General features: G+C 64.7%; 45 protein-coding genes and 2 tRNA genes (2 of these 47 running past the window's edge). 21 read left to right on the top strand and 26 right to left on the bottom strand.

Annotated features, from left to right (window positions below):
• Positions 1-908, top strand: the 3' portion of a protein-coding gene (locus tag N0D28_RS02220) for a DMT family transporter (protein ID WP_260560780.1). The gene continues 37 nt to the left of window position 1, outside the view; the window shows 908 of its 945 coding nt (coding positions 38-945); its start codon lies off the left edge, out of view; it ends in the stop codon at positions 906-908.
• Positions 905-2,416, top strand: coding sequence for an ABC transporter permease subunit (locus N0D28_RS02215; RefSeq protein WP_260560779.1), 1,512 nt, complete (start codon positions 905-907; stop codon positions 2,414-2,416). Before N0D28_RS02220 ends, N0D28_RS02215 begins: the two co-directional genes overlap by 4 nt.
• A 103-nt stretch (positions 2,417-2,519) precedes the next feature.
• Here the strand turns inward: N0D28_RS02215 and N0D28_RS02210 are convergent, their stop codons facing one another.
• Positions 2,520-2,930: a hypothetical protein gene (locus N0D28_RS02210; protein WP_260560778.1), complete on the bottom strand. Its 411-nt coding sequence runs from the start codon at positions 2,928-2,930 to the stop codon at positions 2,520-2,522.
• A 294-nt stretch (positions 2,931-3,224) separates the two neighbouring features.
• Here N0D28_RS02210 and N0D28_RS02205 point away from each other — a divergent pair.
• Both N0D28_RS02205 and N0D28_RS02200 read left to right on the top strand, forming a co-directional pair.
• Positions 3,225-3,309, top strand: a tRNA-Leu gene (locus N0D28_RS02205).
• A gap of 135 nt (positions 3,310-3,444) precedes the next feature.
• On the top strand, positions 3,445-4,332 hold the full coding sequence (locus tag N0D28_RS02200; RefSeq protein WP_260560777.1) for a tyrosine-type recombinase/integrase: 888 nt from the start codon (positions 3,445-3,447) through the stop codon (positions 4,330-4,332).
• Positions 4,333-4,371: 39 nt separating this feature from the next.
• Here N0D28_RS02200 and N0D28_RS02195 read toward each other — a convergent pair whose 3' ends face one another.
• Positions 4,372-5,814: a hypothetical protein gene (locus N0D28_RS02195; RefSeq protein ID WP_260560776.1), complete on the bottom strand. Its 1,443-nt coding sequence runs from the start codon at positions 5,812-5,814 to the stop codon at positions 4,372-4,374.
• Between the two features lie 94 nt (positions 5,815-5,908).
• On the opposite strand from N0D28_RS02195, the gene tnpC reads away from it, so the two are divergent.
• Positions 5,909-7,318 carry an IS66 family transposase gene (tnpC, locus tag N0D28_RS02190; RefSeq protein ID WP_260559392.1) on the top strand — a complete coding sequence of 470 codons (1,410 nt, stop codon included), beginning with the start codon at positions 5,909-5,911 and terminating at the stop codon, positions 7,316-7,318.
• Positions 7,319-7,816: 498 nt separating this feature from the next.
• On the opposite strand, the gene N0D28_RS02185 is transcribed toward tnpC, so the two are convergent.
• The 3 genes from N0D28_RS02185 to truA all read right to left on the bottom strand — a co-directional run bounded on the left by N0D28_RS02185 (position 7,817) and on the right by truA (position 10,226).
• The gene (locus N0D28_RS02185; RefSeq protein ID WP_260560775.1) at positions 7,817-8,665 is read right to left on the bottom strand and encodes a restriction endonuclease; all 849 of its coding nucleotides are present in this window, start codon (positions 8,663-8,665) and stop codon (positions 7,817-7,819) included.
• Between the two features lie 138 nt (positions 8,666-8,803).
• A complete protein-coding gene (locus N0D28_RS02180; protein WP_260560774.1) occupies positions 8,804-9,076 on the bottom strand; it encodes a hypothetical protein in 273 nt (90 codons plus the stop codon).
• A 325-nt stretch (positions 9,077-9,401) separates the two neighbouring features.
• On the bottom strand, positions 9,402-10,226 hold the full coding sequence (truA, locus tag N0D28_RS02175; protein ID WP_312846428.1) for a tRNA pseudouridine(38-40) synthase TruA: 825 nt from the start codon (positions 10,224-10,226) through the stop codon (positions 9,402-9,404).
• 149 nt (positions 10,227-10,375) lie between these two features.
• On the opposite strand from truA, the gene lipB reads away from it, so the two are divergent.
• Together lipB and lipA are read left to right on the top strand one after the other, a co-directional pair.
• Positions 10,376-11,152, top strand: coding sequence for a lipoyl(octanoyl) transferase LipB (lipB, locus tag N0D28_RS02170; protein WP_260560773.1), 777 nt, complete (start codon positions 10,376-10,378; stop codon positions 11,150-11,152).
• Entirely contained in the window at positions 11,149-12,138 is a 990-nt protein-coding gene (lipA, locus tag N0D28_RS02165) for a lipoyl synthase (protein ID WP_260560772.1), read from the top strand. Before lipB ends, lipA begins: the two co-directional genes overlap by 4 nt.
• A 64-nt stretch (positions 12,139-12,202) precedes the next feature.
• On the opposite strand, the gene N0D28_RS02160 is transcribed toward lipA, so the two are convergent.
• Positions 12,203-12,526, bottom strand: a complete 324-nt coding sequence (locus N0D28_RS02160; protein ID WP_260560771.1) for a hypothetical protein — start codon at positions 12,524-12,526, stop codon at positions 12,203-12,205.
• 119 nt (positions 12,527-12,645) lie between these two features.
• Positions 12,646-13,218 (bottom strand): chloramphenicol phosphotransferase CPT family protein, encoded by a 573-nt coding sequence (locus N0D28_RS02155; RefSeq protein ID WP_260560770.1) that lies wholly within the window; start codon positions 13,216-13,218, stop codon positions 12,646-12,648.
• 140 nt (positions 13,219-13,358) lie between these two features.
• Here N0D28_RS02155 and N0D28_RS02150 point away from each other — a divergent pair, with 140 nt between their 5' ends.
• From N0D28_RS02150 to N0D28_RS02125, 6 genes are all read left to right on the top strand, one after another.
• Positions 13,359-14,249 (top strand): hypothetical protein, encoded by an 891-nt coding sequence (locus tag N0D28_RS02150; RefSeq protein WP_260560769.1) that lies wholly within the window; start codon positions 13,359-13,361, stop codon positions 14,247-14,249.
• A gap of 248 nt (positions 14,250-14,497) precedes the next feature.
• The gene (locus N0D28_RS02145) at positions 14,498-15,361 is read left to right on the top strand and encodes a MurR/RpiR family transcriptional regulator (protein WP_260560768.1); all 864 of its coding nucleotides are present in this window, start codon (positions 14,498-14,500) and stop codon (positions 15,359-15,361) included.
• A gap of 70 nt (positions 15,362-15,431) precedes the next feature.
• On the top strand, positions 15,432-16,691 hold the full coding sequence (locus N0D28_RS02140; RefSeq protein ID WP_260560767.1) for an ABC transporter substrate-binding protein: 1,260 nt from the start codon (positions 15,432-15,434) through the stop codon (positions 16,689-16,691).
• Between the two features lie 127 nt (positions 16,692-16,818).
• Positions 16,819-17,775, top strand: a complete 957-nt coding sequence (locus N0D28_RS02135) for a carbohydrate ABC transporter permease (protein ID WP_260560766.1) — start codon at positions 16,819-16,821, stop codon at positions 17,773-17,775.
• Entirely contained in the window at positions 17,772-18,653 is an 882-nt protein-coding gene (locus N0D28_RS02130) for a carbohydrate ABC transporter permease (protein ID WP_260560765.1), read from the top strand. Before N0D28_RS02135 ends, N0D28_RS02130 begins: the two co-directional genes overlap by 4 nt.
• A gap of 55 nt (positions 18,654-18,708) precedes the next feature.
• Complete coding sequence (locus N0D28_RS02125) at positions 18,709-20,178, top strand: glycoside hydrolase family 3 N-terminal domain-containing protein (protein WP_260560764.1); 1,470 nt, start codon at positions 18,709-18,711, stop codon at positions 20,176-20,178.
• A 17-nt stretch (positions 20,179-20,195) separates the two neighbouring features.
• On the opposite strand, the gene N0D28_RS02120 is transcribed toward N0D28_RS02125, so the two are convergent.
• The 3 genes from N0D28_RS02120 to ispF form a co-directional block, all read right to left on the bottom strand.
• Complete coding sequence (locus N0D28_RS02120) at positions 20,196-21,926, bottom strand: S8 family peptidase (protein WP_260560763.1); 1,731 nt, start codon at positions 21,924-21,926, stop codon at positions 20,196-20,198.
• A 112-nt stretch (positions 21,927-22,038) separates the two neighbouring features.
• A complete protein-coding gene (locus N0D28_RS02115) occupies positions 22,039-22,518 on the bottom strand; it encodes a TrmH family RNA methyltransferase (protein WP_260560762.1) in 480 nt (159 codons plus the stop codon).
• Positions 22,515-22,988 carry a 2-C-methyl-D-erythritol 2,4-cyclodiphosphate synthase gene (gene ispF / locus N0D28_RS02110; protein ID WP_260560761.1) on the bottom strand — a complete coding sequence of 158 codons (474 nt, stop codon included), beginning with the start codon at positions 22,986-22,988 and terminating at the stop codon, positions 22,515-22,517. Before ispF ends, N0D28_RS02115 begins: the two co-directional genes overlap by 4 nt.
• 140 nt (positions 22,989-23,128) lie before the next feature.
• Between ispF and N0D28_RS02105 the strand changes: the two genes are divergently transcribed.
• Positions 23,129-26,059: a bifunctional diguanylate cyclase/phosphodiesterase gene (locus N0D28_RS02105; RefSeq protein WP_260560760.1), complete on the top strand. Its 2,931-nt coding sequence runs from the start codon at positions 23,129-23,131 to the stop codon at positions 26,057-26,059.
• A 110-nt stretch (positions 26,060-26,169) separates the two neighbouring features.
• On the opposite strand, the gene N0D28_RS02100 is transcribed toward N0D28_RS02105, so the two are convergent.
• The 8 genes from N0D28_RS02100 to N0D28_RS02065 all read right to left on the bottom strand — a co-directional run bounded on the left by N0D28_RS02100 (position 26,170) and on the right by N0D28_RS02065 (position 34,794).
• Positions 26,170-26,580 carry a penicillin-binding protein gene (locus N0D28_RS02100; protein ID WP_376777646.1) on the bottom strand — a complete coding sequence of 137 codons (411 nt, stop codon included), beginning with the start codon at positions 26,578-26,580 and terminating at the stop codon, positions 26,170-26,172.
• A gap of 101 nt (positions 26,581-26,681) precedes the next feature.
• The gene (locus N0D28_RS02095) at positions 26,682-29,099 is read right to left on the bottom strand and encodes a transglycosylase domain-containing protein (RefSeq protein ID WP_260560758.1); all 2,418 of its coding nucleotides are present in this window, start codon (positions 29,097-29,099) and stop codon (positions 26,682-26,684) included.
• A gap of 58 nt (positions 29,100-29,157) precedes the next feature.
• Entirely contained in the window at positions 29,158-29,535 is a 378-nt protein-coding gene (locus tag N0D28_RS02090) for a response regulator (protein ID WP_260560757.1), read from the bottom strand.
• A gap of 64 nt (positions 29,536-29,599) precedes the next feature.
• Positions 29,600-31,339 (bottom strand): long-chain-fatty-acid--CoA ligase, encoded by a 1,740-nt coding sequence (locus tag N0D28_RS02085; RefSeq protein ID WP_260560756.1) that lies wholly within the window; start codon positions 31,337-31,339, stop codon positions 29,600-29,602.
• 323 nt (positions 31,340-31,662) lie between these two features.
• Complete coding sequence (phoU, locus tag N0D28_RS02080; protein WP_260560755.1) at positions 31,663-32,319, bottom strand: phosphate signaling complex protein PhoU; 657 nt, start codon at positions 32,317-32,319, stop codon at positions 31,663-31,665.
• Between the two features lie 119 nt (positions 32,320-32,438).
• Positions 32,439-33,398 carry a sensor histidine kinase gene (locus N0D28_RS02075; RefSeq protein ID WP_260560754.1) on the bottom strand — a complete coding sequence of 320 codons (960 nt, stop codon included), beginning with the start codon at positions 33,396-33,398 and terminating at the stop codon, positions 32,439-32,441.
• Positions 33,386-34,069: a response regulator transcription factor gene (locus tag N0D28_RS02070; protein WP_260560753.1), complete on the bottom strand. Its 684-nt coding sequence runs from the start codon at positions 34,067-34,069 to the stop codon at positions 33,386-33,388. Before N0D28_RS02070 ends, N0D28_RS02075 begins: the two co-directional genes overlap by 13 nt.
• A gap of 59 nt (positions 34,070-34,128) precedes the next feature.
• Positions 34,129-34,794, bottom strand: coding sequence for an MBL fold metallo-hydrolase (locus N0D28_RS02065; protein ID WP_260560752.1), 666 nt, complete (start codon positions 34,792-34,794; stop codon positions 34,129-34,131).
• A 41-nt stretch (positions 34,795-34,835) separates the two neighbouring features.
• Here N0D28_RS02065 and N0D28_RS02060 point away from each other — a divergent pair, with 41 nt between their 5' ends.
• Together N0D28_RS02060 and N0D28_RS02055 are read left to right on the top strand one after the other, a co-directional pair.
• Positions 34,836-35,099 carry a hypothetical protein gene (locus N0D28_RS02060; RefSeq protein ID WP_260560751.1) on the top strand — a complete coding sequence of 88 codons (264 nt, stop codon included), beginning with the start codon at positions 34,836-34,838 and terminating at the stop codon, positions 35,097-35,099.
• 209 nt (positions 35,100-35,308) lie between these two features.
• Complete coding sequence (locus N0D28_RS02055) at positions 35,309-36,544, top strand: MFS transporter (protein WP_260560750.1); 1,236 nt, start codon at positions 35,309-35,311, stop codon at positions 36,542-36,544.
• A 67-nt stretch (positions 36,545-36,611) separates the two neighbouring features.
• Here N0D28_RS02055 and N0D28_RS02050 read toward each other — a convergent pair.
• Positions 36,612-36,687 (bottom strand) — tRNA-Trp (locus N0D28_RS02050).
• A 375-nt stretch (positions 36,688-37,062) separates the two neighbouring features.
• Between N0D28_RS02050 and N0D28_RS02045 the strand changes: the two genes are divergently transcribed.
• Entirely contained in the window at positions 37,063-38,496 is a 1,434-nt protein-coding gene (locus tag N0D28_RS02045) for a DEAD/DEAH box helicase (RefSeq protein ID WP_260560749.1), read from the top strand.
• Between the two features lie 86 nt (positions 38,497-38,582).
• Here N0D28_RS02045 and N0D28_RS02040 read toward each other — a convergent pair whose 3' ends face one another.
• The 3 genes from N0D28_RS02040 to N0D28_RS02030 form a co-directional block, all read right to left on the bottom strand.
• Complete coding sequence (locus N0D28_RS02040; protein WP_260560748.1) at positions 38,583-38,834, bottom strand: hypothetical protein; 252 nt, start codon at positions 38,832-38,834, stop codon at positions 38,583-38,585.
• A 26-nt stretch (positions 38,835-38,860) separates the two neighbouring features.
• Positions 38,861-39,556, bottom strand: a complete 696-nt coding sequence (locus N0D28_RS02035; protein WP_260560747.1) for a Crp/Fnr family transcriptional regulator — start codon at positions 39,554-39,556, stop codon at positions 38,861-38,863.
• 75 nt (positions 39,557-39,631) lie between these two features.
• Positions 39,632-40,231: a DNA-3-methyladenine glycosylase family protein gene (locus tag N0D28_RS02030; RefSeq protein ID WP_260560746.1), complete on the bottom strand. Its 600-nt coding sequence runs from the start codon at positions 40,229-40,231 to the stop codon at positions 39,632-39,634.
• 153 nt (positions 40,232-40,384) lie between these two features.
• Between N0D28_RS02030 and N0D28_RS02025 the strand changes: the two genes are divergently transcribed.
• Positions 40,385-40,882 (top strand): YbaY family lipoprotein, encoded by a 498-nt coding sequence (locus N0D28_RS02025; protein ID WP_260560745.1) that lies wholly within the window; start codon positions 40,385-40,387, stop codon positions 40,880-40,882.
• A 19-nt stretch (positions 40,883-40,901) separates the two neighbouring features.
• Here the strand turns inward: N0D28_RS02025 and N0D28_RS02020 are convergent, their stop codons facing one another.
• Together N0D28_RS02020 and N0D28_RS02015 are read right to left on the bottom strand one after the other, a co-directional pair.
• Positions 40,902-41,636 (bottom strand): SDR family oxidoreductase, encoded by a 735-nt coding sequence (locus N0D28_RS02020; RefSeq protein ID WP_260560744.1) that lies wholly within the window; start codon positions 41,634-41,636, stop codon positions 40,902-40,904.
• The gene (locus tag N0D28_RS02015) at positions 41,633-42,100 is read right to left on the bottom strand and encodes an NUDIX domain-containing protein (RefSeq protein ID WP_260560743.1); all 468 of its coding nucleotides are present in this window, start codon (positions 42,098-42,100) and stop codon (positions 41,633-41,635) included. Before N0D28_RS02015 ends, N0D28_RS02020 begins: the two co-directional genes overlap by 4 nt.
• 114 nt (positions 42,101-42,214) lie before the next feature.
• Here N0D28_RS02015 and N0D28_RS02010 point away from each other — a divergent pair, with 114 nt between their 5' ends.
• Positions 42,215-42,892 carry an SDR family oxidoreductase gene (locus N0D28_RS02010; RefSeq protein WP_260560742.1) on the top strand — a complete coding sequence of 226 codons (678 nt, stop codon included), beginning with the start codon at positions 42,215-42,217 and terminating at the stop codon, positions 42,890-42,892.
• Here the strand turns inward: N0D28_RS02010 and N0D28_RS02005 are convergent.
• Together N0D28_RS02005 and N0D28_RS02000 are read right to left on the bottom strand one after the other, a co-directional pair.
• Positions 42,861-43,766, bottom strand: coding sequence for a CDP-alcohol phosphatidyltransferase family protein (locus tag N0D28_RS02005; protein ID WP_260560741.1), 906 nt, complete (start codon positions 43,764-43,766; stop codon positions 42,861-42,863). The two genes, N0D28_RS02010 and N0D28_RS02005, sit on opposite strands and share 32 nt — an antisense overlap.
• The gene (locus N0D28_RS02000; RefSeq protein WP_260560740.1) at positions 43,763-44,065 is read right to left on the bottom strand and encodes a hypothetical protein; all 303 of its coding nucleotides are present in this window, start codon (positions 44,063-44,065) and stop codon (positions 43,763-43,765) included. Before N0D28_RS02000 ends, N0D28_RS02005 begins: the two co-directional genes overlap by 4 nt.
• Positions 44,066-44,179: 114 nt before the next feature.
• Here N0D28_RS02000 and N0D28_RS01995 point away from each other — a divergent pair, with 114 nt between their 5' ends.
• On the top strand, positions 44,180-44,518 hold the full coding sequence (locus N0D28_RS01995; protein WP_260560739.1) for a hypothetical protein: 339 nt from the start codon (positions 44,180-44,182) through the stop codon (positions 44,516-44,518).
• Positions 44,515-44,803: the 5' end (the start) of an MFS transporter gene (locus N0D28_RS01990; RefSeq protein ID WP_260560738.1), read on the top strand. It continues 1,142 nt past the right edge of the window; only the first 289 of its 1,431 coding nucleotides appear in the window; it begins with the start codon at positions 44,515-44,517; its stop codon lies off the right edge, out of view. Before N0D28_RS01995 ends, N0D28_RS01990 begins: the two co-directional genes overlap by 4 nt.

The raw sequence follows: 44,803 nt of genomic DNA, 5'->3' as shown, positions 1-44,803 counted from the left end.
TTAGCCTGGGAGCCATCGGCCTGACGCTGGTGTTCTGGGCCTCAGCGTTCGCAGGCATCCGGGCCGGGCTGGAAGCGTTTTCGCCGGGACACCTGACGCTCTACCGCTTTCTGGTGGCCTCCCTGGTGCTGGGCGTCTACGCCCTGAAGGTCCGGTTGCCGCTGCCCAGCCGGGCCGACGCCCTGCGGATTTTCGGGCTGTCGCTGTGCGGCATCACCCTGTATCACACACTGCTCAATTACGGCGAGCAGAGCGTGCCCGCCGGGACGGCCAGTCTGATCATCGCGGCGGGGCCAGTCATCACGGCGCTGATCGCCACCCGCTTTGCCGGAGAACGACTGACCCAGCTGGGCTGGCTCGGCACCTTCGTCAGTCTGGGCGGCGTGCTGCTGATCGTGCTGGGGCGCGGACAGGGCGTGGCGTTTACCGGCGGGGCCGTGCTGATCCTGCTGGCCGCCGTGTTCACCAGCATCTATTTCGTGTTTCAGCGGCCCCTTCTGAGACGGATGAAACCGCTGGACTTCACGGTCTGGAGTCTGCTGCTGGGCAGCCTTCCCATGCTGATCTTTCTGCCAGGCTTTGTCGGCGAACTGCGGGCCGCACCGCTCAGCGCCCACCTGGCAGTCATTTACCTGGGTATCTTTCCCTCGGCGCTCGCCTATCTGACCTGGACGGTGGCCCTCTCCCGGGTGAGCGCCAGCACGACCACCAGTTTTCTGTTCGTCAGCCCGGTGCTGGCCACCCTGATCGCCTGGCTGTGGCTGCGCGAGGTGCCGGGGCAGATCTCGCTGATCGGAGGGGGGGTGGCACTGCTCGGCGTGTTGCTGGTCAATACCCTGGGCCGCCCGGCCCGGCAGACACCTGCTGCCCAGCCAGGCCGCACCGATTCCGGCGCTCCCTCTTCATGACCAGTCTGAGCGCGCCACTGGCCGGGACTGTGCCCCACCCGGTTCCTGAGCGCCCGGTGATCGAACTCGCCGACGTGGAGCTGAGACTCGGCGGACGCGCGGTGCTGAGCGGGGTGAATCTGGAGGTGCGCCGGGGTGAATTTCTGGCGGTCATCGGCCCATCGGGCGGCGGCAAAAGTACCCTGCTGCGGATCATTTCCGGTTTGCTGAGGGTGGACGCGGGCCAGGTGACGGTGCGTGGACGGCCCGCCTATGTGTTCCAAGATGACCGGCTGCTGCCCTGGCGCACCGCCATCCGCAACGTGGCCCTGCCGTGTGAACTGGGGTCCGGCGGGGCCATGACGCCCGCCGAGGCGCTCTCACTGGTCGGCATGGCGGCCTATGCCCAGTATCTGCCCGCCCAGCTCTCCGGCGGGATGCGGGCGCGGGTGGGGCTGGCCCGCGCCCTGGCACAGTCGGGTGACATCCTGCTGCTCGACGAGCCGTTTGCGGCGCTCGACGCCCTGGTGCGCGAACGCTTCAACGATGAACTGCGCCACCTGCACGAGAAGACCGGGCAGACCACGCTGATGGTTACCCACTCGATCCGTGAGGCGGTGCTGCTGGCCGATAGGGTGGCGGTGCTGCGCGGCGGGCAGATCGTCTCGGTGCTCGAAACGCGCGGCCAGGGGCGGCTGAGCGCCTACACTGAGGGCATCGAAGCCGAGTTGCGCGCCCTGCTGGGCGCTGGCGACAGCACCCAGAACTGGTCGCCGCCGAAGCCCCGGCGCAGCAAGTCCGAGTGGTTGCCGCTGCTGGCGCTGGGGCTGGGGCTGCTCGGCTGGCAACTGCTGGCCCTGCACATCAACGCCGATTACCTGCTGCCCACCCCGCTGCGGGTCTGGCAGGTGTTCTGGGACAATCGCTCGGAATTGCTGCCCCAGCTCGGCTACACCGCCAAGGTGGCGCTGCTGGGTGCGCTGCTGGGCAGCTTCACCGGGCTGATCATCGGCTACCCGATGGCGCGACTCAGATGGCTGGAGCGTTTTCTCAGCCCACTGCTGATCGCCAGCCAGAGCACCCCGACGGTGGTGCTGGCTCCGCTGCTGCTGCTGTGGCTGGGCTTCGATGTCTGGCCAGGCATTCTGGTCAGCGCCCTGACCGCCTTCTACCCGGTGCTGGTGTCCACCCTGGTGGGCGTGCGCGAGGTGGACGCCACCTATCAGGAACTCTTCAGCGCCGTGCGGGCGACCCCGGTGCAGCGCCTCCTGCATCTGGAGCTGCCGGGCGCACTGCCGGTGCTGCTGGGCGGGTTGCGGCTGTCACTGAGCCTGGCGCTGATCGGGGCGGTGGTCTGGGAATTTACCAGCAACCAGCCAGGGCTGGGCTTTGCCATCAACCAGGCGCGACAGCAGTATCAGACGCCGCGAGTGTTTGCCGCAATTGCCCTGCTGGTGCTGCTGGGCGTGGCCTTGTACAGCGCCGTCACCTGGGCCGAGCGCGCGGTGCAGCGGCGGCGAGGGCGCTGAGAATACGGTGCCAATTCAACCCAATTGAAGCCAATTGAAGAAAAAGAGGGGCAGGAGAATCTTGTCTCCCTGCCCCTCTCGCTTATGTTTTGCTGTCCAGCGCTCAGAAGCTGCCAGCGTAGGCCACACCCACCACCGGCACGTTAAAGCTGGTCAGGGTCTTGTCGCCGGAGGTCAGTTTGATCAGGGCCGTCGCGTTCACGGCCTGGGTCGTGTCGCTGCGCGCCACCGAGACGGTCAGCACGGCCTCGTTGCCGACCTGCGAGACGCCGGAGAGGGTGATACTGGTGCCGTCCGGCAACCCGGAAGCGCTGAGGGCCAGATCGCTGGGAATGGTGCCGCCCAGTGCGCCTACCGGTACACTCAGGGTCATCCAGTCCGACTCGGTGTAGAGCGGGCTGTAGGCGGCAGCGCTGATCGGCGCTTGGGTGATCATCTGGGCCGAGGCGAAGGCAGCGGGCGCGAAGCTCAGGGCAGCGCTCAGGGTCAGGGCGGTCAACAGGGACTTACGCATGGTGGTTCTCCTTGGAGGAATCGGGGGCGAGTAGAGTTGGACTTTCGTTCTGGGCGGGCTTCCTGCTCCCCGGCCTTGAACAAAGAATGCGCCGCGTCCTCGCAGGCCCGGTGCAGGAAGAATGGAGATTCGGTGCAGCCCACCCGCCCGCACCTCAGCGCCGAAAACCCGCTGTCTGACGCCTTTCTGACCAGTTGAAAGCCAGGCATCTTCACAGCATCTGCAAAAATGAATGGCGGCTCAAGGCAGCGTTTCGCCGCTGCCCAGGCCGCGCTATACTGCGCCTCTGGTTAGGCCGGGATGGCGGAATCGGTAGACGCACTCGACTTAAAATCGAACGCTTCACGGCATACGGGTTCAAGTCCCGTTCTCGGCACCAGAACAGGCAAACAACCTCGTCTCAGGGCGGGGTTTTTTCTTTTTGGGCATGAGTCTGCTGATCGGACTTTGAACGCACTACGCTGTAGTCGTTCGCTCTCCAAGTAGCCAAAGCAACGCCAAAAGGAGTCGTGTGATGACCACCGATGAACTCTGGCAGCAGTTTTTCTACCACCTCAAAGTCAAGCGCAGAAGCAAGGCCACGATGAAGTATTACGAGTGTACCCAGCGGGTTTTTGGGCGCTACCTCGCTGAGCATAGATTGGAGCATTCCACTCTCTCTGTCCTCCACCTGCGTGGATTCCTGCTTTCCCTTGAAGAAAAAGGGTTAGCTCCGGGTGGGATTCATGGACACGGGAGGGCCGTACGAGCATTGTTCAATTGGGCCTCAGACGAGGAACTCATCACGAATAATCCAGCGAAACGTCTTGGCTTACCTTCCCTGCCCAGAGAGCGACACCCTACGGTCACAAACGAGAGAGTGAAGCAGTTCCTTTCCTCCTGTAAGACATCAGAGCAGCCGAGCAGAGACATTGCCTTAGTCCTCACCCTATTTGACACTGGGATACGCCTTCAGGAACTCACAGAGCTGAGACTTGAGGATTTGCTCTTCGATAGAGGTTTGCTCAGGGTGATGGGTAAGGGGAGTAAGGAAAGGTTCGTGCCAATTGGAGCCAAAACTATGCAGACTATTACTAACTATCTCCGTAAGGAGAGGAAGCCTAATCATGCTGGAGTGAGACATGTCTTCCTCAGCCGCACTGGACAACAACTTACGAAAAGTGGAGTTGGAATTCGATTGATGAAGCTTGGGAAGTCTCAGGGGATGAAGCGAGAAGATACCGCCCCACACGCCTTCCGTAGAGGATTTGCCGTTGAGTTTCTCAGGAACGGTGGTGATGTGTTCACCTTGCAGCAGATCATGGGGCATACCAACTTGGAGATGACGCGGCGCTACGTGACGTTCCTAGATGATGATCTCAAGACAGCACATCTTCGATTCTCCCCAGTTGACAGACTATAAATAACTAATCCGAAATAGAGTAGAGGTAAAGACCTCTGCTCAGACTTCTTCCCAGACCAGCTTCAGAGGCATTCTGTGTTTGGCAGCCTCAAGAGATACGGCTTCAGTAATTTTGAGTTTCCAACTTTCTACCCGCCCCGTATCTCGGAATTTCACATAGATACCGTCGTGAAGCCAAAGTGGTATCCACGCCTGTCCATTTGACCCGTGAATGACATCTGCGGCGGCGGACATCACTCTGAATTCATAGCTGCCGACTTCATGAGAAAGAAGTGTACGGACTGCTCTTTCTCCCACTGCCTTTTCCCCCTCTACCTTTCTCGGCTCTTGCCCCTTCCTTCCCTTTCTCGCCTTTATGCCTGTACTGTCTAGGTCATAGAAGTTGCCATAAGCATCCGTGATACCTCCGCAGGTGCGAATGCCCTCCATATGGCGCTCCCTTCCTTCGAGTAGGGTTGCCGTCATGGGCAGTGCCATATAACGCCCTGTGACCTCTTTCCCCAAATCACGGGTGATTTGCCCCTTCAGTTGAGTGACTGGTTTCCCATATACCGTCGCATAGATAACTTTTTTTAATTCGGGTTTTTTCTCGATTGGGAGCTGAAGTTCTCCCATCAGATGAGGCCATATACTTCCCTCTTCTTCGATAAGGTTCAACAGGTCATCCAGTCCCCACAGTCGCGCCGCAATCACGAGATGCGCGTTACTCAAATCCGCTGACCAAGTACCCGAGAAAAGGATGTCGCGGACATCTGAGGAGAGGTAGGCGGCAGAGTCACCCACCGTGAAGAGACGCTCGGAGTTACGTACCTGCTTGTACGTGGGAGGGAAGAAGGTGGAGAGCGAGGAGAGAATTCGGAGTTGAGAAGTCCATTTTTCGACACCCTTCTTGTCGGCCCTTAGCTTGGCAGCACTCATCTCAGCCTGAACAAAAGCTTGAGCCTGTGGAAGACGATTTGCAAAGGGCGCGAAACTCTTTGGTGGTGTATGGTTTAGCGCTTTTCCAATTTCAGCGTTTGGCCGAGAAAGCAAGGGAAAGCCAGCACGAGTCTCAGCACGGAGTAGTCGGCGGCGTTGTTCCTCACGCTCGGAGAATAGCTTCCCAGAGATGAAGTAGACCATTTCATCTTGCTGAATTTGGCACTGCTCGAAAAGAGTCTGAAGTTGTTCGCTGAATACAATTCTTCCGGTGCGAGCTGTGCCCGTACGGGAATCAGAAGCAGTGAGGTGAAGTCGCAAACCCGTTCGGACCGCAAATCCATCCATTAAAAATTTTGACTTAAAGAGACCTTGAGGAATGAACTTTCGGTCAACTCTAAACAGGTCGGCCACAGAGGTTCTATCCACAACTGCCGCCCCGTTATCTTCATCTCGGAAGGAACCGAACAGGAGGTAAGCGAGGAAGAACCAATCCTCAGGGGTACAGATTTGGAACTCAGAGCGGAGGGCTTCTCGGAAGGATTTGGAGACAAGGACATCCAAACCCTCAGGGGTAAGGGGTAGGTAATTCGTATTTGATTAGCGGCCCCCAGCACCCCCGTCCAAGGACGGGGGTGCTGCCGTTAAGCTGTGGTGGATGACTGGGACGTTGAGGGAGCAGGAGCTGCTGGAGATTATCCGCCAGCAGGCTCAGCGGTTCGAGCGGCTGGAAGCCGAAAACCGCGCGCTCAAAGCTGAGAATGCACGCCTGAAGAAGCGCCTTGAAGACCTTGAGCGTAAGAGCCGCAAGTACGCGGCACCGCACAGTCGTGAAACCCGTAAAGCTGATCCCAAACCCCCAGGACGCCGTGCGGGAGAGGGGCTTTTCACGTACAAGCAGGCACCGACACCCGAACAGATCACTCAAGTGATCGAGGTCAGTGCGCCAAATACCTGCGCTGCTTGCGGATTCAGCGGCAAATTGCTCTTCAAGCGCCAGGACAAAGCTTGGATCACCGAACTCGCTGCTGAGCGCGCTCAGCAGCTCACGGAATATCACGTTCCGGTGATGGTGTGTCCTGCGTGTGGTGGCACGGTGCGCGGCGTGCATCCTGACCTGGCAGCAGATCAATATGGGGCAACGGCTCACCGCTGCGGACCACGCCTGAAGGCCAGCCTTCAGGTGCTGCACCATGAAATCGGCCTCCCACAGCGCCGGTTGCCACGGGTGCTCCAGTTGACGACCGGAATTCGCATCACGCAGGGCGCAGTGACCCAGGACGCACAGCGGCTGGCTGAGGATGCAGGCCCCCTGGCAGCCCATGTTCAGACCCTGGAAGCTGATCTGCGCGCGGCCGCGTTTGTGCATCATGACGATACCGGCTGGCGGATCAGCACCAGTCAAGCCTGGGTCAGCACCTTCCGTTGCGCCCAGACCGTGCTGTTCACCGCCAACCACCAGCACACCAACATCGAGCTTCGAAAGGTCCTGGGCGACGCCTTCCAAGGCATACTGGTCTGCGACCGATTCAAGGTTTATGACAGCAAGAACCTCGATCAGGTCAGGCAGCAGAAGTGCCTGGCGCATCTCATCCGCAACGCGGATGAGGTCGCTGCCGGAGAACAACAGCGGCCCGGTCGAGGACACGAATACGGCCTCCGACTGGCGCAGGTGTTCCGCGACGGGATCAAGCTCCATCGGCGCTATGACGAGGGATGGTGTACCCGGGAAGAATATCGGCAGCAGGGTGAGTCCCTCACCCTGCGCCTGGAAAAGGTGCTGATGCGTGCACCCTTGAAGACCAAGGCCAACGAGCGGCTGCGCCTGGGGATTCTAGAACAGCACCTTCGTGAAAGGGTGCTGCTGTTCCTGTCGGATCCGGAAATTCCACCGACCAACAATGCTGCCGAACGCAGTCTCAGAACCGTGGTCATGGCCAGGAAAGTCTCGCAGTGCAGTAAAAATGCACGGGGAGCCACCACGTACATGCGCATCAAGTCGACGGTGGAAACCGCCCGCCTGCGTGGTCAGGATCCCGTTGGTATGCTGATGTCCCTGCGCTGTTGAACCAGGACAACTCGCTAATCAGATACGGTAATTCAAAGCGGGGCCACCTCCTCAGGTGGAATAAAGATTCAATGAGGACTTAGACTCCCTAGTTCTATAGACGAGTAGAGAGAAGAGTAAAAAAAGGCTGTGATGAAAAATCAGGGCGATATTGTCTGGCGCGGTGTGCTTCCAAGTATCACAACTGGAAGAACGGGGTAACATCAGAAGACCATATCCGTCATCCGAATAGTGAAGAGGGCTATGTGTGAATAAAGTAAGAACTTAATAAAATAAATATTATGGATTTTCTATGGTCAGTTCTTTGCGGAGTCCGCAGCAACATTGCCGTGATTTCGTGGCTATTACTGGAGCAGATACTTGAGCTTTATCCGCCCCTAAGGAGCGCGTCCAGAGAGAGGCAGCTTCAATTTTTTGAGTGCTAATAGGCCTTCGGACCAGATTCCGAATCCTCCAATCCGCTAGCGAAAAAATGAATAAGAGGCTCAGAACTACTGGCTATAAGGAATTAAACCAGTCTTCATCTACCTCTGTGACTTCCACCATACGTGTGCTGACCCCAAGCTTGAGTTCTTTAAGCTTAGTAACTAAGGCGCTTCCATCTATCAAGTCAATTGGTGGAGCGCCGTCTCGTGTGGCCTCAGCACTGGCGGCAGGAGTGAAATTTCCAGTTGTGATGAATAAGCCCTTGTCGGCTCTACCGACCATTGCGCCCCGGAAGTTCCTTATCTCCGGAGCACCTACCGAGCCTCTATATTTCTTGGCCTGGAAGATAATTGGGAAGCTCAGCAACCCCGCAAGTCGCACGATTCCGTGACCATCAATTCCACCATCTCCAGACCTACCTGTTACCTCAACCTGGATGAAGCCAGACTCTCGAAGGATGCGCTGACAGAGACGTTCGAACCCTCCCGGCGTCAAGGCAAGAACAGTTTCTCGTAGATGGTCTTCCCACTTCGGCTGCTCATCGATTGACACACTGTCATCTAATACTTCTTCGTTTGATGTTGTATCAGTGGGTGCCTGTTGTCTCTGAACGCGGACAGCACCCTGTACCTTTCGGGACTGGACCGTTCTAGTTGTTTGCCCCGCCGCTGTCAGCGCCCACACCCCACGAGAGCTGTTGGTGATGAGTCCATACTTCTTCAAATAAGTTCTTGCCCAAGCCAACCTGTATTGTACCTCTGTTTTCCCCGTATCGCCATGGAGAACATCAGTGACTTCTGAGGGCAACTGCATTTGTCGCACTGCTTCCTCATCCAACTCAACGAGACTGGCGCTGCCGCCGAGCTGATGCATTGCCGCCAACAGAGGGTTGAAAAACTCGTGGTACTTGGGAACATTCATCCTGTCCTCAGGTGAGTACTCACAGGACACTTGATGGTCTTTTTAGGCACAATCTAGGATACCGGCAACGGCGGCATGAGAGCTGTTAAGTGCTGTCGTAGCTCGAACTATCTAGGGTAGGAGATAGGTGGCTGAAGCTTACGCGGCGTCAGCATCGGTCACAGATACACCGATAATCTGCATTTCTCCGTTTGGATTGACCTGATAGGAAACCGTATAGCTTCTGCTGCGGCCTTGTCCGAGGTCTTCACGATGAATAGCGGTGTAGTGGGGAATGACGGGTTGCCCCTCAACTGCTTTTCTCGTGTCAGGGGTAGCGGTGACCAATTGCCGAACCTCGTCTAGCTCCTTGGAGAGTGCCAAGAGGGAACTGTGGATGGCCTGAAGCTTTTTGAGTTTGGATTCTTGCATGGTTGGGATACCTCTGAATAATTTTTAGTGGGTGAAATATATCTTCAGTTTGAACGGTGCAGTGGGAGAGTGCAAAGGTTCTGTGGAGGCTGAGAGAGTGACTGAAGCACTACTTGAAGAGTATCTGTAATCGTTTGTTCTGTAGAGACTTTGACACCACTCAATATGAGGAATATACTATGCTGGACGTTGTTTTTGCAGAGCCTCTGAACGCACTCGACTTAAAATCGAACGCTTCACGGCATACGGGTTCAAGTCCCGTTCTCGGCACCAGAACAGCCCCCGTCTCGGCGTGGGGCTTTTTACTTCCTGTTTTGTTTGCTGTCTACTCCTGGCAGCGCTCGCCGTACTCCGCCCAGGTGAAATACAACCCGTGCGGCGGCATGTTGGCTCCAGCCTGCGCCCGCTGCTTCGAGGTCAGAATGGCTTCCATCTGCTCGGGGCTGAGGCGGCCCTCGCCCACACTGAGCAAGGTACCCACCAGGCCGCGCACCATGTGGCGCAGAAAGCTCTCGCCCGCGACGTGAAACTCGGTCAGCTCGCCCAGCCGCTGCACGTCCAGCCGCCGCAGCTCACGCACTGTCTGGCGCTCCTCCTGGGTGGCGAAAGCGGCAAAATCGTGCGGGCCGATCAGCTGCGCGGCGGCCCGGCGCATGGCGGCCATGTCCAGCGGCCCGCTGCGGTGCAGTGCCCGGCCCTCCCACAGCGGGCGGCGCTGCGGCACGTTGATCACCCGGTAGACGTAGGCCCGCCCGAGACAGGAAAACCGGGCGTGAAAGCCCGGCGCGGCGGGTTCGATTCCGGTGACGGCCAGATCGGGCGGCAGGTGGGCGTTGATGGCGCGGGCAAGTTGCTCAGTGCCGGGTTTGAGACTGCCGAGGCGGACATCGAGGTGCGCCGTCATCGTCTCGGCATGAACTCCCGCATCGGTACGCCCTGCCGCCACCGGACGGGCGACATCGGCAGGGTGGCCCACCAGCGGCAGCCAGGCGTCGCGCAGGGTGTCCTGCACACTCCGAGCGCCGGGTTGCGATTGCCAGCCGACGAAGCCCGCGCCGTGCCAGCTCAGGGTCATTCGCCAGCGGACCCAGCCGTCCGGCGGGCGATACTGACGCTGCCCTGCCTCCTCGCCCGCCCATTCAGCACACACGTCCTGAGTCTAGCGGCTGGGTTTGGCCGCGCTGCCGTTCGGCTGAACCGCACCGACTCCCAGCACCCACACATTCGAGTGGTCAATCACGGAGCAAACCGTGTGCTTCCAACCTTCGGTGCACCGGGGCCGGGCGTAAACTGCGGGTTATGAGCGGCGCTTTCCCCACCCTACCCTCCACCCTGGCCTTCGAGGTGATCGACCTCGGCCTGATCGCCTACCAGGCGGCCTGGGACGCCCAGAAGGAGCACCACGCCCGGGTGGCGGCAGGCGGGCGGCCCACTTTGCTACTGGCCGAGCATCCCGCCGTGCTGACGCTGGGGCGCAAGGCGGCGGCGGGCGACAATATCGTCGTGACCCGCGAGTATCTGGCCGCGCAGCAGATCGGCGTCTACCAGATCGAGCGCGGCGGCGACGTGACCTACCACGGCCCCGGCCAACTGGTGATGTACGCTATTTTCCCGGTGGGCCGCAAGGTCCGCGACTTTCTGCGCCTGCTCGAAGAGGCCACCCTCAAGGCGCTGGCAGCACTGAACCTGCGCGATACCCGCCCCAACCCCGGCTACGCGGGCATTTACGTGCCGGACCGGGAGATCAACGGCCTGAGTCGTCATCAGAAGATCGCCAGCATTGGCGTGGCGATCAAGCGGCACGTGGCGCTGCATGGCGTGGGCCTGAACGTCAGCACCAACCTCGACCACTTCGATCTGATCGTGCCGTGTGGCCTGACCGATACCCAGATGACCAGCATCGAACGTGAATATCAGTGGCGCGGCCTGGGTGAAGCTCCCGGTATGGACGCTGTGAAAAGCGCCGTGGCCGAGGCCTTTGCCGAAACCTTCCGCAACTACGACTGGACCCTGCCCGCCCTGCCCTTCCAGACCCTTCCAATCCAACCCATCCCGAGCGCCGGAGGCCCCGCATGACCCAGAACACCACGCCAGAACCCAAGTTCATCAAGAACGGCATCTACCGTAAGGACAGCACTCCGGTGCGCGAGCAGAAACCGGCCTGGCTGAAGGTCAGCATCCCGACAGGGGAGACGTTCAAGGAAGTGCGCTCCATTGTCAAGGAACACCGCCTGCACACCGTCTGCGAGGAGGCCATGTGCCCCAACATCGGCGAGTGCTGGAGCCGGGGTACGGCCACCTTCATGCTGATGGGCCATATCTGCACGCGGGGCTGCCGCTTCTGCGCCGTCGACACCGGCAATCCGATGGGCAAGCTTGATCTGGACGAACCGGCGGGCGTGGCCGACAGCGTGCGCCTGATGGGCCTCAAGTACGTGGTGCTGACCTCGGTGGACCGCGACGATCTGCCGGACGGCGGCGCGTACCACTTCGCCAAGACGGTGACGGCCATCAAGAAAGTCAACCCCGAAACCCGCGTGGAGTCGCTGACGCCGGATTTTAGCGGCAACACCGCCTGCGTGGATCTGGTGCTCGGCAGCGGTGTGGACGTGTACGCCCAGAACATCGAGACGGTGCGCCGCCTGACCCACCCGGTGCGCGACATCCGCGCCGGCTACGATCAGACCTTGAAGGTGCTGAAGCACGCCAAGGCCAGCCGCCCCGACGTAATCACCAAGACCAGCGTGATGCTGGGCCTCGGTGAAACGCACGAGGAAGTCATCGAGACCATGCGCGATTTGCGGGCCGCGAATGTGGATGTGGTGACGTTCGGCCAGTACCTGCGCCCCACCATGCACCACCTGCCGGTTGAGCGATACGTCACGCCCGCTGAGTTCGACGAGTTCCGTGAGATCGGCCTCACACTGGGATTTCTGGAAGTGGTTTCGGGCCCGCTGGTCAGAAGCAGCTACAAGGCCGAGCAGATCTTGATGGATCACCCGCGCGGGATGCCCGCCCACCTGGGTCATCTCAGCGCCGAGGACGGCTTGAGCCTGATCTGAGCGCTTGAAGCCAAACAAACGCCCCCGCATGCAGCGGGGGTTTTTGCTGAACACTCGGAACGACTTACAAACTTTTCCCCGCCTGCTGGAGCACCCCAGCCAGTTCCTTGAGCTGCTCTCCGGTGCGGCCCTCGACGTGGGCGGCGGCGCGTTCGGTGGACTCGCCCAGCTTGGTCAGCAGCGCCTTGATTCTGGCCCCATCGGGCGAGCCGCCCCCGAGCTGGTGCTGCAACGCCACCAGATCGGCGTGGATGGTCTTGGCCCCGCGCCAGTCGACACTCTCAAGATCGCTGGTCCAACGCCCGATGAGCTCCGCACCGCGCTTGGGCGTCACGTCGGCGAGATTGCCCTGAAGGGCGGTGATGGTGGGCTGAATCCTGGTCGGCATGGTCATTCCTCCTGAGTGGGTGGGGTCTGTTTCAGGGATCATCTTCCGTGACGACAAGAGGCCGCACTGCACGCGCCGACGCTTTTTTAAGCGGGCTTCAAGCCTCCCCCAAGCGCCCTTTATCTGCCCCCCAGTCGCTCCCCGCCCAGTTGATTGAAGACGCCGGGCCGCGTGCGGTTTTGCCAGGCCGCCACAACTCTGGCCGCGTTTTCTTCCTGCGCTCCCAGCGAGTCCAGCTCGAAGTCGTAGCCGCTGAAGGTATGTACCCGCCCAAAGTCCATCCGGGCGTCGCCGATGCGCCGGTCTCCCCGTGCCCGCTCACGCCGCTCCAACTCCGGCAGGGGACAGTGTACGCCCACGAAAAACACGTCGAAGGGAGCCAGGAGCCGCACCAGGTCGCTGAGGGTTTCCTGCGTCTCCAGCACGTAATCAACAATCAGATTGTTGCCCGCCGAGGCGAAGGCGGCCAGCGAACGGTGGTAGCCACCGAACAATCTGGGTCGCTGCCGCGACCACTCGAAGGCCACCACGCCGGGCCGCTGCGGTACGACTTCCTTGCTAAACAGCAGCAGATCGAGCGCAAAATACAGAAACGGCTCTGGTAACTGGGCTTGCAGCGCCCGGCAAAGGGTGGACTTCCCAGCACTCGACGCGCCGTTGAGCAGGATGATCCGGCTGACAGGCAGAGACATACCCGCAGGATAACGGGGCGGCACGGTGGCGACCCCAGCCAGATGGCCCAGGCTCCCAGATGGCCAGGCAGCAGGCTGCACGCCCCAGCCTGTGCAAGGCGCTAAGCTGCCCACACTTCAGAGGCGGGACCGGAGCGTAAATGGACCACAGGCAGCAGGGAAAGCGGTTTCGATTGGCTCTCGTTCGGACAGTGTGGGCGCTCAGCCTGACCCTCGGCCTGTCAGCGCCGGGGTGGTGGGGGCCGGGAACCGCCTTCGCCGCGACCCGGCCAGCCGCCAGCACGGTCTTCAGCCGCCAGGACGCGCCGTTTGTCATCGAGTTGCGGCTGCGCGGCAAGGCGCTGAGCGCCGGGCAACGGGCCACCTTGCAGGCCGCCGCCAACCGGGTCGCCGGGCTGATCGGCTCCAAATTCCAGCCGGTGCGGCTCGATCTGCCCGCCAACGCCTGCGACAAGGGGCTACCCGCCCTGCACGAGCGCTTCAATCACTTCGTCGCCTTCGTGGTGGTCAAGGATCTGGGCGACGACGTGTACGGCGATTCCTCGCCCTGCGACCTGCACGACAAGTCCTACCTGCCGATCTACGGCTCGGTGGACCTCAACTCGCGGGGCCTGAACGACCTGGCCCAGCCGGAACTGCTCGACACCGTCATCCACGAGTTGCTGCACGCGCTGGGCGTCGGCACCCTCTGGACAGCCGACGAGCGCGTATCGCTGGACGGCGGCGGCGACGAGAAGAATCTGGCGCAAAAGGAGCGCGGCCAGTGGTACTACACCGGGCCGCGCGCGCTGGCCGCTTACCGGGCGCTGGGCGGCAAAGGTGCAGGCATTCTCCTCGACCCCGACGCGGGCCACTGGGCCGGTGCGGTGGTCTGCTCGGAAATTCTCTCGGGCAGCGCCGGAGACGTGACCGACAGGGTCAATCCCATCAGCCCCATCACGCTGGGCGCGCTCGAAGACCTTGGCTACCGCGTGAACACCAAACTGGCCGACCGCTACGTCCTGCCCAAAGGCGACTGCCCAGCGAATTGAGCCAATCGTTGATTCTGGAAGAAATTTTCAGAAACTGGCTCCGTCTTGACAAAAATAATTTTTACCTCCACAATGCTCTCACAGTTTCCTGTGAAGTTCGGCACGCTGGTTCAGGTGTTTTCCGGCCCTGCATTTGCGGCCCGGTGGCGATTCAGACACGGCTCCCCCAGAGCTGCGTCCGGCCTCCCACTGTTGTCCGCTGCGGTGTTTGACCCTATTCCAGCGCTGCTTTAGGAGGTTTCCCCCGCATGACCCCGCTTCTCGCTTCCCGTCCAGCCGTGCCCGGCGGCGCACTGGGCCGCATCCGGCTCCAGATGGGCAACTTCTCGCCGAGCCTGCGCCGGGTGGCCGACCACGTGCTGCAAGACGCCGACAACGTGGTGCACCAGACCATCACCGAACTCGCCACGGCTGTGGGCGTGGGCGAGGCCACCATCACCCGGCTGTGCCGCAAGCTGGATTTCGCCGGGTTCCACGCCTTCAAGATCGCGCTGGCCGCCGATGTGCTGGGCCGGGGGAATCAGTTGCCCCCCCAGGACGGCAGCCTCAAGGCCCAGGCCAGCCACCTCGCCCGGCAGACTGCCCAGACGCTCGAGGACACCGCCCAACTGCTCGACGCGGGCGTACTCGACCAGGTGGCCGACCGCCTGGCCCGCGCGCCCCGCGTGGACCTGACCGGGCAGGGCAACAGCGGCCTCCTGGCCATCTACTTTGCCCACCGGCTGATGCGCATCGGTATCACGGCGGTCGTTCACTCGGACCCGCACATGGCGGCGGTGGCCATCAGCGGTCTGCCCAGGGGCGGCGTGGTCATCGGCCTGAGCAGTTCGGGCAGCACCATCGACACCGTGCAGCACCTCAAGCTGGCCCAGTCGCAGGGGCACTACACCGTGGCCCTGACCCACCGCGCCCGCAGCCCAGTGACCCGCTACGCCAGCGCCGTGCTGTTCACGTCCACCCAGGAAGACCCGCTCAGCGACAGCGTGCTGGGCACCCTCACCTCGCAGGCGCTGGCGCTGGAAATGCTCTACCGCGCCGTGCTGACCCGCCGCCCCGAGGCCCACGCCATGCTGCGCGTCACCGCCGAATCGGTGGTCGAAAAAAAGTACTGAACTGACGCGCCGCCTTCCCCATCCCGCTTCCCCTGTCCCGGTGGGAACCGCCCCACCACAAGGAGTCGTCATGTCCAAGAAGACCGCTGCCCGATTGCTGACCCTCGGCCTCTCGCTCGCTCTCGGCACCGCCGCCGCCCAGAGTCCGGTGGAGGTGCAGTTCTGGACCTGGTATCTCAGCCCCAAGTTCGACAACTACATCAAGTCCACCATCAGCGACTTCGAGAAGGCCAACCCCGGCATCACCGTCAAGTGGTTCGATAAGCAGGACAGCATGGTGCAGGACTTCATTGCCAGCGTGAACCTGGGCAGCGCCCCGGACGTGGTGAACCTCAACATCGACGAGACCGCCAAGGCCGCCCAGAACGGCTTTCTGAAGAACGTGGACAGCCTGACGCCGATGGCCAGCCTCAAGTCGACCTTCTATCCGCAGACGCTCGCCAACTTCACCATCGGCGGCAAGGTCTACGCCTATCCCTGGTACGGCTCCCTTAATGAGGGCGTGCTGCTCTACAACCCTGATCTGCTGAAGAAAGCCGGGGTCAAAGCGCCGCGCAACATGACCGAGCTTCTGGGCATGGTCAAGACCATCAAAGACAAGACCGGGGCCTACGCCTGGGTTCCGGCGCTCAAGGACCCCAGCGGCGCGTCGTTTCTGGGCTACTTCTTCTCGGACGGCCTGCCGATCTACGACGCCAGCGGCAAGGCGGCCTTCGACCGCCCGGCGCACGTGGCGCTGCTGCAAAAGTACATCGATCTGTTCAAGGCCGGGTACTTCCCGGAAGACGCCCTGCGTAAGGAAGCCTTCCAGCTCGCCACCGAACTCTACCCGCAGAACAAGGTCGCCATGATCGTGGGCGGGCCGCAAGCGCTCAACCGCATCAAGGACACCAACCCCGCGCTGTACGCCAAGACGGTGGTCACGACTGCGCCGCTGGGCAGCGCCAAGGTCCAGACCGGCACCAGCATGGGCATGGTGATTCCGACTGCCAGCAAGCACCCGGCAGAAGCCGCCAAGCTGGCCGCCTTCTTTACCAACAACACCAACCAGATGGCCTTCGCCAAGATCGTGCCGATTGTGCCGACCACCGCCGCTGCCCAGAGCGATCCCTACTTCAAGAAGGTCAGCACCGATCCGATTGCCAAGGCCACCAGCCTGGTCGGCGCGTCGGGCCGCTACATCAACCCCGGCTTCAAGGCCCCCGGCAACAGCGACGACCTCTACAAGAACTTCAGCGACAACATCGAGGCCGCCCTGCTCGGCAAGAAAACCGCCCAGGCCGCGCTGAGCGACTCGGTGACCTACTGGAACGCCAACATGAAGAAGTGAGTCGGAGCGGGGGGCAGGCAGAGAGCTTTCCCGCCCGCTTCTCCCCTGGTGGCCCGCCCCTACATTCGGTCTGGGCGGGCCTCCGCACTTTTCTAGCTTTCTGCCGCTGCCCCAAAGGAGGTGCAAGATGATCCGCTCCCAGCGCCCCACGCCTGGCAACCCCCCCATCCCTGGTAAGCCGAAGTATTCTCTGCGCGACAGTCTGCTGTCCTACGGCTTTCTGGCCCCGGCCCTGATTCTGCTGGCGGTGTTCACTTTCTACCCGCTGGCCTACGGCTCGTATCTGGGCTTCACCGAGTACGGCGGGGCGCGCTTCGGTCAGGGCCTGCCGCCCAAGTGGATCGGGCTGGACAACTTCCGCACCCTGATGGCCGACCCGCTGTTTCTCAAATCGATGGTCAACAGCGTCAAGTACCTGGTGATCGTGCCAATACTGCAGCTCGCCTCGCTGGCGGTGGCCGTGCTGGTCAACAAAAACCTGCCGGGCATGGCCTTTTTCCGGGCGGCCTACTACGTGCCGGTGGTCACCAGCATCTCGCTGGCCGCCGTGATGTGGGACTGGGTCTACAACAAGGACGGCACCCTCAACTGGGCGCTGGGATCGCTGCACCTGATCTCCAAAGACCACATGTTCGGCTGGCTCAACAACGAGTACAGCGCCTTCTGGGCCGTGATGCTGGTGACGTTCTGGCGCGGCTTCGGCTACTACATGGTGCTGTATCTGGCCGGACTCCAGGGCATCCCCCAGGAACTCGAGGAGGCCGCCGTGCTCGACGGGGCCAGCAGCTGGAAGCGCTTCTGGAGCATCACGGTGCCGATGATGAAGCCCACCATCCTGCTGTGTAGCCTGCTCTCCACGATTGCGGCGCTGCGGGTGCTGGAAGAGGTGCTGGTGCTGACCAACGGTGGGCCGCTCAACAGCACCTACACCGCGCTGATGTACGTCTATTCCAAGGCGTTCCAGGGCTTCGACTTCAACTACGGGCTGGCGAGCGCCGCCGGGCTGGTGGTGGCGGTGGTGGCACTGCTGCTCTCCGCCGTCAACTTCCGGCTGTTTCGTGACAGTTCCGGGGAAGGCGCGTGAGCCTGGTGTCGCGGGCCACCCCCGCCCGAACCGCCTCCACGCCGCGCAAGTACCGCAAGCTGGGGCGGGTGGTGCTGCGCTACGTCATTCTCACTGCCGTGCTGCTGTTCGCGGTGTTTCCCTTTCTGTGGACCCTGGCGATTGCCCTCACCGACAAACACGGCGGCGGCAGCATCTACGACTTTCCAGCCAGCCTCTTTCCGCGCGTCCTGACCCTGCGGAACTTCGTGGAGGTCTACACCACCTTCAGCCTCGGCAAGTACATCTGGAACAGTATTTCCATTACCTCCATGACCATTTTCGGCACGCTGGTGGTATCAGCGCTGGCGGCCTACCCGCTGGCCCGCTTCCGCTTTCCAGGGCGCGATTTGATTTTCGGTGTCATCATCGCGACGCTGGTGCTGCCCAGCGAGACCACCTTCATCGTCAACACGCTGACCCTCAAGGAACTCGGCCTGCTCGGGACCCACGTCGGCGTGGTGCTGCCCACCATCGCAGGAGCCTTCGGCATCTTCTTGATGCGCCAGGCGTTTCTGGGGATTCCGCAGGCGCTGATCGAGGCCGCCCGCATCGACGGTGCGGGTGAATTCACCATCCTGACCCGCATCATGCTGCCGCTGACCAAGCCCTCACTGGCCGCGCTGGGCATCTTCACGCTGGTCGGCACCTGGAACGCCTACTTCTGGCCGATGCTGGCACTCTCGGGTGCGCCCGACAGCGTACCGCTGAGCGTGGCGGTCCTCAAGCTCAAAGGCCAGTTCAACTACGATCCCTTCAACATCGCTGCCGGGGCGCTGATCATGATGATTCCGGTGCTGCTGGTCTTTCTGTCGGCGCAGAAGCTGTTCATGCGCGGCATGGAAGGGGCGGTGAAGTGACGGTGTTTGTTGACTGCCCACCCGTCTGCCCAGCCTCGCAAAAAGAGGTTGCTACATGACCCTGCCTGCCGCCCGCACCCTGATCATTGACCTGCCCGGCCCTGACCTGACACCGAAGCAGGGCCGCTTCCTGGCCCAGTACGGCTTCGGCGGGGTGTGTCTGTTCGCCCGCAACTTCTCGGCACCGGAGCGCACTGCCCGCCTGATCCGCGACATCCGCGACGCGCTGGGCCACGACGCCCTGATCGCTACCGACCAGGAGGGCGGCGCGGTGCTGCGGCGGCTGGACGTACCGATGCCGCCGACCCCGCAGGCCCTGGGCGTGATCGGCAGCGAGGACGCAGCGCGGGAGGCCGGGGCCGTCGCCGCGCGCGGGCTGATTGAGCTGGGCCTCAACTGGAACTTCGCGCCCAGCCTCGACGTGAACATCAATCCGCTCAACCCAGTGATCGGTGATCGGGCCTTCGGCGCTGACCCCGGCGAGGTGGCCCGGCTGGGGGTGGCCTGGGCGCTGGGCAGCGAGGCCGCCGGGGTAATGGGTTCGGTCAAGCACTTTCCTGGTCACGGCGACACGGCCTTAGATAGCCACCTGGCGCTGCCGACGGTGGACAAGCCGCGCAGTGAGCTGGAGCGGACCGAGTGGCTGCCGTTCCGGGCGGCGGTGCGGGCAGGCGTCGGCAGCATCATGACTGCCCACATCGTCTACCCGGCGCTCGCCCCTTTTGAGCCTGCTACGCTCTCACGCCGGGTGCTGACCGGTCTACTCAGGGAAGACTGGGGCTACAGCGGCATCATCGTCACCGACGCCACCGACATGAAGGCGATTGCCGACGCCCACCCTCACGGTGAGGCGGCCCCACTGGCCCTCCACGCCGGAGCCGACGCGGTGCTGAGCTGCGGACACGGCGACCTGACCACCCACGCCGAGCACGCCGGGGCCATCGAGCGCGCACTCAAATCGGGCCAACTCTCTCCAGAGCGCTTACACGAGGCCCAGGCCCGGCTGAGCGCGGCCGCGCTGAGGTTTCCCGGCCAGCCCCGACCCTACACCGGGCCGCAGCGCGAGGCCGACGAGGCCAGTGTGGCAACCTGGGCGCGGCAGTCGCTTCAGTGGGTGGGCACACCGCCGCGCCTCGACCCTGAGCGGCCCGTCTTGCTGCTCGCGCCGCGCACGGCGAAGGTGGGCGGTCCCTACGGCGACTTTGTCAGCGGCGAGGCCATCGCCCAGGAGCTGCGGCAGGTGTTCCCACAACTCCAGGCTGCCGTCCACGAAGACGACCCCGCGCCCGCCCTGGCGCTGCTGGCCCGCTTCCCGGACGTGCCAGTCCTGCTGGCGACCACCGGACGCTGGGGCCTGACCGAAGTGACGCGCCGCCTGGCCGACGCCGTGCGCAGACGGGCAGCGCTGCACCTGGCCCTCTGGAACCCGGAAGACGTGGCGGCGCTGGACCTGCCTGCCGTCGTCACCCACGGCTTCCGGCCCGCCAACCTGCGCGCGCTGGCGGCAGCGCTGAGAGAGCGGTAGCGCAAAACCAACCGGGGTTACTGGGTCGAAATATCCTGCTGGGTGTCGCCGCCCACCGTCACCTGCACCTGACCCTGACTCACCACACCATTGACGGTCAGGCTGGCATCGAGGGTGTAGGTTCCCGCCGAAAGGTTGTTGAGGCGGTAGGGCAGGCGCTGGGTCGCGGCCTGCATTTTTCCGGAGCTGCTGAACTTGGACACCATCACCGTGCCCTGAAAGGCATTCACCGTGAGGCGGTAGGACGTCAGGGGATTGGGGTCGGGCGGCGGAACAACCACGGTGCCGCCGCCCGTGCCGCTCCCGAAGGCCGAGGCCGCCGTGATGGCCGCACCCACGTCCAGCAACCTGCCGCCCGTCACGGTTCTGGCGCTGCCGATCAGGATGCTTTTCACCTGGTCTGCCGTCAGATCGGGCCGCAGGGCACGGATCAAGGACGCCGCGCCGCTGACCTGGGGAGCAGCGAAACTGGTTCCGGCGTCGAGGCGGTAGAGCGAGTTGCCCGTGCCAGAGCTACCCGGGCCAGGCGCGCTGGTCAGCAGCAGCAGATCGTCGGGGCTGGTCTGGTAGCAGTCCGACGTGCCGCTGCCCGCGTTGCCGCCGGGGGCCACCAGGTCGAGCGCCTTTTGCCCACTGACGGGCCGGGCGCTGTAGCAGGCCAGCGCGTCGCTGCGGCCCAGCGCGCCCACTGCCAGTACGTTGGGGTCGCTGGCCGGGTAATACAGGCCGTCGCCTGGAGTGTTGCCTGCCGCTGCCACCACCAGCACGTTGGCCGCTGCCGCCGCTGCCAGTGCCGCCGAGAGGGCCGGGTCACCGTTCGGCCCGGCGTTGCTGCCTGCAAAACCCAGGCTCAGGTTGATGATCTGGGCGCTCTGGGCGACGGCGTACTTCAGGCCCGCCGTGAGGCTGACCGTCGTGGCCCCCGACACCGCACCGCTGGCCCCGAAGACCTTGACCGGCAGGATGTTCTGGCCGCTCCAGGTCAGGCCCGCCAGCCCCTCGCCGTTGTTGGTGGCCGCCCCGATCAGGCCCGCGCTGGAGGTGCCGTGCCCGGCCTCGCTGCCGGTGGTCAGGTCACTGGGGTCCGCATCCTCGCCGACACAGTCACCGTTGACGAGCGCCGCGCAGAAGTCGCGCCCCGGCAGCACCCGTCCGACCAGGTCCTCGTGGCTGGCGTTCACACCGGTATCCAGCACCGCCACCCGCGCGCCCAGCGGTGTCCTGCCGAGTGCGGCCAGTTCGTCCCAGGCGGCCTGGGCATTGATGCGGGTCAGGTAATCCTGGTCATAGGCCGCCCCGCCGATCTGGATGCCCGCGTTGCCGGGAAAGCCGGGGTCGTTCGGCACGTCGAGCGCCTGGTAGCGGTAATTGGGCTGGGCCATCAGACCACTGGCCGTCAGCCGCGCGGCGAAGGCGGCGTCACTCTGACCCGCCGGGGTGTACGCCACGGTCAGGCCCGCCGAGGGCAGGCGCTGGGTGCGAACGTCCGAGAGCGCCGTGAGGGTCTGGGCACTGAGTCCCGCTTCATTCAGGCCGGACAGCAGCACCTGGCCACGCACGTGGGACGCGCTCCAGTCGGCCGGCGCAGAGACCGCCAGCGTCGCCAGCCCGCCGCCTTCGGCGCTCCCGGCCCCCGGTACGAGCACATTGCCGCTGACGGTGTAGACCCCACCGGGCGTGGGCGTGATCGAGCAGGCACTCAGCAGCAGACCAGCACTCAGCAGGGCAGACCGGGGAAATCGCTTCATCCTCTCAGTTTGAGCTGTTCCGGGCACGGGTGTGCCGGGCCGCAGTTCAAGAAGCCTGAAAGCGCGGCTCATGTCGCGTCAGCTTCAGCCAACATTCATGCATCCACACGATTCAACCGAGCTGCCGCTGCACCTCGAAGGCCGCTGCGCCCGCCGCCACCGCCAGATTCAGACTGCGGCCCCCGCCGGGCTGCGGCAACTTGAGGCTGGGCAGCGCCCCGCGCAACCACACTGGCAGCCCGCGCGACTCTGGCCCGAACAGCAGGTAATCGCCCCGCTGATATTCGGCGTCGGTGTAGAGCTGACTGGCATGGGTAGAGAAGGCCCACACCCGCGCCTCCGGCGTCAGGGTCGCTTGCAGTGCCGTCCAGGAATCGTGCTCGATGAGGGTCACACCCTCCAGGTAATCCATCACGGCGCGGGCAAACTCGCGGTCCTGCAGATGAAAGCCGTAGGGGCGGATCAGGTGCAACTCGGCCCCCAGTACGGCGCAGGTGCGGGCCACGTTGCCGACGTTCCCGGCCTTCTCCGGCGAGTAGAGCACCACCCGGCACAGCGGCAGCGCCGTTGCTTCAAGCACATCGGCACTCATATTCGCTCCAGCAGCACCGTCGCGCGGGCCTGCACATGGTCGGGGGCCAGGCCCTCGCTGGTCTTGAAGCTGACTCCCACTGCCGAGGCGTCGAGTTGCATCAGCGCGGCGATGCGTCCGGCAATCTCGGCCCGGCGCGTACCCAGCTTGGGCTGATCGAGCGTGATAACGATCGCCAGGTTGGCGGGCCGGTAACCGCGCTCACCGACCAGGGCCAGGCAGCGCCGCACGATATCCGCCGAGTCAAGCTGCCGCCAGGCGGGATCGGTGTCGGGGAAATACTGGCCGATGTCGCCCAGCGCCAGGCCCGAGAGCAGCGCGTCGGCAACGGTGTGCAGGGCTGCGTCACCGTCACTGTGGGCCACCGCGCCGCGCGGCGCGTCCACGATCTCCAGGCCGCCCAGCACCAGGCGCAGACCCGCTTGCAGGCGGTGGGCATCTTCTCCGTAACCGACGCGGTAAGGCAACATCGTCAGAGTGTAGCGGGCACGCCGGGGGTCAGCCTGAACGTTCCTTCAGATTTTGTACCGCCGCCCGCAACCCTTATGCTGAGGAATCAAAATCAGACGGCGTCTCATGTCGATTTTACTTGAAGTGTTCCGAGGCCCCCATGAGTGACGTGCAAACTTCCGAATTACCATTTCAATTTTACCGGTCAGCACTGGACGCCCTGCCCGCGCCGCTGCTGGTGCTCAATCAGGCTGGGCTGATCGTGGCTGTCAACCGGGCCTGGACCGAGGCGGGCACCGAGTATGCCCTGTCCTTTCCACAAGGCGTGATCGGAAGACGCTACCTGGATATCTGCGGGGGTGATCCGAACCTGCGCGGGCAGGCGGGTCAGGGGATACAGCAGGTGCTGGCCGGGCAGCTCCGCGAGTTCCGGCAGGTCTATGCCTGCCACACCGCCCAGCGCGAGCGGTGGTTTCAGCTCCGGGTCACGCCGTTTGCGGACGCGCCGTACCTGCTGGTGGTTCACGAGGACATCACGCTGCTCAAGCAGGCCGAGGAAGACGTGCGCCAGCAGTACGACTTCGCCCAGAGCCTGGTGGACAGTAGCCCCAACTGCATCGAGTTGCTGAGTCTGAACCACGAGCTGCTGTGGATGAACCGGGGCGGGCAATCGCTGCTGGAACTCAGCGAATTCAGCACGCTGCGCGGCATGGACTGGCTGGGGCTGTGGTCGGTGGAGGACCAGGTACTGGCCCGAGAAGCGCTCGCAACCGCCGGAGCCGGGGGACGCGGTCATTTTCAGGGCGAGCGTGACACCGCCGGAGGCCAGCGCAAGTTCTGGGATATGGCCGTGATGCCGGTCCGCGACGCGGCGGGGCAGCCAATTCAGCTAATGGTCAGTTCGCGCGACCTCACCACCCTGCGGGCCGCCCAGCGGCAGGCCAGCGAGATGAACGCCCAGGTGATCCGGGTGCTGAGCAGCATTCGGGAGGCCTTCGTTTCACTCGACAGCGAGTGGCGCTTCGTCTTTCTCAACCGCCAGGCCGAGCGGATGCTGGGTCGCCAGGCCTCGGAGTTGCTGAGTCAGAACCTCTGGGACCTCTTTCCGGAAGCGCTGGACAGCCAGGCCGCCGCCGAGATGCGGCGGGCCGCGAGCGAGCAGCGCAGCAGCATACTGGAATATTTCTCGGCGCAGTTCGGGCGCTGGCTGGAGATGCGGCTCTTTCCCTATGCGGGCGGCCTGGCAGTGTACTTTCAGGATATCGATCCCCGCAAACGCGAGGAGCAGGCCCAGCATGAGCGCAACACCATTCTGGAAATGACCGTGAAGGGTCGGGCCCTGGCGGAGGTGCTCGAGCAGGTGACGGCCATGACCGAGCGCCAGTGGCCCGGCTACGTCTGCACCATCCTGCTCAACGAGGGCGGGCGGCTCTACACCCGCTCGGCTCCCAGCCTGCCGCCCTCGTTCCAGCGCGCCGTGGACGGCCTGGAGATGCGTGAGGGCGCGGGCGTCTGCGGCACGGCGGCCAGCCGTCAGGAACTGGTGGTGGTCGAGGACGTGACCCGGGACCCCAACTGCACCGACTTTCTCGATCTGCTGCTGACCAATGAGCTGTGGGCCTGCGCCTCGCATCCGATCATCGACGGCTCGGCGATGGTGCTGGGCACCCTGGCGATCTACGCCCGGCAGCCCGGTCCGTTTCCCGACGAACTGCTGGCCGATCTGAAGAAGGCCGGTCACCTCGCCGCCGTCGCCATCGAGCACCACCAGTTGACCCGGCGGCTGATCCTTCAGGCGACCCATGATTCGCTCACCGGGCTGGCCAACCGCTCACTCTTCATCGAGCAGTTGCAGTCGGCACTCGCCACCTCCCGGCTGGGTGGGCTGCCAGTGGCGCTGCTGTTTATTGACCTCGACGATTTCAAGGGCCTCAACGACTCGCTGGGGCATTCGGTGGGCGACCAGATGCTGCGCGAGTTCGCTGTCCGGCTACAAAGCTGCGTGCGCCAGGGCGACCTGCTGGCGCGCATCAGCGGCGACGAATTCACAGTGATCTTGCCCGGTACTGGCAACGAACACGCCGTGCAGATCGCCCAGCGCTGCCTGAAGGCGCTGGAACTGCCGTTCATCGCTGAGGAGCAGGAGCGCGAGGTGTACCTGACGGCCTCGATTGGCATCAGTGTGACGCCGGAGGGCGGCCACGACGCCGAGACCCTGCGGCGCAGCGCCGATCTGGCGATGTACCACGCCAAGAGCCGCAAGTCGGGCTGGGCAATGTTCGAGCCTTCGCTCAACCGCCACTCCTACCAGCGCTTTCAACTGGCCGCCTACCTGCGCAGGGCCGCTGAGAAAAACGAACTGGAAGTGCATTACCAGCCGCAGGTGAGGCTCAAGGATCAGGTGGTGGTGGGCCTGGAAGCGCTGCTGCGCTGGAAGCATCCGCACCTGGGTCTGGTGCCGCCCGCCCAGTTTATTCCGGTGGCCGAGGAGACCGGTCTGATCGTCTCGATTGGGGCCTGGGTACTGCGCGAGGTGTGCCGTCAGGGCGCGCAGTGGCTCAGTCAGGGCCGCGCCCCGGTCCGGCTGGCCGTCAACGTCTCGGCCCTCCAGTTCGAGCGCGAGGACTTCGTGGGCATGGTGGAGCGGTGCCTGAACGAAACTGGCTTTCCCGGCCAGTCCCTTGAACTCGAACTCACCGAGAGATTGGTGATGCGCGACGTCGAGGCGTCGGTGCGCCGGATGCAGCAGCTCGGCACGCTGGGCGTGTCCATCTCGATTGACGACTTCGGCACCGGGTTTTCGAGCCTGAGCTACCTGTCGCGGCTGCCGATCAGCGTCCTCAAAGTGGACCGCTCCTTTGTGTTCGGTTTGCAGCCCAATTCGGTCAATTACCCGGTGGTCAAGGCGATCCTGGGCCTGGCCGAGAGCCTGCAACTCGTCGCCGTCGCCGAGGGCATCGAGACGCCGGAAGAACTCAAAGTGCTCAAGGCGCTCGGCTGCGGGCTGGGCCAGGGCTACCTGTTCGCGCGCCCCCGCCCGGCAGACGAGAACTTCTGGGCCAGCATCGACGCGCAGGTGGTCCAGGGCTAACGCAAGAAGGGCCTGTCTCACCCCGCCTGTTCTTACAGTCACCCGTCTTACTCTTACTCCCGTTGGTCGGATTTTCAGGTGTTTTGAACACCTCTCAATCGGAGTCGGGCCTATAGCTTGCCGCTGAAGGTGCCCTCCCAGGCGTTCAGCACCCGCTCACCACGGACCAGCAGCACTGTCGGGTAAGCACTGACCGCCAGGGCACGGGCAAAGGCGGTGGCGTCCGGGCCGTGCCAGACACTCAGGCCCGCCGGGGCAGGGGAGGCCACATCCTCGGCATTGACGGCCCGGATCGGCAGCCCCGAACGCAGCAGGGCGCTCCACAACTCCCCCAGATCGCCGCAGTCGTGCGAGTAGAGCACCACGATCTCGCGCTCGTCGTCGTTGGCGCTGCTGGCCCAGGGGTGGGCAGGCAGCGCGTCGCCCAGGCGTACCAGGGCGCGGGCCGGGGTCAGGTTGCCTGCGCCCAGGACCAGCAGGAGCGAGAGCAGCGGCGCGGCGGTGCGGTTCATAGCCCGCATCTTGCCGCCTGCGCGTGGCAAGCGGATGAAAACGCCCCGGCGCTCGGGGCCAGGGCGTTGTGGGCGGGTAAACCACCGATGTCAGCTGGGAGCGGTGGGAATCAGCCTCCCGTCTTGGGTGCCTTGCTGCCCGGCGCGGGGGGAGTCGCCGGAGTGGCGGGACTGGAACTGGGCGGCGCGGTAGCGGGCAGGCTGCCGCCGGGCTGGTTAAACGCCTTGACGGCGGCGGGGTCGGCACTCTCGTCGGGCAGCGGCGTCACGTTGCTGTCAGGAGCGTAGTCGCCGAGCTGTGAGGTGTAGATGCGGCGCGGGGCGATGTCGTCGGGGCTGGTAAATTCGGTGGCCAGCCGTCCGGTGTTCCTGTCCACATAAATGACGGTGGTGGCAGGGTCGGGGGTGCCCACCGAGGCCTCGCGGTACTGGGGCCGCGTGGGCAATTGATCAGTGAAGGTGTTGGCCGCGTCCTTGAAGGCGGGGTCGAGCAGGGCGACCTGAACGGTTTGCAGCGGGCCGATGGGCGGCAGCGGCACGCTGAGAATGCCGGGCGGCGGCGGTCCGAAGCTGCGGGCCGCCTTGCCATTCAGGGCGCTTACCATCATGTCGTGCCAGATCGGCGGTGCCCAGACCCCCGAGTAGATGTTGGTGGCCATGTTGCCGCCCTGCTGGATGCCGATCCAGACGGCCCCCACGTAGTACGGGTTGACGCCGACGAACCACAGATCCTTGGGGCCGTTGCTGGTGCCGGTCTTGCCGCCCACCGGCCAGCCCACAATGCGCGCCGGTTCGGAGAAGCCGCCCTGACGGGTGGTGAGGTCGTTAACCACGCCCTGAATCATGTCCAGGCCCAGGTAGGCGACCTGCGGCGACCAGACCCGGTGGGGGCGCTCCACGTTGTTGGCCACGTCGTAGAGCACCTCGCCGCGCGCGGTGGTCACGCGGGTGATGTAGCGCGGCGGATGGTACAGACCTCCGTTGGCAAACGGCGCGTAGGCTGCCGCCATCTTGACCGGGGTGGTCTCGACGGCTCCCAGCGCCGCGGCCAGCCCGGTGCCGTCGTTTGGCGGGAGACCGAGTTCGTTGAGCTTGCCGAAGAAGGTCGGCAACCCAACATCATTGGCGAGGCGCACGGTGGGCAGATTCAGCGAGCGGTCAAGGGCCTCGCGCAGGGTCATGGACCGGTTGGTCATCTCGCCCTCGAAGTCCTTGGGCGCGTAGACGCCGCCCGCGCAACTGGAGCAGGGAAAGCTGATCGGCTTGTCGTCACGCTCGGTGAGCTGATTGAATTTGCCCGTCGAGAGGGCAGTGGTGTACAAGAGCGGCTTGATGGTCGAGCCGATCTGGCGCTGGCCCTGCGCGGCGTTGTTCCACTCCGGCGGGGTCACGCCGGGGCGCAGTTTCTGGCCCACCATGCCCAGCACGTCGCCGTTGAAGGGGTCACTGATCACGGCGGCCAGGGTGGTCCGGGGCGGAATACTGGCATTCAGGCTGGCCTTCTCGATCCCGAGTTGAATGCGGGGATCGAGGGTGGTGTAGACCCGCAGCCCCCCGGAGCCGTAAACCTTGTCGCGGCCCAGGCGGCGCACCAGTTCCTGCTCGACCTGCTGCACAAAATCGGGAAAGCGAACGGTGTTGACGGCCTTCTGGTACACCGCCGTCTTGTCGACGAGCGTGGCGCTGGTCAGTTTGCCCGCGTCGTCGTAGGCCACCTGCCAGCCGCGCGGCACCAGTTTTTCCTTCCAGGCGGCGTTGGCCTGCTCCTGCGTCACCCAGCCGTCCTGCACCATGCGGGTCAGCAGCGAGCGCATGTAGCCGCGCTGAGCGGCGTAATTGTTGTAGCGCCCACGCGGACTCGGTACCAATGTGGTGAGGTAGACGCTCTGGGCCAGATCGAGGTCGCGCGGGGGCTTGCCGAAGTACGCCTGCGAGGCCGCATAGATGCCGTAGAGTTCCACCGGGCCGCCGTCACCCCAGTAGATGACGTTGAGGTAATCCTGCAAGATCTCCTCTTTGGTAAAGGCGCGCTCAACCTGCACACTGAGCATCCACTCCTTGATTTTGCGGTCCGGGGTGCGGGCCAGGTTGTATTCCTTGAGCAGCAGCGTGTTGCGGACCAACTGGTTGGTCAGCGTGCTGCCGCCCTGCACACTTTCACTCTTCGAGATGCGGCGAAACTGGCGGAAAATCCCGTAGGGGTCCAGGCCGTAATGCTGGAAAAAGCGCCGGTCCTCGTTGGTGATGATGGCCGCCGTCATGAACGGACTGATCTCATCGAGCTTGACCAGCGTGCGGCTCACCTTCTGGTCGCCGATGCGCGTCACCAGCGTGCCCAGCGGGGTGTTGTCGCGGGCGTAGACGCGGGTGATGGCCCCCAGATTGAGGTTGTCGAGCTGGCGAAAGTCGGGGAGGTCGCGCGCCCAGGTGGTGCCGTAGGTGGCCGCCACTCCCACCCCCACAAACAGGACGGCGACGATCAGCCCGCCGATAAATTTCAGAAACTGAAGGAGCAACCTCACGAACATGTCTCTTTCTCCCGGCCTTTCACCCGGCCTTGATAGGGTGGCCTGCTGGCCCGCTCTCTCAGGGCTGGCGGGCGTTGATCAGGTGCGTGATGCGTCCGCGCAGATTCTTGCCCGACAGCGGCTTGGACACGATGTCGTCCGCACCGACCAGCTTGGCGTGGTCGCGGGTCTGGTCGTCGTCCATGGCAGTCAGTAGCACCACCGGGGTGTTGCGCAGCCGCTTGATGCGCTTGACCCGCGAGCAGATTTCAAAACCGTCCATGTACGGCATGTGGATGTCCAGGAGCATCACGTCGGGGGTGTGGGTCTGGAGGTATTCCAGCGCGGACTTGCCATCGGAAACCGCCACGATTTGGTGCCCATCTGCCGACAGGATGACTTCCAGCATGGTGCGGATGGCCGGTTCATCGTCTGCGACGAGGATGGTATACGACATATTGATTCATCATAGTGCAGCGCCGGGGCCGCAACTGCGAAGTCGGGTGAGAGAGAGGCGCAGGCTAGACCGGTTTCGCCGCTGCCCCCGCCAGGTCGTTTTTCTCTGCTTTTTCAGCGGCCATCCGCCCGGCCCTCTCCTCGTCGGCCAGCACCCGGCGCAGCACCTTGCCCGCCGCCGAGAGGGGCAGGGCTGAGCGAAATTCGACCTGACGCGGCGCTTTGTAGGCGCTGAGTTGCCCCCGGCAAAAGGTGATGATCTCGGCCTCTGCGGCGCTCCGCTCCGGCTTGAGCACCACGAACGCCTTGACACTCTCACCCCGGTACTCGTCGGGCACGCCGATCACGGCGGCTTCCAGCACGGCGGGATGCTGGTAGAGCACTTCCTCCACCTCACGCGGGTAGACATTGTGTCCGCCCACCAGAATCAGTTCCTTCTTGCGGTCCACGATCTTGAAATAGCCGCCCCCGTCCATGGTCGCCAGATCGCCGGTCAGCAGCCAGCGCAGCCCATTCTCCTCGCGGATGGTCTGGGCAGTGGCCTCGGGGCGTTGCCAGTACCCGGCCATGATGTTGGGCCCGGCCACCCACAGCTCGCCGATCTCGCCGGTGGGCACGGCCTGCCCCTGATCGTCCCGGATGCTGGCGTCGATACCCGGCAGCGGCAGCCCGATGCCCTCTCTCTGCTCGCCGCCCACCGGGTTGGTGTGGGTGATCGGGCTGGCCTCGGTCAGGCCGTAACCTTCCACCAGATTGGCTCCGCCGGTGATCTCCCGAAATTGCCGGGCCGTCTCGGCGGGCAGCGGCGCACTGCCGGAGATGCAGGCCCGCACCGTCTTGAGGTCGTACCCGGAGGTCAGCGGCGAGTTGTTGATGGCGTTGTACAGGGTCGGCACGCCGGGAAAGAGGGTCACGCCGCTCTTCTCGATGGCGCTCAGCAGCGTCTTGAGATCGCGCGGATTGGGAATCAGGACGATGTTCGCGCCGATCAGCAGGCTCAGATTCATGGCCACGGTCATGCCGTAGACGTGGAAGAACGGGATGGCCCCCAGCGTCACCTCCTGACCTTCCCGCAGACCCGGCATCCAACTGACGGCCTGCTGGGCGTTGGCGACCAGGTTACGATGGGTCAGCATCGCGCCCTTGGGCATCCCGGTGGTGCCGCCGGTGTACTGGAGCAGCGCCACGTCGTCCGGCTGAAGACTGCTCGGCGTCGGCGCGGCAAAGTGGCGCTCGAAGAGGTGCACGAAGCCAACCACTTTGCCGCTCTCCTTCACGTCGACCCAGGTGCCCTTGCGCTTTTCGAGCAAAGGGTAGAGCAAATTCTTGGGAAACGGCAGAGCGTCCTGAATACCGGTGACGATGACCCGCCGCACGCCCAGGGCCGGGCTGTGCTCGATCTCGGCGAAACGCGGGTAGAAGCTGTCGAGCATCACCAGCACGCTCGCGCCGCAGTCGGTGAGATGGTGTTCGAGTTCCTGGGCGGTGGAGAGCGGCGAGGTGTTGACCACCACCGCGCCCGCCAGCGACGCTCCGAAAAAGGCCACCACGAACTGCGGGGTGTTGGGCAGCATCACGGCCACCCGGTCTCCCTGCTGCACGCCGAGGTGTTGCAGGGCCGCCGCGAAGTGCTGCACGTTGGCCCACAGCTGGCGGTAGGTCTGCCGGTGGCCCAGAAACTCCAGCGCGGGCCGGGCGGCGAACGTCTCCGAGGCGCGCTCCAGCAGTTGCGGCAGCGTCAGCATCTCGCCCGTGAATTCGTGGGGCACGCCTTGTTCGTAGTGCTCGAGCCAGGGCCTTTGCATCAGTGAAACTCCTTTGGCCTGCGCCGGGAAGTGGGCGCAGCGGCGCTGTGTGAAGAGGGTACGGAAAGATTTTGAACCCAGTCTAGCAAATATTTAAACCGAGTACAAAGTCGGGGCGCGACTGTTCCCAGGTGGGGTGTCGGGGCGGTGGGGGAGACTGCCTCTGAATACGCGGCGGGGCAGCTGGAAGTTGCCCGCCCAGGCGCGGCAGCACGAAGCGCAGCTCACGGGGCGGGCTGCGCTCATCAGGAGTTGAATTGTGGGAATAGGAGCGGGAAATTCAGTCAGGGAGAGGCCGCCGGGCGAACCCAACCCAACCCAACTCAGTCTCTGATTTGTCCCTCGCGCTGGCCGGTGAGCCAGTAAGGCAGCCGCTCGGCCACGTTCTCCATGTGGTCGCCGATGCGCTCCAGGCTGCGGCCCACCCGCATCAGGGTCAGGCTCTTGGAGATATTGCGGGGGTCTTCGAGCATGTATGTGACCAATTCGCGCTGAATCTGCTCGTAGAGGTCGTCCACCTCGTCGTCCATCTGGAGGGCGTCGCTGGCCTTGGCGAGGTCGCGTTCGGTGATGGCGGCGCGCAGCTGCACACTCATTTCCTGAAGGCGTTCCAGCATCCGGCCCAGGTTGACGTAGCGCTTGAGGGGCGCGGCCTGCGCCAGTTCCGCGCCGTCGGCAGCGACGTGCACGGCGTAGTCACCCATCCGCTCGATGTCCGACAAGCTCTTGAGGACGAGCGCCACCAGCCGCAGATCGCGGGCCACCGGCTGGTGCAGGGCGATGATTCTCAGGCACTCGGCCTCAATCTTGGCTTCCAGCGCGTCCACCTCACGGTCCACTGCGCGGATTTCCGGCAGCCGCTTGACATTCTGGTGCAGCAGCACATCGGCGGCCATCGGCAGCATCCGCTCCACCGTACCGAGCATCTCCAGGGCGTCACTGAGGACTTTTTGCAAATCTTGTTCCAGCACTTCGCGCATCTTCCGACTCCTTGGGTGGTGATCTATGGTCGCTGGCAGCCCGTCTCTCTCACCGTCTCGGTCTGACCGTAGGAGCCGACTGTCAGGTCCCGGTCTGCTGCCCGGCCACGCTTCAGGGTTCAGGTCAGTCCAGCGACCCCCGGCAGGGTGAAGAGAAAGGCGTTTCGCCCGCCCCGCCGCTCCGCCCAGGCCTGACCGCCCCAGCCCTGCACGATGCTGCGGACAATATAAAGGCCCATGCCGCTGCCCAGACCCAGCACACCCTCACCGCGCGTGTGGGCCTGGAAGAGATGCTCGGTGCCGCTCAGCGCCTCGCCCTCGTCACTGACCGAGACCTCGATCCACGCGCCGCGCGCGCAGGCCCGCACCTCCACCGCGCCGCCGCGTGGGCCGTATTTGAGGGCGTTCTCGATAAGGTTGAGCAGAATTTGCAGTAATTTATCGGGATCGACGCGCACCAGATGGTCGTCTCCGAAGTGCAGCCGGGCAGCGTGTGCGCCCAGTTCACTGGACAGCAGCCGCTCGGCGCGGGCGAACACCTCGCTCAGCGGCACGGTGCGGGCGCGGGTAGGCCGGAATCCCACCGCCAGGTCTTCCACCAGCCGCGCCAGGCGCTCGACTTCCTGAAGGCCCTGCTTGACGAACACCTGCTGCATCTCGCTGGGCATGGCATATTCCAGCGCTTCCAGCACGCCGCGTAGCCCGGTGACGGGGGTGCGGAACTCGTGCGAGAGAATGGCGGTGGCTTCCCGCAGCTCGGCCTCGCGGCGGCGGTGGTCGGTCACGTCCTCGACGATCAAGGCTCCCGGCACCGCCTGGCAGCGCAGGGTGCGGCCCGACACGTCGAGTTCGAGTTCGCCGCCGCGCTCGGCCAGGGCCTCCAGGGTGTGGCGGCGCAGCACTTCCAGCAGGGGCCGCCCCGCCGCCCGCTCGCTGCTGACCCCCCACAGCCGGGCGGCGGCGGCGTTGAGATGGGTGATGCGGCCTTCCTCGAACAGCACCACCGCCTGCGGCAGGGTGTCCTGCCAGGCCTGCGGCGTCTCGGGCAGGGGCAGCCGCCCAGCGCTCAGGGGGTCCATGTCCGCATCCGGTAGCCCTTGCCGCGCACCGTTTCCAGAAAACGCGGGCTGGATGGATCGTCGCCGAGGTGGGCGCGAAGCTGCGTGACGTGCTGATCGACGGTGCGCTCGCCGCCCAGGAAGTCCGCGCCCCAGACCTTGTCGAGCAGTTCGGTGCGCGAGTAGACCCGCCCGGCGTTGAGCGCCAGAAACGTCAGCAGATCGAATTCGCGGCGGGTCAGATTGAGGCTCAGCGTATCCTTGCGGGCCTCGGCGGCGGGCACGTCGATCGTCAGCGGCCCCAGCGTGACAACCTGCGGCACACTCGCCTGGGTGCGCCTCAAGAGCGCCCGCACCCGCGCCACCAGTTCGGCGGCGGAAAACGGCTTGGTGAGATAGTCGTCCGCGCCCGATTCCAGGCCCTCGACCCGCTCGGCCTCGGCGGCGCGGGCGGTGAGCATCAGCACCGGCAGTTTTCGCAGCTCCGGGTCGGCGCGCAGCCGCCGTAGGAAACTCAGCCCGCTCTCGCCCGGTAGCATCCAGTCGAGCACCAGGGCGTCGGCCCTGTCGAGGCTCGGCAGGGCCTCTTCCACCGCTGCGAAGGCCGACACCTGCAGTCCGGCCCGCTCCAGGTGAAATTTCAGCACGCTCTGCACCGTGCCCTCGTCTTCGATGACCACCACATGGCTCACACTGCTTATTCTGGCAGCCCAGGTCAGGGGGATGTCAGCCGCGCCGGATCACTGGAGCCCTACAGCAAGAACGGATTGCTGGCCCGCTCCACGCCGATGCTGCTGCTCTCGCCGTGGCCGGGGTAAATGGCCGTATCGGGCGGCAGGCTCAGCAGCTCAGCGGCAATGCCCTGCATCAGCTGGGGATGGTTGCCGCCCGGCAGATCGGTGCGCCCGATGCCGCCCTGAAACAGCGTGTCGCCCACCACCGCCAGCCCCTCGCCGAGCAGTACCACGTGGCCCGGCGCATGCCCCGGCAGTTCGCGGGCGGTGAGGTTGAGTTTGCCTGCCGTGAACACCTGATCCTGGCGAATAAAGTGCTCGGGGTCGGCGGGCTGCACGAACGGCAGGTTCCAGCGGGCGGCGCTGCTCGCCCCAGCGCGGTAGAGGTCCAGATCGCGCTCGTGCAGCCAGACCGGCACGTTCAGCGCTTCCCGTAGCGGCTGCACCGCGCCGATATGGTCGAAGTGGGCGTGGGTGAGCAAGATGGCCTTGACCTTGACGCCCAGCGTCATGATCCAGCTCAGGACGCGCCCGGCCTCATCGCCGGGATCGATCAAGAAGCCCTCGGCGCTGGCGGCGTCCCAGACCAGCACGGCATTTTCCTGCAAGGGTCCGGTGGCGAGGCTGGCGACCCGCAGGGGGCCATGTTCGGCGGCGGTGGGACGGGGGCTGCCTAGAGTCATGGCGACAGTCTAAACCCCGCCAGACGCGGCAGACTGAGCAGATGGAAGACCGTGAACTCAATTTTGCCCGTGAACTGCTCCAGGGCCGCTCTGCGGCCGAGGTCCACGACGACGAGGTGCTGAGCGGGGCCGAGCGCCTGCTCTCCGGCTGGATGGCCGGAACGTTGAAGATGGAGCGCCCCAAGCTCTACGACCACTACGCCCTGCCGCTGGCCGCGCTGCTGCGCCGGGTGATGGTCCTGGAAGCGCGGGTGGCCGAGTTGGAGGGCCAGCAGGACGCCGGGGAAAACTCGGGCCAGGACTAAGAGCCTATCCGGAAAATAACGAGACAATGTCTAGAAAGCCGCTCTGGGACGCTTTACTCGCACTTCGCTGCTCATTCGGAAGTGATAAAGCTAAAAATCACGTTGTGGGCAGCCTTTCGGCTCTCAATGCCCGGACTTTCCGGATAGGCTCTAAGCTCCCCTGAAGGAAGTCGCCACACGGCTGGCGCAAAACGGGCAGACTGGTCCCCGTGTCTGCCCGTTTTGCGATGACCCGGTTGAGTCTGCCCGGCGGCCTGGTGGCCCTGATGGTCAACAACTTCCTGATGTGGGGCGGGTTTTTCATGGTGATTCCGCTCATCACGGTGCATTTCGGGTTCGGCCTGGGCTGGAGCGCCCTGAGCGTCGGCGCAGTGCTCGGCACCCGTCAGCTGACCCAGCAGGGCCTGACGGTGTTCGGCGGCGCACTCTCCGACCGCACCGGCCCCCGCCCGCTGATTGCCCTGGGCCTGCTGACCAGGGCGCTGGGTTTCGCGGCGATGGGCCTGAGTACCAGCTTTCCGGCGCTGCTGGCCTCAAGCATTCTGGCGGGGGTGGGCGGCGGCCTGTTCGACGCGCCCAAGAACGCGGCGGTGACAGCGCTGAGCACGCCAGAAAACCGGGTGCGGGTCTTTTCCCTGATGAGCATGGCCGGTAACCTCGGCATGGTCATCGGCCCCCTGATCGGAGCGGCGCTTTCAAACCTGGCCTTCCGCACCGTGGCACTGACCTCGGCATGCGCGTATCTGGTGTCGCTGGGCATCCTGATGCTGGCCGTGCCGCCAATCCCCGGCACCCAGAAGACCGGTAGCGGCCTGGGCGGCCTGCTCACGGTGGTGCGCGACCGGCGCTTCGTACTCTTTACCCTGACGCTGAGCGGCTATTTCGTCTTATCGACCCAGATCAATGTGGCGGTTACGCTGCGGGCCGTGGAGCTGGCCGGGCCAACGGCAACCGGGCCGCTCTACGCCCTCCAGGCGGGGCTGGCCGTCTTGTTGCAGTACCCGGTGGTGCTGTTGGCCGGACGACACTTCACAGGCCGACAGATTCTGATGGGCGGCGTGGGGCTGGCCGCCCTCGGTCTGGGCAGCATGGCCCTGGCCCACTCCTTCGCGGCGCTGCTGGCCTGCACTGCCCTCCTGAGCCTGGGCGGCATGGTGGTGTTTCCGACCCAGCAGACCATCACCGCCCGGATGGCCCCGCCGCAGCTGATGGGCAGTTACTTCGGACTCGGCGCATTGTCGCTGGGGCTGGGCGGAGCGCTGGGCAGCGTGCTCGGGGGCGTGCTGGTCGACCTGGGGAAGTCGCTGGCCTGGCCCGCCCTGACCTGGCTGACCCTGCTGATGGTGGGGCTCCTGACCGTCTGGGGGCTGGGCCGCAGCCTGCCAAAAGAAAATATGTCCGCCGAAGACATGTCCGGCGACAACGTACCGGCCAAAGAGGGCTGAGTACCGCACAGCAAGGCCCTCTAGGCAAGCCAAAAAGAAAAACCCCGTCTGGTGACGAGGTTTATTCTGGCGGGCCCTGCAGGACTTGAACCTACGACCCTCGGTTTTGGAGACCGATGCTCTACCAACTGAGCTAAGAACCCTTGCCCAAATCGTGCGCCGCCTGAGCGGGCCGTTCCAGAAGCTTCAACAGTGTAGCACTGCCTTTGTGGGCGTGCAAGCCGGGCCAAACGTCCTCCGCAGCGGCGGGGTGTTCCCGTGGCAGTGGCACTCCAGATACGACGTCAGGGTCTCAGCAGGGCCCTCTAGTCCTCGCCATGCGTTAGACTCGGTTCAAGCGGGCCGCTGCCCTGATCTTCCCCGAGTTTTACTGACACAACACTGCGGCCAGATGAACCTCAGACGTTCATCGTGTTGACCACCTGGCACACCCCCTTCGCCGCAGGGCTGGCGAATTTTTGCCGCTTTCTTAAAAAGACCGGACATTGCCAGCAGGCAGACGTCCGTGAGGTTGTTTGATGACTGTACTCGACGCACCCCGCCCCACCGACAGCGCTCCTGTCTTCACCTTTCAGGAAATGCAGTTGCCCGCCCCGCTCCGGGCCGCCATCGACGCCCTGAACTACACCACCCCCACCGAGATTCAGGGCCTGGCACTGCCGCCCGCCCGCCAGGGCAAGGACGTGCTGGGCACCGCCGCCACCGGCTCCGGCAAGACCGTGGCCTTTTTGCTGCCGGTCATCGAGCGGCTGCTGACCCAGCGCGCACGCGGCACCCGCGCCCTGGTGCTGGCCCCCACCCGCGAACTGGCCGCCCAGATCGAGGAAGTGGCCCGCGTTTTGATCGACAATACCCACCTCAAGGTCGTCAGCATCTTCGGCGGCGTCTCGCAGGGACCGCAGCAAAAAGCCCTGAGGGCCGGAACTGACATCGTGATCGCCACGCCGGGACGACTCCTCGACCACATCGGCCAGGGCAATATCAACTTCTCGGCGCTGGAGGTGCTGGTCCTCGACGAGGCTGACCGGATGCTCGACCTGGGCTTCTTGCCCGACATCCGCCGGGTGCTGCGGGCCATTCCCGCCCAGCGCCAGACGCTGCTGTTCTCGGCCACCATGCCCGACAGCATCCTCAAGCTGGCCGGGGAATTTCAGCAGAATCCGGTGCGTGTGGGCGTCAAGCACGGAGGGCGCACCAATGACATGATCGCCGAGGCGCTGTACCCGGTCCACGGCGAACTCAAGTCCAAGCTCTTGATCGGCCTGCTGGCCGACGCTGAGATCAACATGGACAGCGTGCTGGTGTTTACCCGCACCAAGCACCGCGCCAACCGCCTCACCGAGCAACTCGTCAACGCCGGCATCAGCGCCGAGCGCATTCACGGCAACCGCTCGCAGAACGCCCGCACCGAGGCGCTCTCCGGCTTCAAGAGCGGCAAATACCGGGTGCTGGTCGCCACCGACATCGCCGCGCGCGGCATCGACATCGACTCGCTGGGCCACGTCGTCAACTTCGACGTGCCGGTGGCCGCCGAGGACTATGTCCACCGTGCCGGACGCACCGCCCGTGCAGGCAAGAGCGGCACCGCCTTTACCCTGGTTAGCCCGCAGGAAGAGGACGAGATCCGCAGCATCGAGCGCTTTACCAAGCGCACCCTTAGTCGCCGCAACCTGGAGGGCTTCGACTACCACGCCAAGGTGGAAGGCAAGCTGGAGCAGCCCCGTCCCGCCCAGGGCGGACGCGGTGGCCGGAGCCAGCAGGGTGGTCGCGGCGGGCAATCGGGTGGCCATTCAGGTGGTCAGTCGAGCGGTGGACAGAGCCAGGCGCGTGCCAGTCAGCCGAGGAGTGGTCAGTCAAGCAGCAGCGGCCAGGGCCAGCGCCCCAGCCGCCCCGCCGGAAACGACATCGGTGGCGGGCGTGTGGGGCCGCAACCGGCCCGCCGTCGCCGCTGAGTAGAGAACGCTAGATGAAACAGGCCGCCGAGCGAAGATGCTCGGCGGCCTGTTCTTTGGTGATTAAACGCTGATAGAGAAGGTGTTCAGCGGCTGCCCGACACCAGCCGCTGCACCTCGAAGCTCCAGCTCTTGCAGCCCTCCGGCACGTCCAGCAGCGGTACGGCATTTGCCCAGCGGCTTTCCAGGAGCCACAACCCCGGCTGGTCGGGCGAGGTGAGCAGGCAGGCGTCCACCAGTCCGGCCCAGCCCGGCAATCCACTGAGCAGGTCACTCAGCGTCTGCTCAGCGTCTGCTCCCCTGCCTTCCATGTAATGAACGAAGCGGCGCTGACTCACCGGTCATTTCTCCTCACGCTCAGCACTTATCCGCCCGATTCGATGTAGCGCTTGAGGGCGTCCATCCGCACGATGATCGGCGTGCGGGGCCGCACGATGGCTCCCTCGTGCTTGAGCTTGCTCAGGCTGTGGCTGACCGTTTCGCGGGTGGCCCCAACCATCCGGGCGATGTCTTCCTGGTTGAGCTTGAGGCTGAGTTCCACGCCCTGTGGGTGCGGGCGGCCAAACTCGCGGGCCAGCCGGTAGAGCAGGCTCGCCACCCGCTCGGGAGCGCTATAGGCACTGACCTCGGCGCTCCAGGCCTGGGCCTCGAACAGCCGGGCGGCCATCAGCCGGATCAACTTCATGGCGAGGTCGGGCTTGGCGTTGAGGAGTTTTTGCAACTCGCCGCGCGGCAGCACGATCAGGGTGGTGCGCTCCAGTGCCTCGGCCTGGGTGGGGCGGCGCTCCTCGGGTTGCAGCAGCAGTTCCCCGAAAGTGTCGTGCTGCCCCACCACGCTCAGGATGGCTTCCTTGCCGTTGGGAAAGAGCTTACTGATCTTCACCAGCCCCGATCTGACGAAATATAGGGCGTCTGACAGATCGTCCATGCGGTAGATCACTTCGCCCGCCTGGTAGGAACGGTAGGGCGTCGAGGCGGCCACGCGCTCCAGCTCGGTCAGTTCGAGGTCGGCGAACAGCTCCGTGCGTTTGAGGTGCCAGACCAGACTGGGATAATTCATGATTGCGCCCAGGATAACCCACCCAGCCCAGAAACGACCAAAGCGGACATGTTGGACCGCCTGACAGGGCAGCGCTCAGTCTGCCGGGGTGATGACGGGCGTGACGTGGAAGGTCCGCCACAGCAGCCGGGCGGCGGAGCTGCGGTGCGGCTGCCAGCCCAGCACAATGCTTGCGTGGTCCTGACCGGGGTAATACAGATTGAGGGCCTTCCTGAGCGCCAGATCACCGAAACTGAACACGTCGGGGCGGCCCAGCCCGAAGATCAGAAACATCTCCGCCGTCCAGCGCCCGATGCCCGGCAGCGGCAGCAGCGCCTGGGTGACAGCCTCGTCGCTCATACCAACCAGCTCGGCAAAGTCAATCTGGCCGCTGTTCGCGGCGGCAGCGATGGCCTGCACGGTGCGAACCTTAGCCCACGACAGGCCCAGGTCACGCAGGCTCTGCGGCGGGGCCGAGAGCAGCGCAGCAGGCGCAAAATTGTCGGTGGCCGCCGCCAGCCGCCCGTTGATGGCCGCCGCCGCCTTCACCGAGAGCTGCTGGCCGGTCACACTGCGAATCAGCGACGCGAAGGGGTCGGCAGCGGGCAGCAGTTCGGGCAGTGGGCCCGCCTCCAGCAGCGGACGCAGCACCGGGTCGCGGGCCAGGTCTCGGTGGGCGGCAGGCTGGCTGGACATGGCCGCAGTATGGCAGGGCCGGGACTGGAGCCGTAGCCGGGGCCGGGCCGCTGAACGCCACCACCGACCAGAGCAGACGGACCCCTGATCATTTCCTGACGGCATTGAAAGGTGGTGGACTTTTCTCTCCCTGGCGCTTGTTACCCTGTAAGGATGAAGAAGTTCTCATTTTTTGCCCTTCTGTTGCTCGTCAGCTGGCCCGCCGCGCTGGCCCAGACCGTCATCAACGGCGTGACCATCACCAAGCCGGGTCAGCCCCAGCCAGCCGCACCCCGCCGGGTGGTTCCGGCCTTCGTTGACAGCACCATACCCGCCGACTGGATCGACGTCCGGGGCCGCATCAGCGCAGGTGGGACAGGGCGCACCGATCTGCCTGCCGGAAGCCGGGTCACGGTCAGCCTGCAAGACGCCAGCCGGACGGATATGGCCGCCACCATCCTGGCCACGACCACCTTCCCCAGCGCCTCACTGCCGGTCAGCTACCAGCTCGTCTCCAGCCCGCGCCGTTTTACCAGCGTCGGCGTCTATCTGGTGCGGGTCAGCATCAAGGACGCCACCGGAAAAATGATCTACACCTCCACCACCCAGCAGCGCATCAACCCGGCGGCCAAGCGCATTCTGGCCGACGTGCGGGTGACGGCCACCCCGTAAAGCCTGTCCGACATCGGGCCTACAGGTTCCAGCCACCTGCCACTTCCAGCACCTGCCCGGTGAGGTAGGCGCTGCCCTCCACGAACACCATCACCGCGCCGACCACCTCGGCCACCGTACCCAGCCGCCCCGCCGGAATCTCGGTCAAGGGCTGGCTGACGGAGGTTTCAATCACGCCGGGCGAGACGACGTTGGCGCTGACGCCGTACTGCGCTTCCGTGCGGGCAACAGCTTTGGTCAGCGCGATGACGCCCGCCTTGGACACCGCGTAGGGCACCACGCCGGGGCGGGCCAGCAAGTGCTCCGCGCCCGCGTAACCGAAGTTGACGATGCGCCCAAATCCCCCCGGTGTCGAGGCCGTGTTCCGGCGCATCAGCGGCGCGGCCACCCGGCAGGTGTAGAAGGCAGCGTTGAGGTTACTGTCAAACATGTCGCGCCACTCGGCCAGCGTCGTCTCGTCCCAGCGGCGGTGCACGTAGTTGCCGACCACGTTCACCAGCACGCCCAGCGGCAGATCGAAATGGGTGTCGGCCCACGCCACCAGCGCGGCAGCCTCGTCTGCCGAAGTCAGGTCGGCCTGGAAGGCGTCGGCCCGCCCACCCGCTGCCCGGCACAGCCGCACGGTCTCGGCGGCGTCCTCGGCACTGGACAGGTAATGCACCGCCACGCTGTACCCGGCCTGCGCCAGCGCCAGCGCCACCCCGCGCCCAATGCCGCGAGCGCTGCCAGTAACGAGGGCCGCGTAGGGCTTCACCCCTCACCTGTGGTCTGCGCCGCTTCAACCAAGGTGCGGGTGAAGCTGTTGAGCGGGTAGGTCAACGCTTCTTCCAGGCTGACCCAGGCCCACTGCACGATCTCCTCATTGGGCATCACGTCCTGGGCGTCAGTGTCGGCCAGATAGTCGAACAGCAGCATGTGTGAGTCCTTGTGAAACTCGGGCGAACGCACCGCTTCCTGGGTCTGCACCCAGCGGCTGCCGGTAATGGTCAGGCCGGTTTCCTCCCGGAATTCACGCACCAGAGCTTCTACCAGCGTCTCACCGTACTCGACTTTGCCGCCCGGCACACCCCAGGAGCCGCGCCATTTGGTGGTCTGGACGATCAGGTATCCGGCGGGGCCGCGCACTAGTGCGCCCACGCAGACCAGGGGCCGCTGAACGGTGGAGGGCGGCGCAGCTGGGAACTGAGCAGCCGGGAATTGGGGAGAAGCGTCAGTCATGCCCCGGAGCTTAGCGGCAAAGCGGCCCAGCGGATGTGTGATCGGCGGCGCTCAGGCTGTTTTCTGAACGTTGCCGCACCCTCCGAGGGCGGATTTGAGGGTAGGCTATAGAGCATGGCTAAGCTCAGCGGGACCACAGTGATGCTCACCGGCGCAGGCGGCGCGCTCGCCACCGCCGTGGCCCAGGAACTGATCGACGCGGGTGCGGAACTCATTCTGGTGGGGCGCGGCGAGGCCCTGGCCCGCGCCGAGGACCGTTTTCCGGCCAAGAAAGTGCTCGATCTCGATCTGACCGACCCCGACTGCGTGGACACCCTCAAAAAGCAGCGCGCCGACGTGCTGATTCACACGGCTGGCCGCTTCAGCGCCCAGGACGCCCAGAAAGCCAGCGAGAAGGATTACCAGTCGCTGTTCGGGGCCAATATGCAGACCCTCTTTCACGCGGTGCAGGGCGTCTTGCCGCACATGCTCAAGCAAAAGGAAGGCATGATCCTGGGCGTCTCGGCAGGACAGGCGGCCCAGATGAGCGGCCCGAAGGCGGCCCTGTATACCGCCAGCAAGGCCGCCGTGGCTGCCTACCTGCTCAGCCTGCACGCCGAACTCCAGGTCAAGGGCGTGACCACGTTGACGCTCTATCCGATGGGGGCCATCGACACGCCCGCCAACCGCGAGGCGGGCCTGACCTGGGAAGCCACCATCGATCCACGCGCCCTGGCCCAGACGCTGGCCCACGCCATCACCCGTCCGGCCAGGGCGCACTTCACCGAGCTGAAGGTGTACCCGGAGGTGTGAAACCGGATGTGCTGGGGCTGGAGATGCCGAGGTCAGCGACCCGCCCAGCCCGCACCTGCTCCTCGCGCCAGAGCTGAGCGCCCATCAAAGCGGCGGCTTGCAGCAGCAGCGACGGCCCGTACCAGTGCGGACGCTTGAGAAGCAGTAGCCCCCCGAACAGTGCCAGCTGGCTACTGAGGCCCAGGTTGGCGCTGAGCGTCAGCGCGGGCAGCGGCGTGTAGCGCTGGCGGTCAAGCGGGCCAGGGTCGCCGCCCGCCGCCCGCCTCAGCCGCGCCTCGAACACCCGGTTGAGCCCGTGTTCCTGCGGCACGAAATAGCCGTTGTAGACCGCTTCGAGTGCGCTCAGTAGCCTGGGATTGTCGCCGCCCTGGGCCGCCGGAGCGCGGAAGGTTTCGCCCCTGGCCGCCCGGTAGTCGCGCTCCCACAGGTAATCGGTACTCAGAATCAGGCTCAGCAGCACATTGGCGCTGGCCCCCAGCAGCGGACCGTGAACGGCGCTCAGTAGCACCAGATTGCCCAGCACGTCCAGCTCACTGTCGAGGTAGCGCCCAGTCAGGGTGGTCTGGTCGGTGGCGCGGGCCAGCTGGCCATCGAGGTTGTCGAGCACAGTCTTGAGTTGCAGCAGCGCGGCAGGCGCGAGAACATTGCCGCGCCGCACCTGCCAGGCTGAGAGCAGCACCAGCCCAGTGTGAAACAGCACGATCTGGGTGGGCTTGAACTTCAGGCGCGCCGCTGGAGCCACCAGAAGCTGCGCCAGTGGCCGGAAGACCCGCTCGGCGGCCCACTCGTCGGCTGGCCGGGCCTTGCGGGTCTGGGCCAGACCGATGGTTCCTGACTCGGCGGTTCCTGGCCTGGTGGCGGGAGTGGAATTCACAGGTGCTTCGGCACGCTTCGGCGCGCTTCCGGTAGAGCGGCCAGGAAAACGGCCAGGGCCGCGAGCAGCGCTTCGGTCAGGCCACGCGGGTAGGCTCCCAGCAGGCCAGCGCCGTGAAACAGGCGACCTTGCAGTACGCCTTCCAGGGCGCTGAGGGTCCGCATCCAGGTCGGCGCAGCCGGATTGAGGCTGGCGAACGCCCCCAGGGCCAGGGCAGCCAGCACAGCGCCCAGCAGCCACAGCAGGGTCCGCAGCAGGACGCTCAGCACCCGCCAGCCGATTGACTTCTCGGCGATCATGACCGGCATTCTAGCGGGAGTCACCTACCGCGCGGTGAAACCACGTACACCTGCCGGGAGAAATTTGGGAACGTGCCTTGCAGTACTGGGCTGCCCCTGACCTACACTCGGATCATGTCTGCTCCTTCCTCCGCACCTCCCCTGCCCGCCCGCGTGCGCGTCTCGCGCTTGCCCCTGCCGCCCGCCCCGTCGGTGGAAGCCCGTCTCAAGTCTCTGTTCGCCGCCCAGCTCGTAACCCACCACCTCGCTGACCTGAAGGCGGGTGCGGTAGCGGTGGCGGGCGGCAAGATCATTGGCGCGGCGCTGCGATGGCCCGCCGGAAGCGCCGATTGTCCAGAAGTGGCGGAGCTGGAGAGTGGCTGGCGCGGGCGCGGCATCGAGGCGGCGCTGCGGGCGCTGCTGGAGTCTGAGCCGGACCCCGACCCCGCCAATGCCCAGACGGCGCAGCCTTGAGCGCTTCCCCGCTCGCCAGCGCGCCGGAGTCGCTCAGCCCCTTTTCCCCGGCGCGGCGTCCGCTGAGCACCGGCCTGCTACTGGGCGTACTGATCATCGCCTTCGAGTCGCTGGCGGTGGCCACCGCCCTGCCCGCCGTGGCCCGCGAGCTGAATGGCCTGAAGCTCTACGGCTGGCCGCTGAGCGCCTTTTTCATGGGCTTCATGGTCGGCACGGTGGGGCTGGGCGCGCTGGCCGACCGCGACGGCCCGGCCCGGCCCGCACTGATCGCGCTGCTGCTGTTTG

Origin of the sequence: Deinococcus rubellus, from assembly GCF_025244745.1 — a bacterium.
Lineage (GTDB): Bacteria > Deinococcota > Deinococci > Deinococcales > Deinococcaceae > Deinococcus > Deinococcus rubellus.
Note: the sequence above shows the minus strand (reverse complement) of the source record. Positions and strands in the feature narration are given on the sequence as shown.

Coding starts and splice junctions, on each gene's coding strand:
- N0D28_RS02215 (WP_260560779.1), top strand. CDS start 905: ATGACCAGTCTGAGCGCGCCACTGGCCGGGACTGTGCCCCACCCGGTT.
- N0D28_RS02210 (WP_260560778.1), bottom strand. CDS start 2,930: ATGCGTAAGTCCCTGTTGACCGCCCTGACCCTGAGCGCTGCCCTGAGC.
- N0D28_RS02200 (WP_260560777.1), top strand. CDS start 3,445: ATGACCACCGATGAACTCTGGCAGCAGTTTTTCTACCACCTCAAAGTC.
- tnpC (WP_260559392.1), top strand. CDS start 5,909: ATGACTGGGACGTTGAGGGAGCAGGAGCTGCTGGAGATTATCCGCCAG.
- N0D28_RS02185 (WP_260560775.1), bottom strand. CDS start 8,665: ATGAATGTTCCCAAGTACCACGAGTTTTTCAACCCTCTGTTGGCGGCA.
- N0D28_RS02180 (WP_260560774.1), bottom strand. CDS start 9,076: ATGCAAGAATCCAAACTCAAAAAGCTTCAGGCCATCCACAGTTCCCTC.
- lipB (WP_260560773.1), top strand. CDS start 10,376: ATGAGCGGCGCTTTCCCCACCCTACCCTCCACCCTGGCCTTCGAGGTG.
- lipA (WP_260560772.1), top strand. CDS start 11,149: ATGACCCAGAACACCACGCCAGAACCCAAGTTCATCAAGAACGGCATC.
- N0D28_RS02160 (WP_260560771.1), bottom strand. CDS start 12,526: ATGCCGACCAGGATTCAGCCCACCATCACCGCCCTTCAGGGCAATCTC.
- N0D28_RS02155 (WP_260560770.1), bottom strand. CDS start 13,218: ATGTCTCTGCCTGTCAGCCGGATCATCCTGCTCAACGGCGCGTCGAGT.
- N0D28_RS02150 (WP_260560769.1), top strand. CDS start 13,359: ATGGACCACAGGCAGCAGGGAAAGCGGTTTCGATTGGCTCTCGTTCGG.
- N0D28_RS02145 (WP_260560768.1), top strand. CDS start 14,498: ATGACCCCGCTTCTCGCTTCCCGTCCAGCCGTGCCCGGCGGCGCACTG.
- N0D28_RS02140 (WP_260560767.1), top strand. CDS start 15,432: ATGTCCAAGAAGACCGCTGCCCGATTGCTGACCCTCGGCCTCTCGCTC.
- N0D28_RS02135 (WP_260560766.1), top strand. CDS start 16,819: ATGATCCGCTCCCAGCGCCCCACGCCTGGCAACCCCCCCATCCCTGGT.
- N0D28_RS02125 (WP_260560764.1), top strand. CDS start 18,709: ATGACCCTGCCTGCCGCCCGCACCCTGATCATTGACCTGCCCGGCCCT.
- N0D28_RS02120 (WP_260560763.1), bottom strand. CDS start 21,926: ATGAAGCGATTTCCCCGGTCTGCCCTGCTGAGTGCTGGTCTGCTGCTG.
- N0D28_RS02115 (WP_260560762.1), bottom strand. CDS start 22,518: ATGAGTGCCGATGTGCTTGAAGCAACGGCGCTGCCGCTGTGCCGGGTG.
- ispF (WP_260560761.1), bottom strand. CDS start 22,988: ATGTTGCCTTACCGCGTCGGTTACGGAGAAGATGCCCACCGCCTGCAA.
- N0D28_RS02105 (WP_260560760.1), top strand. CDS start 23,129: ATGAGTGACGTGCAAACTTCCGAATTACCATTTCAATTTTACCGGTCA.
- N0D28_RS02100 (WP_376777646.1), bottom strand. CDS start 26,580: ATGCGGGCTATGAACCGCACCGCCGCGCCGCTGCTCTCGCTCCTGCTG.
- N0D28_RS02095 (WP_260560758.1), bottom strand. CDS start 29,099: ATGTTCGTGAGGTTGCTCCTTCAGTTTCTGAAATTTATCGGCGGGCTG.
- N0D28_RS02090 (WP_260560757.1), bottom strand. CDS start 29,535: ATGTCGTATACCATCCTCGTCGCAGACGATGAACCGGCCATCCGCACC.
- N0D28_RS02085 (WP_260560756.1), bottom strand. CDS start 31,339: ATGCAAAGGCCCTGGCTCGAGCACTACGAACAAGGCGTGCCCCACGAA.
- phoU (WP_260560755.1), bottom strand. CDS start 32,319: ATGCGCGAAGTGCTGGAACAAGATTTGCAAAAAGTCCTCAGTGACGCC.
- N0D28_RS02075 (WP_260560754.1), bottom strand. CDS start 33,398: ATGGACCCCCTGAGCGCTGGGCGGCTGCCCCTGCCCGAGACGCCGCAG.
- N0D28_RS02065 (WP_260560752.1), bottom strand. CDS start 34,794: ATGACTCTAGGCAGCCCCCGTCCCACCGCCGCCGAACATGGCCCCCTG.
- N0D28_RS02060 (WP_260560751.1), top strand. CDS start 34,836: ATGGAAGACCGTGAACTCAATTTTGCCCGTGAACTGCTCCAGGGCCGC.
- N0D28_RS02045 (WP_260560749.1), top strand. CDS start 37,063: ATGACTGTACTCGACGCACCCCGCCCCACCGACAGCGCTCCTGTCTTC.
- N0D28_RS02035 (WP_260560747.1), bottom strand. CDS start 39,556: ATGAATTATCCCAGTCTGGTCTGGCACCTCAAACGCACGGAGCTGTTC.
- N0D28_RS02030 (WP_260560746.1), bottom strand. CDS start 40,231: ATGTCCAGCCAGCCTGCCGCCCACCGAGACCTGGCCCGCGACCCGGTG.
- N0D28_RS02025 (WP_260560745.1), top strand. CDS start 40,385: ATGAAGAAGTTCTCATTTTTTGCCCTTCTGTTGCTCGTCAGCTGGCCC.
- N0D28_RS02015 (WP_260560743.1), bottom strand. CDS start 42,100: ATGACTGACGCTTCTCCCCAATTCCCGGCTGCTCAGTTCCCAGCTGCG.
- N0D28_RS02010 (WP_260560742.1), top strand. CDS start 42,215: ATGGCTAAGCTCAGCGGGACCACAGTGATGCTCACCGGCGCAGGCGGC.
- N0D28_RS02000 (WP_260560740.1), bottom strand. CDS start 44,065: ATGATCGCCGAGAAGTCAATCGGCTGGCGGGTGCTGAGCGTCCTGCTG.
- N0D28_RS01995 (WP_260560739.1), top strand. CDS start 44,180: ATGTCTGCTCCTTCCTCCGCACCTCCCCTGCCCGCCCGCGTGCGCGTC.